Here is a 55,452-nt window from a genome sequence, read left to right as displayed (position 1 = left end):
GTTCCGTCGAAGACGCAGTCACGTCGCGAGTGAATCCCATTGCCCGGTGTCACAGATCCTCCTCGGGGATGAACTTCCTGCGGCCACCGGGGGAGGCGACGCAGACCCCTCCGCAGTCGAGGGAATCTCCCCCTCGGGTGTGATGCCGCTCCTCTGCCGCGCTCCTACCGTCGATCGGGCCGACCGACGAAGGAGCACGCATGACGCACGAGGCGTTCATTTACGAGGCGATCCGCACCCCCCGGGGGCGGGGGAAGAAGGGTGCCCTGCACGGGACCAAGCCGGTCGACCTCGTCGTCGGCCTCGTCGATGAGGTACGACGCCGGCTGCCCGGCCTCGACCCCGCGGTCATCGACGACATCGTGCTCGGCGTCGTGACTCCCATCGGCGAGCAGGGGGGCGACATCGCCAAGGCGGTCGCTCAGGTCTCCGGCCTGCCCGAGACCGTCGCCGGCGTGCAGGTCAACCGCTACTGCGCCTCCGGTCTCGAGGCCACCAACCTCGCTGCCGCCAAGGTGCGCTCCGGGTGGGACCGGATGGTGCTCGCCGGCGGCGTGGAGTCGATGTCGCGCGTTCCGATGATGTCCGACGGTGGCGCCCTGTTCACGGACCCGACCACGACGTACGACCACCACTTCGTCCCGCAGGGCATCGGTGCGGACCTCATCGCCACGATCGAGGGCTTCAGCCGTGAGGACGTGGACGCGTATGCCGTCGAGTCCCAGGATCGCGCCGAGGTGGCCTGGGCGGATGGTCGTTTCAAGCGGTCGGTCGTCCCGGTTGTCGACCAGAACGGCGTGGTCGTGCTCGACCACGACGAGCACCGTCGTCCGGGATCGACCGTCGCGTCCCTCGGGCAGTTGGCGCCGTCGTTCGAGATGCCGGGCACCAAGCTCGGGTTCGATGCCGTCGCGCTGCAGAAGTACCACTGGTTGGAGCGGATCAACCACGTCCACACCGGCGCGAACTCATCGGGCATCGTCGACGGTGCCTCCCTGGTGCTGCTCGGCAGCGAGCAGGCTGGCAAGGACTTGAGCCTCGAGCCCCGCGGCCGGGTGGTCGCCACGGCGATCACGGCCGCCGACCCCACGATCATGCTCACCGGTCCGACGCCGGCCACGCAGAAGGTGCTCGCCACCGCTGGTCTGACCCTTGACGACATCGACCTCTTCGAGCTCAACGAGGCCTTCGCGTCCGTCGTCCTGAAGTGGATGAAGGACCTCCGGATCCCGCACGAGAAGGTCAACGTCAACGGTGGCGCCATCGCCATGGGCCACCCGCTCGGGGCCACCGGCGGGATGCTCGTCTCCACCGTCCTCGACGAGCTCGAGCGCCGCCAGGAGCGGCGCGCGCTCGTCACGCTCTGCGTCGGCGGCGGCATGGGCATCGCCACCATCGTCGAGCGCGTCTGACCAGCGGCCAACCGGACCGACCCCACCGAGGAGCAGCAATGACCAGCGACCCCATCTTCACCTGGCGCAAGGACGACGACGGCGTCGTCGTCATCACGATCGACGACCCGACCCAGGACGTGAACACCGTCCACACCGGCTTCGTCGCGGAACTGACCGAGACGGTCGCCCGCCTGCAGGCCGAGCGTGACCAGATCGCCGGCGTGGTCCTCACCTCCGCCAAGTCCACCTTCGTCGCGGGTGGTGATCTCAACGAGATCGCCGCTCTCGGCCCAGAGGACGTGGCACGCTTCACCCACCACCTTGACCACCTGAAGGCGCAGCTGCGTGCTCTGGAGACTCTCGGCAAGCCGGTCGTCGCCGCCATCAACGGGTCGGCGCTCGGTGGAGGCCTCGAGCTGGCGCTCGCCACGCACCACCGGGTCGTCGTCGACTCGCCCAAGGTGCAGATCGGCCTGCCCGAGGTCGGCCTCGGACTGCTGCCGGCCAGCGGGGGGATCGTGCGCACCGTCCGTCTCGTCGGCGTGAAGCGCGCGCTCGACGAAGTGCTGCTCAGCGGTCGGCGATTCCGGCCGGCGCAGGCCCAGCCGCTCGGCCTCGTCGACGAGCTCGTGCCGTCGGTCGAGGACCTCCTCCCGCATGCCAAGCAGTGGATCGCCGATCACCCCGACGCCGTCCAGCCGTGGGATGCCAAGGGCTTCAGCGTCCCGGGGGGTACGGCGGCCAAGGGGGCGCTCGCAGCCGAGCTGCCCTTCCTGTCCTCGACCATGCGCGCTCGCACCGGCGGCGCGCCCGCACCGGCCGAGCGGGCCATCCTCGCCGCGGCCGTCGAGGGCGCAGGCGTCGACATCGAGGCCGCAGGTCGGATCGAGACTCGCTACTTCGTCGAGATCGCCACCGCGGCGATCGCGAAGAACCGCATCGGACTGACGTTCTTCGACATGCAGGAGATCAAGGGCGGTGCCAGCCGACCCTCCGGCCAGCCGACGTACCGCGCCTCGAAGCTGGGCGTTGTCGGTGCCGGCATGATGGGCGCCGGCATCGCGTACGCCGCTGCGAAGGTCGGCATCGAGGTGGTCCTCGTCGACACCTCACTCGAGGCCGCGGAGAAGGGACGTGCCTACTCGGCCAAGGTCGAGAGCAAGGCGGTTGCCCGTGGGCAGCGCAAGCAGGAGGACGTCGACGCGCTCGTCGCGCGGATCACGGCGACCGACGACATCGCCGACCTGGCGGACGTCGACTTCGTCATCGAGGCAGTGTTCGAGAACGCTGCGCTCAAGGCCGAGATCTTCGGCAAGGTGGAGAAGGTCGTCCGCCCGGACGCAGTGCTGGGTTCGAACACCTCGACCCTGCCGATCACCTCGTTGGCGGCGGCCGTCGGGCGCCCCGAGGACTTCGTCGGCGTCCACTTCTTCTCGCCGGTCGACAAGATGCCCCTGGTGGAGATCATCCGCGGGGAGAACACCTCGGACGCCACCCTCGCCAGGGCCTTCGACCTGGTCCTGCAGCTCGGCAAGACGCCGATCGTCGTCAACGACAGCCGCGGCTTCTTCACCAGCCGCGTCATCATCGCCCGACTCAACGAGGCCGTCGCAATGATCGGCGAGGGCATCGCGCCCGCGAGCATCGAGCAGGCATCGCTGCAGGCCGGCTACCCGGCCGGCGCGCTCCAGCTCCTCGACGAGCTGACGCTGACGCTGCCCCGCGCGGTGCGCGAGGAGGCGCGCGCTGCTGCCGCGGCAGCGGGCCAGGAGTGGGTGGCGCACCCGAGCCACCCCGTCTTCGACCGGCTCATCGACGACCTCGGACGAGTGGGTCGCGCTGGCGGCGGCGGCTTCTACGACTATGACGACCAGGGTCGGCGCAACGGCTTCTGGCCGGGCCTCGCCGAAGCCTTCCCGCCCACTGCCGCGGTCCCTGCGCTCCGAGACCTGTCCGAGCGGCTGCTCTTCGCCGAGGTGCTCGAGGCGTGGGCCGCTCACGCGGAAGGCGTGATCGAGGCGCCTGCGGATGCCAACGTGGGCTCCCTGCTCGGTATCGGCTTCCCGGCGTGGACGGGCGGTGTGCTCCGCTTCCTCGACCAGTACGACGGCGGGCGCGCCGGCTTCGTCGCGCGCGCCGAGCAGCTCGCCGAGCGCTACGGCGCGAGGTTCCAGCCTCCCGCCTCACTGCTCGCATCGGTGGAACAGGCGGAGCTCAGCGCATGAAGGTCGACGCCAACATCGGGGGTCAGATCGACGGCTCCGATGGTGGCGACTTCGCCGGCCTGGTCGAGCAGGTCTCGACGGCAGCCCGCTGCGGCTACCACGGCGTGTGGAGCACGGAGGTCGGCCGAGACCCGTTCCTCCCGCCACTGCTGGCGGCTGAGCACGCCCCGCAGTTGACCGTGGGCACTGCGGTGGCCGTGGCCTTCGCCCGCAGCCCGATGACGACGGCGTCGTCGGCGTACGACCTCCAGTCGTTCAGCCGGGGTCGGTTCGTCCTCGGCCTGGGCACCCAGGTGAAGGCCCACATCGAGCGGCGCTACAGCATGCCGTGGTCGCAGCCGGCCGCCCGGATGACGGAGTACATCGCTGCCCTGCACGCGATCTGGGACAGCTGGGAGACCGGTGAGCGCCTGGACTTCCGCGGGGACTTCTACAGCCACACGCTGATGACGCCCATGTTCAGTCCCTCGCGGCACGAGTGGGGACGGCCACCGGTGATGCTGGCGGCGGTAGGGCCACGGATGACCGAGGTCGCCGCGTCCTGGGCGGACGGGCTCTTCGTGCACGGCTTCACCACGGAGCGCTATCTGCGTGATGTCACGCTTCCACTCATCGAGAAGACGCTGGCGGACAACGGCCGCGAGCGTCGCTCTTTCACCGTCGCCTACCCGGGCATGGTGGCCACGGGCACGACCGACGAACAGCTGGCAGTGGCCGTCGCGGCGGTGCGGCACCAGCTCGCCTTCTACGGCGCCACGCCCGCATACCGATCGGTGCTCGACCAGCACGGCTGGGGAGGGCTGCACGAGGAGCTGCACCGCCTTTCGGTCACGCAACGCTGGCAGGAGATGGACGCGCTCATCGACGACGAGGTGCTGAACGCCTTCGCCGTCGTCGGCACGCCCGAGGAGGCAGCAGCGCAGGTCCGTCGCCGCTTCGCTGACGTGATCGACAGGTTCACCCTCTACACCCCGTACCCGCTCGACGCCGGGACGCGTGCCCAGGTGGTCGAGGGACTCATCGCCTGACTGGGCGGAAGGAGCTGCACGATGGACTTCCAGGTGACCGAGGAGGACCGTGCCCTCCGGTCGGCCGTGCGTGCGATCAGCGCGCGTTACGGCAACGAGTACTACACGAAGAAGGCGGAAGCACGGGAGTTCACCGAGGAGCTGTGGCTCGAGCTCGGTGCCCACGGCTACATCGGCATCAACATCCCCGAGGAGTACGGCGGGGGAGGCGCCGGTCTCTCCGAGCTGGCAGCCGTGGTCGAGGAGACCGGAGCGGCCGGCTGCCCCCTGCTGCTCCTGCTCGTCGCGAGCGCGATCAGCGGTGAGGTCATCGCCGAGTTCGGCTCGCCCGAGCAGAAGGCCGAGTGGCTGCCCCGTCTCGCGAACGGCACCGGACGGGTGGTCTTCGCGATCACGGAACCCGACGCTGGATCCAACGCCCACGAGATCTCGACGACGGCCCGGCGTGATGGGGACGAGTGGATCCTCAACGGGACCAAGCACTACATCTCCGGCATCGACGTCGCCGACGCGGTTCTCGTGGTTGCGCGCACGGGGACCGACCCCAGGACGGGAGCCGCGGCGCTCTCCCTCTTCGTCGTCGACACCGACGAGCCAGGGCTGGTTGCGCAGCCGTTGCCCGTGTCGGTCACTCTCCCGGAGCGGCAGTACACGCTCTTCTTCGACGACGTCCGCGTCCCCGCCGGACGACTCGTCGGGGAGGAAGGAGCCGGCTTCAAGCAGGTCTTCCACGGCCTCAATCCCGAGCGGGTCACCGGCGCCGCGCTGCTGGTCGGCATCGGCCGCTATGCCCTGTCGCGAGCAGCCGACTATGCCAACCAGCGAGCCGTCTGGGGCACGCCGATCGGCGCCCACCAGGGCGTGGCCCACGCCTTGGCCGCGGCGCGCATCGAGGTCGAGGCCGCCGCACTCATGACGGCCCGCGCCGCGTGGCTCCACGACCAGCGACAGCCGGCGGGCGAGGCGGCCAACATGGCCAAGTACCTGGCCGCCGAGGCAGCGCTGTCGGCGCTCGACGCCGCCATCCAGTGCCACGGCGGCAACGGCGTCGCCGCGGAGTACAGCCTCATCCCGCTGTGGGGGCTGGCCCGCGTGCTCCGCATCGCGCCGGTGAACCGGGAGATGATCCTGAACTTCGTCGCCCAGCACTCGCTCGGCCTGCCGCGTTCGTACTGAAACAAACAGCACCGCCCCGGATCCTTTCGAAGGATCCGGGGCGGTGCTGTCTGTCGTTCAGGCCGGTAGCGGGACCGGCTCCTCGTTCTTCTCCGCGCCGACCGGCTCGATGCCCCCGTCAGCCTGCGGCAGGAACTTGCTGGCCCCGTTCACGGCGAGGGCGCACAGACCGATCGTGAGGAAGGTCGCTCCCCAGACCAGACCGCTCGAGAAGTGCGCGGGCTCCATGTGCAGGGCGATGATGATCGGAGAGCCGATGCCGAAGTTCGCCCCGAAGAAGGAGATCGGGAAGGCTGCGAGCAGGGCGGTCAGACCCCAGCCAGTCTGGACCCGCTTCCAGATCTGGACCGCCAGAACAGTGAAGAGGATGACCTGCGTGCCCTCGAGGACACCGATGACCAACGGGTACTCCCCGATGCGCAGCTCATAGGGGCCGTAGTAGGTGTAGACGGTCTTGGTGCCGATGACCTCGAACACGCAGGACGTCGCGATCTCGGCGAGCCAGATCAGGAACAGGCCTCGCTTGCCGAGACGGCCCTCGTACATCCGTCGGCCGGCGTACAGGCAGGCGCTCGCGTAGAGGATGACGTAACCGCTGTGCGACCAGTTCGGCTGGACCACGCCGAACGCCGTGTAGTGCGACCACATCGCGCCGGGCTCGCCGTTGTGGACGTCGTAGAACCAGAGGTCGAAGGCGACGTCGTAGAGCGGCTCGGCAAAGGCAGCGATGCAGGCCGCCACACAGGCCAGGACGTAGAACGGCGTGCGCTGCTGGACCCCCATGCGCACGGCGAGGACGAGCATGATGGCGACGATCCCCCAGCTCGCGAAGGTGAAGATCTGCTGCCACACGAGGTCGAGCTCGTGTGCCATCACGTAGTCGGGCATTCTGCCCATGGTGTGCTCCTTTGATTGTTCAGGCGGAGTGGGCGCCGGACTGCACGAGTACGACGCCGACGGCCACCAGCACGATGCCGGCAGCCTGGGCGAGGGTCGGCCGCTCGTCGAATGCCACCGCACTGATGACCGCGATCAGCGAGATGCCGATGCCGCACCAGATGCTGTAGGCGACTGCGATCGCCATGCCGCGCTCCAACGCCTGCGACAGGGCGAAGAACGCGGCACCGTAACCGAGCACCACGACGATCGAGGGCAGCAGGATGGTGAATCCCTGTGTGCTCCGAAGGCTCAGCGTGGCGGCAGTCTCGGTCAGGATGGCGACTGCGAGCCAGATCCACATGAGGTCTCCTTTCGTGATGCGCGGAAGCCCGCCCGCTCTCGCCGAAGGGTGAACGAGAGAGCGGGCGGGCCGAGGAGGCTCGGCAGGTGAGCCTCCCGATGACGCCGGGTCAGAGCGTCAGTCAGCGAGCTCCTCGGGCGCCAGCAGCTGCTCACCGATGTAGGTGCACGACTGGTCGGCGTTGAGGGGCTGGAACATGGAAGCCGCGGAGTCGCGGTAGAGGCGCTCGAAGATGGCGCCCTTCTTGAAGGACGAACCACCGACGAGGCTCATCGCCCGCTTCGTCATGTGCATGACGTTCTCGGCGGTGAAGGTCTTGGCCAGGCCGATGTAGGGGAAGCGAAGCTCCACGGGCCAGTTGTCGTCGTCCCCGTCGATGAGCTCCTGGCAGGTGCGGTACACCACGCGTCGGGAGAGCTCGTTGCGCGAGGCCATGTCGCCGATGCCGTCGATGATGTGGCCGACGTTGGAGACCTTGGTCTCGGCCGAGGCGATGGCGCCGAAGGTGGCGCCGAGGGTCTTCTTCGACAGAACCTCCCGGGCCTCCTCGAGAACCCGGTACTGCATGCCGAGGTAGATGCTCGCGAACATCAGGGACGCCCACTCGAGGACACCGAAGGCACCGGAACGCCACTCGCAGATGAAGCCGTCCTCGGGGACGTAGAAGCCCTCGAAATGGATTGTCTGGGTGCCGGTGGCGTGCATGCCGAGCGCATCCCACGTCTTCTCGATGCGGATGCCGTCGCCCTGGCCCTTCGCGTCGACCTTGAAGTCGGCGATGAAGAAGCTCTCCTTCTCGACGCGCTCCTCGAAGGTGTCCGGAAGGTTGCCGTCGGCGTCGGTGATGGTGGCGTTGGTGGTGACGATGTTCGCCGCCTCGCACAGCGTTCCCCAGACCTTCTTGCCGTAGAGGCGCCAGCCGCCTTCGGGCTGCGGGACCGCGGTCATGTCGGCAAGACCGGAGAAGCCGGCTCGCTGCTCGGAGAACGGACCGAACATGATCTCGCCGTTCGCGACGCGACCGAGCCACTCCTTGTTCTGGGTCTCGCTCATCAGTCCCATCGTGATGCCCACCATGATGTAGTGCATGTTGTAGGCGAGGGTGATGGCGGAGTCGCCGCGCGAGAGCTCGCTGACGATCTTCGACGTCTGCAGGATGTCGGCGCCCAGGCCGCCGTACTCCTTCGGCACGTTCAGCGCACCGAGGCCGCTCTTCTTGAACTTCGGGATCGTCGACTTGGCGAACGTGTTCTTGCGGTCGTGCTCAGGGCCGATCTCGCGGAAGTAGTCCGAGAGCTCGGTAGCCTTCGCGAAGGCTGCCTCGAACTCGGCCTCGGTCATCTTGTCGGTCATGCTGGAACTCCTGTGGTGTGGGCGAGGCGGGGTCAGTCGACGACGAGGTCGTCGCGGCCGGCGTCCGCGAGAATCGCCTTGTAGGTGTCGAAGATCGGGCCGGTCAGTGGAAGCAGGCCGAGCGCGGTGGAGCGCTTGCCCTCGAGCTTGACCTTGCGCTGCGCCATGGCGAGGGTGAAGTTGAGCTTGCCCTGCCAGAAGCGGTTGGCGTTGTCGGAGCTCATCCGCAGCTGGACCGTGGACGGTGCGTCGACGGCGGCGTCGCCGCACAGCACCTTCTGGCCGGGGAAGTCGACGAGGATCGTCGCGTCCGGAGCGGTCTGGATGATCTTGACGACCAGCGTGCCGTCCTTCGTCGCCTCGACGAACGCGGGCTCGACGACGCAGGCCTCCATGGCCTTGCCGATGTAGGCGTAGACCTCGTCGGCGTCCTTGAAAGTGCTCACGTGGAACCTCCTGGTGAGACCCGGGCGAGGTGCTCGGGATGCCTGGGATGTGCCGAGCCGAATGGCCAGCGCTGCCGAAACTAGGCGGGCTGACGTGTGTCCGGCGTCACCCCCGAGGTGGCACTTTCACGTCCTTCCGGGTGTGCCGCCTCCGAAGCGTGTTGGGCGAACCACCGCTCAGCCGGTGTCGTGCCCCTCGTCCGACGGGCGTCGTTCATCCCTCGGTGTGAAGTACGCAACACGCACCCGACCTAGCGTCGGAGCCCAGGTTCGTGTGCCACCGGGGCGGCGGACCTCGCCCGAGGAACATCAACGAGGAGACCTCATGAACTACGCGTTCGCCGTCAAGTGGCTCAAGGCGTTCCGGGAGAGTGCAGAAGCGATCTGCGAGCTCTACGCCGACGACTTCGTCTTCGAGGACCCGATCCTCGACCAGTACCAGATCCGCGACAAGGGGGATCTCGGCCGGATCTTCGTGCTCTATGCCAACAAGGACCGCACCAACGGCCTGGGCGTCCACAACTTCCGCATCCGCGGCTACGAGGGCGACCACCGCAGCGGCCTGATCCGTTGGGAGTGGACGCCGGAGGACTGCGCGAACTTCATCGGCATCGACGTGCAGGGCAAGCCGTTCTTCGCGCAGGGACACACCTTCCACGTCTACGACGAGGACGGTCGGATCGTGCGCGAGTCGTCCTGGTGGGACTCCGGCTCGATCATGCACGACGTCGGTGTCCCCGGTGTGACCAGCACGCCCTTCCCTGCCGCCGAGCCGGCGCTCGCCTGACCACCCGAGAGGAATCCAGCACCATGACCGACATCGAGTACGCCAAGAAGTGGGCGGACACGCGCCAGAACGACCTCGCCGCGCACCGCGAGATGTACGCCGCCTCGGAGGACTTCGTCATCGAGGGCCGCAAGGTCAACGACCACCTCGGGGACACGGTGTCCACCGACGAGGAGTTCGAGCAGGACCTGGCCCTGTGGACCGACGGCCGGCAGACGATGACGGTGACCGAGGCCTTCGCCGGGAACGGGCACCTGATGATCCACTGGGACTACACGGTCGACGCCGACACGTACCGGGGCCTGCCGACCGACGGCAAGACCCTGAACAGCAAGGGCTCGACCTTCCTGCAGTTCGACGACGCCGGGAAGATCATCCTCGAGTCGACCTTCGTCAACGAGAACCCGCTCTTCCAGCAGCTGGGCCTTCCGATCATCACCCCGCACTACTGGGAGGAGGGCTTCGACCCCTCCTCGCTGGGCTGAACCCACGCCTCCCCACCACGGGCCGGGAACCGCTGGTTCCCGGCCCGTGGTGCGTCCGGACGAGGTCTGGCGAAAGGAGGAGGGGTTCACCCCAAGGGGGGGTTGGCTTCCTCCTCCGGGATGTCGTGTCCCACGTCACCCGAGACCTACGTTCGTGACGCACATCACCCGAGACGCAGTGAAGGGGCTCCGGCCCCCAGCAGCACCGAACACCCAAGAAGGCAGGAACCATGTGGGGCACACTCCCGGACGTCCTGGACAGGGCCTGTGGCTACTACCGTGACCAGGTCGCCATCATCGACGACGAGCGCCAGCTGACCTACCAGGAGCTGCGCGACCTCACGGACAAGATCGGCTCCGCGCTGGTGTCGCTGGGCGTCCAGAAGGGCCAGCGGGTCGGCCTGCTGCTCCCGAACTGCCTGGAGATCATCCCGAGCCAGCACGGCATCTGGAAGGCGGGCGCCGTGCTCGTGCAGATGCCGACCCGTGCCTCGGCATCGGTGCACCAGGCCAACCTCGCGCAGACCGAGGCGACCGCGCTGATCTACCACGCCTCGCTCGACGACGTCGTCGCCGCGATGCGGGACGAGCTGCCGAAGCTCACCACCTTCATCCGGGTCGGTGGCGACCCGTCCGAGTCGGGTGACCACGACTTCGCGACGCTGGTCGACAAGCAGGCCACCGGCCGCCCGGCCGTCGAGATCGACCAGCACGACGAGTGCTACGTGCTCTTCACCTCCGGCAGCACCGGCGAGCCCAAGGGCGTCATCCAGTCGCACTTCACGTGGGGGCACTACAGCATCACCGCCGGCCTCGAGATCGGCGACACCCGCTGGGGCGAGGTCTTCGCCCACGGCGCGCCGCTGACGCACTACACCCAGATCTTCGTGATGCCGACCTTCCTGCGCGGCGGAACCAACGTGATGCTGCACGGCCTCGAGGTGGAGCCGCTCCTGCAGAGCATCGAGAAGTACAAGGTCACCGCCACCGCCGTGGTGCCGACGATCATCTACCTGCTCCTCGACCACCCGAAGCGCAGTGACTACGACCTCTCGTCGCTCCACACGATGCTGTACGCCGGCTCGCCGATCTCGCCCGAGCGGCTTCGCCAGGCGCTGGAGGTCTTCGGGCAGATCTTCATCCAGGCCTACGCCGGCACCGAGCCCGGCTACATCTCCTGCATGCGCAAGACCGATCACCGGGTCGACAGCGACGAGGCGATCAACCGGCTCGCCTCGGGCGGCCGGCCGATCCCGTACGTCGAGGTCTCCATCCAGGACGACGACGACAACCCGCTCCCGGTCGGAGAGGTCGGGGAGGTCTGCTCGCGCCAGCTCGGCCAGATGCTCGGCTACGTCGACTCCTCGCGCAACGCGGAGGCGCTGCGCGGCGGATGGGTCCACACCGGCGACATCGGCAAGCTCGACGAGAACGGCTTCCTCTACATCGTCGACCGCAAGAAGGACATGGTCGTCAGCGGCGGCTTCAACGTCTTCCCCCGCCAGGTCGAGGACGTCATCGTCACCAACCCGGCCGTGGCCCAGGCCGCCGTCATCGGCGTCCCCCACGAGAAGTGGGGCGAGGCGGTGCATGCCTTCGTCGTCCGCAAGCCGGGTGCCGAGGTCAGCACCGAGGAGATCCAGGCGCAGGTGAAGGCCGAGCTCGGCGCGATCCCGTCGCCCAAGACCGTCGACTTCGTCGACGAGCTGCCCGTCAATCCCGCCGGCAAGGTCGACAAGAAGACCTTGCGGGCCCCGTTCTGGCAGGGCCGCGACCGCCAGGTCGGCTGAGCCACACCCACCCTGAGAGAAGAGAGCAGACCATGAGCGTTCCGCACTACGCGAACTACATCGACGGCGAGTGGGTCGACAACGGCCAGCCGCTCGAGGTGCGCAGCCCCGCCACCGGTGAGCTGGTCGCGACCGTCGCCAAGGGCGGCGTCGCCGAGATCGACGCAGCTGTCGCCGCGGCCAAGGCCGCCCACCGCGAGGGCACCTGGCGCAACACCCCGCCGGCCGAACGGGCCGCGATCATCAATGCGGTCGCCGCCGACCTCGGCGGACGGCTGGAGGAGCTGGCCGCGCTGCAGAGCCGCGAGAACGGCGCCACCATCCGGGTCACCGGCGCCCTGCACGTCGGCCTGTCGATCGCCAACATGCAGTTCATCGCCGCGCAGGCGGCCGAGTACGAGTTCGAGAAGGCCGGCCCGGAGATCGGTCCTGTCCCGGCGGAGGGCATCCTCCGGCGCGAGCCGCTTGGCGTCGTCGGCGCGATCGTGCCGTGGAACATCCCGCTCCTCACCATCGTCTGGAAGGTCACCCCGGCGCTGGCCGCCGGCAACACCGTCGTCCTCAAGCCGGACGAGCACGCCCCGCTGCTCGCACTCGAGCTCGCCAAGGCGTTCGAGGCGGCCGGCCTCCCCAAGGGTGTGCTGAACGTCGTCGTCGGCGACGGCCATGACGCCGGCGCCCGCCTCAGCCAGCACCCCGACGTGCGCAAGGTCGGCTTCACCGGCTCGACCGAGGTGGGCAAGGCCATCCTCGGCGCCTCGGCGGACAACATGAAGCGGGTCACCCTCGAGCTGGGCGGCAAGGGCCCGAACATCCTGCTCGACGACGCCGACCTGGACGTCGCCATCGACGGCGCGATCTATGCCTGCATGGCCAACAACGGCGAGGCCTGCGAGGCCGGCACCCGTCTCCTGGTCCCCAGCTCGAAGAAGGACGAGATCGTCGAGCGGCTCGTCGCCCGCGTCGGCACGATGAAGATCGGCGACCCGCTCGACCTCGCCACCGACATCGGCCCGCTGATCACGGCCGACCAGCGCGACCGCGTCCTCGCCCACATCGCCAAGGCCGAGACGCAGGGTGCGAAGGTCGCGATCGGCGGCGCGGCGCCTGCAGGTGACGAGTTCGCGAACGGCTACTTCGTCGAGCCCACCGTGCTCACCGACGTCACCCCCGACATGACGGTCGCCTGCGAAGAGGTCTTCGGTCCGGTCCTCAGCGTCCTCAGCTACGACACCGTGGAGGAGGCGATCGCCATCGCCAACGACACGGAGTACGGCCTCTCGGCCGGCGTCTGGGGAACCGACGAGGAGCGCGTACTCGACGTCGCCCGCCAGCTCGAGGCCGGGATGATCTACGTCAACGACTGGCACGTGCTGCACCCGGCGTACCCCTTCGGTGGCTATAAGCAGAGCGGTCTGGGCCGCGAGGGCGGTCCCAACGCGCTCGACGCGTACACGGAGCAGAAGTACATCTCCGTCGACCGCTCCGGCGGTGTCGAGAACAAGGCCTACGCCCTGGTGCTCGGCACCCCGGCCTGAGTCCTTTCCGCCGGGAGGAGGGCGACCATGGGTCCCTACGCAGGCCAGCACGACGGTGCGGCACGAGTCGAGGCAGCGATCGAGCGTTTGAAGCTCGGTCAGCCGGTCGTGGTCTTCGACGACGACGACCGGGAGAACGAGGGCGACCTCATCTGTGCCGCCGAGCTGATGACGGCCGAGACGATGGCCTTCATCGTGCAGCACACCAGCGGGCTGGTTTGCGTGGGGATGACGGGGGAGCGGCTCGACGAGCTCGGGCTGCCCCCCATGGTCGAGGCCGCGGACGACCCTCGTGGCACGGCTTTCACGGTCTCCGTGGACCTCAAGGGAGTGACCACCACCGGGATCTCCGCGGCCGACCGGGCGATCACCTCCCGCGCCCTCGCGAATCCGTTCGTGGCCGGCGAGCAGTTCAGCAAGCCAGGCCACATCTTCCCGCTGCGTGCCCGTCCGGGTGGCGTGCTGCAGCGCACCGGGCACACTGAGGCCGCGGTCGACCTCTGCGAGATGGCGGGCCTGTACCCCGCCGGCGTGCTCGCCGAGATCACCAACCCGGACGGGACGATGGCGCGGATGCCTGACTTGGTGCGGTTCGCGCGCCAGCACCAGCTGGTTCTGGTCTCGGTCGCCGACCTCGTCAGCTACCGGATGGCCCGCGAGGAGCTGGTGAGCTGCACGGCCGCGGCCCGCGTGCCGACCGACTTCGGTGACTTCACCGCTGCGACCTATCGGTCCGAGATCGACGGCACCGAGCACGTCGCCTTCATCCGTGGCCATGTCACGGGCAAGGCCAACGTCCTGGTCCGGGTCCACTCGGAGTGCCTGACGGGCGACGTCCTGGGCTCGCGTCGGTGCGACTGCGGCGAGCAACTCCAGCTGGCGCTCAAGACGGTCGCGGAGGCGGACTGCGGCGTCGTGCTGTACCTCCGCGGGCACGAGGGGCGGGGGATCGGTCTCACCCACAAGCTGCGGGCCTACCAGCTGCAGGACGAGGAAGGCCTCGACACGGTCGACGCCAACCTGGCGCTGGGGCTACCCGTCGACAGCCGTGAGTACGGCGTCGGCGCGCAGATCCTTCGCGACCTCGGCGTCTCCTCGATCCGCCTGATGAGCAACAACCCGGCGAAGTTCGCCGGGCTCTCCAACTACGGCATCACCATCTCCGAGCGCGTCCCGCTCCGGGTGACGCCCAACGTCCAGAACGCCGGCTACCTCCAGACCAAGTCGGCCCGCCTCGACCACGACCTCGACGCTGCCCCTGCGTCGGAACGGAGCGCATCATGACCAGCACGCTCGCACCCCTCGACACCGAGCAGAAGTTCCGCCAGGCTATGGCGGCGTTCCCCAGCGGCGTCACGATCATGACGACCACCGACGAGGACGGCGAGGCCCGCGGGTTCGCCGCCAGCTCGTTCTGCTCGGTCTCGTTGGACCCGGCGCTGGTCCTCGTCTGCATCGCCAAGACGGCCCAGTGCTACGAGGCCTTCATGGCCAACGACCAGTGGTCCATCCAGATGGCCGGCTCGGCCCATCTCGACCTGATCGAGCGCTTCGCCACGAAGGGAGCCGACAAGTTCGCCGGCGGCGAGTTCGTCCCCGACCACCGCGGTGTCCCGGTCCTGCTCGACGCGGCCGTCCTCATCGAGTGCGAGGCACACGCCCGGCTCGACGGAGGCGACCACACCATCCTCGTTGCGCGCGTCATCGAGGTCGACGTCGACGACCGGCCGCCGGTCCTCTACTTCCAGCGTGGCTTCCGGCACCTCGACCAGGTCGCCTTCGACGGGGCTCTCGGATGACGGCCCTGGAGGACCGCGTCGAGGCGGAGCCGCCTCCGCGCGAGCTGCCCGCCGGCGGCGCCTTGATGCAGAAGACGCCGTCGGGCGTGCAGCGGGTCGTCTCGGACATCGGCGAGTCCGGTCGGCTGCTGGCAAGGCTCGTGACGACCGCGGTCCGGGAGCCGCGCGGCTACTGGGGCGCGACCCGGGACGAGATGTACTCGATGCTGCGATTCTGCTGGCTCCCGGTGCTGCTGGCCGTCGGTGGCTTCACTTTCCTGATCGCCAACTACGCCTACGACCTGCTGAGCCTGCTCGGAGCGGGCAACCGGCTCGGCACCTACTTCGTCTTCGCGTCGATCCGGGAGATCTCGCCCTTCTGCACCGGCATGGCCGTCGCCGGCGTGATGGGGACGGCGATGACCGCCGACCTGGGAGCCCGGCGGATCCGTGAGGAACTGGATGCGCTGACCGTTCTCGGCGTCGACGCCGAGCGGACCCTCGTGCTGCCGCGCGTGCTGGCGATCACCGTGATGATGGTGCTCTTCAACATCTTGGGCAGCCTGTTGGGCATCGGCGTTGCCCTGGTCGCCGCCACCTGGCTCGGCGACACCTCGCCCGGTGCCTACATGGGCAACATCTTCGGCGCCCTCACCCTCCCCGAGCTCGGCGGCACGGTCATCAAGACGCTCATGGTCGGCCTCTTCATCGGAGTCGTCGCCGCCCACAAGGGCCTCACCGCGAAGGGCGGCGCCGAGGGCGTCGGCCGGGCGGTCAACGAAGCCGTTGTCCTCTCCTTCGCCGCCATCTGGGTCATCAACTTCGTCGTCAACGCGACGATGCTCGGCCTCTTCCCCGAAATGCTCATGAACAGGTGACCACCGTGACGACTACGACGACGCACGACACCGATCTCGACAACGACGAGACCGAGGAGCCAGCCACGAGCGGCTCCGGTGGCTTCGGCGGCTACAGCGACGGATCCTCGCTGGTCACCGATCTCGGGGACATCGCGACCTTCGGCCTGCACGTGGCTCGCTCGCTGCCCGCCGTGCGGATGCACGGTACCGAGGTGCTGCGGCAGGCCGGCATCTTCATCCTCAAGAGCACGCTGATCATCTGGTTCATGATGTGCATGCTGGCGGCGGAGATCGCACTGGAGGCGCACTACCTGCTCGCCCAGCTGGGCGCCGGCGGCTATACCGCGGTCTTCAGCTCGACGGCTGACTACACCGTGGCCCAGGAGATGTGGGGCTGGATCCTCGCTGCCAAGGTCGGCTGCGGCCTGGTCGCCGAGCTCGGCTCGATGCGGATCAGCGAGGAGATCGACGCGCTCGAGGTGATGGGCTTCGACTCCCTGGTCTACCTGGTCACCACGCGGGTCCTGGCGATCATGATCGTGACGCCGTTCATGTTCGTGGCCGGCACCGGCCTGATGTACATGCTCGGCTACTTCCTCAACGTGCACTACTTCCACAGCGTCTCCGCGGGTGGATACCTTTCCGTGTTCTGGTCCTTCACCACCCAGCAGGACCTCCTGCTCTCGCTCCTGGTGGCAGCGATCATGGGTTTCCTGATCGTTCTCGTCGGTTGCTACTACGGCTACAACGCCAGCGGCGGTCCCGTCGGTGTCGGCAAGGCGACCGCGAAGTCCATGGTCATCAACCTGGTCATCGTCAGCGTCCTCGGCGCCGTCTTCCAGCAGCTCTTCTTCGGCGCCCTCACGCGCGCTCCCATCAGCTTCTGACGTGCTCGGGCACGTCAACGACCGACGAAAGGCAGGACCCGCCATGACCACACAGGTCGCACCCGCGAACAACAACCACGCCTATTACGAGGACATCTACGCGAACGGCGTCATCGCCGATCCCGCGCCGCACCTGAGCCACAGTGTCCAGGTCAAGAACGTCAAGAAGTCCTTCGGTTCGTTCGACGTCCTGACCGGGCTCAACCTCAACTTCGTCGACGACGCCATCACCACGGTTCTCGGCCCTTCCGGGACCGGCAAGAGCGTGCTGCTCAAGCACATCGTCGGCCTGCTCGAGCCCGACTCGGGCGTGGTCGAGGTCTTCGACCGCGACATCTGGCGGATCTCGGACGCGGAGCGCCGGGAGATCCGCAAGCGGGTCGGCATCCTGTTCCAGGACGGCGCCCTGTTCGGCTCGATGAACATCTTCGACAACGTCGCCTTCCCGCTGCGCAAGCACACGCGCAAGCGCGAGTCCGAGGTCCGCAAGATCGTGATGGACCGGCTCGACGAGGTCGGCCTCACCAAGGCTGTCGGCAAGTTCCCGGGTGAGGTGTCCGGAGGCATGAAGAAGCGCGCGGGCTTCGCCCGGGCGCTGGTCCTCAACCCCAGCCTTGTGATGTTCGACGAGCCGGACTCGGGCCTCGACCCGGTCCGCACCAGCCTGCTCAACGACCTGATCCTCAAGGTGCACGCCGAGCACGGCGGCACCTACATCCTGGTGACCCACAACATCCCCACCGCGCGCAAGGTCAGCGACTACGTCGGCGTCGTGTGGAAGGGCAAGCTCATCCACTACGGCGAGACCGAAGAGGCCTTCAACACCGACATGCCGTTCGTGCACCAGTTCCTCTCCGGGGACTCCGTCGGCCCGCTCGGGATGGACTGAGGCCCGACTGATGCTCTCTCCACGTTGGATCGCGGGTGGCCTCGCGGCGACGGCAGTCGCCGGGGTGCTCCTCGTTCAGAAGCAGGACGGGTACGACGTCCAGCTGGTCATGCCCTCGGCGGCGCAGTTGTCGAAGCAGACGCCCGTCTGGATCGACGGCCGCCAGGTCGGTGAGGTCACGGACCTCGGCATCAAGGACGGCAAGGCCCTGGTCACGATCTCGATCGACGACGACGCCGCGCCACTGCACGCCGGGACCGTCACCCGCGTCGAGTGGGTGTCGGCCGTCGGCGAACGGGTCCTCACGGTCGAACCGGGACCGGACTCGAACGCCGAGATCCCCGAGGGCGCCTACGTCGAGGCGGCATCCAGCCAGGTCGAGGTCGACCAGGTGCTGGCCGCACTCGACTCCAAGACGCGCAAGCGCCTGTCCTCGCTGATCAGCCGGCTGCAGTCGACTGTCGACGGGCAGGAGGCACAGCTGAACAGCACCATCACCCAGGCGTCCGGCACCGTCGACGCGCTCGGCGAGGTGCTGCGCGCCGTCGGTGCCGACGGCCCGGCGATCCGCGCCATCGTCAAGGACCTGTCGTCCCTGCTGGACGCGAGCGCCGACCGTCGTACCCAGATCAGCGCCAGCGTGTCGAACCTCAGCGAGGTCGTGAGCTCGGTCGCGAGCGAGCAGGAGGCGATCAGCGCGATGCTGACGCAGCTTCCGTCCACGCTCGACACCGCGAGCACCACGCTCGGCAAGGTGCCGTCCGCGTCCAAGGAGACGGTCGGCCTGCTGGACGAGCTCGAGCCCTCGACGCAGCGGCTGCGCTCGGTGAGCAAGAACCTCGCTCCCGTGCTGGTCGATCTGCGCCCGACTGTCGCCGAGCTGCGTCCCTTGCTCGGCGCCGCCGACGAGCTGCTGCAACAGACCCCCGAGCTCCTGGACAGCAGCCACGCCGTGCTTCCCGACTTCAACGGGATGCTGTCGGACCTGGGGCCGGCGATCGCCTTCCTCCGGCCCTACACGCCCGACGGCGTCGGCGGCCTCTTCAACTGGGGCCAGGCCTTCGCGCCGTACGACGGCGCCGGGCACACCTGGGCCGGCTTGCTGGCGCCGGGCACCAACGCGCTCAACGAGAGCCTGGTGCCGCTGCCCACCGCACGGCAGAACCCGGAGCCCTACCCCGGGCAGGCCGAGGGCCAGCCGTGGATCGACGCGACCGGAAGCAAGGTGCAGTGACCATGAAGAAGGGACTCGTCGCCGTCGTGGCCGTCCTCGTCCTCCTCGTCGCAACGGCGGCGGGCAAGGCGGGCAGCTCCGACTCCGACTCCGTCGAGGTCGTCGCGATGTTCAGCGACGCCAGCCCGCTCCTGCCGGGCAACGTCGTGAAGGCCGCAGGTGTCGATGTCGGCACCATCGAGTCAATCGAGGTCGATCACGGCAAGGCCAAGGTCACGATGAAGATCGACCCGGCCGCCCTGCCGCTGCACCAGGACGTGACGGCCACCATCACCACCCAGGACCTCCTGGGCGAGCGGTTCGTCACCCTCGACCGTGGTTCGGAGGACAAGCCCGAGCTGTCGTCGCCGATGGTGATCCCCGAGGAGCAGACGTCCCGCGTGGTCGACCTGCAGGACGTGCTCAACTCCGTCGACACCCCGACGGCCGAGGGCCTGTCCGCCCTGCTCACCGAGGGCGGCGAGGCCCTGCGCGGTCACGGCGAGAAGACCGACAAGGCGCTCGCCGCACTGGCTCCGGCGCTGCGGCAGGCGGACGACCTGGCCGCGATCCTGCGCGACCAGAACGAGCTCCTCGGCCGCCTGGTCGACACCGCTCAGCCTGTCGCGTCGTCGCTCGCGACGAAGGACGGCAAGGCGATGGACGACCTCGTCGCGTCGGCCACCCAGCTGCTGGAGAGCCTCTCGGCCGAGCGTCAGGCCCTGCAGACCTCACTGACCGAACTGCCCTCGACCCTTGTGAGTGCCCGGGCCACGCTCGCCGAGCTGGCAGGAGTAGCCACGCCGGCGACCCGGACCCTGCGGGCCCTGCGCCCGGTCACGGGCGACCTCTCGGCGATCAGCAAGGAGCTGACCCGCTTCGCCGACGCCGCCGACCCGGCACTCGGTTCCCTCCCGCCGGTGCTGAAGGAGGCCAAGCGGCTGCTCGACCAGGCGGCCCCGGTGGTCGCGGCCCTGCGGCCCGCCGGCAACGGCCTCGTCTCCACGGCGCGGTCCGCCGACCAGCTCACGGACGTCGCGCTGAGCGGGAAGAGCTTGACGAACCTCATGGAGTTCGTGAAGGGATGGTCGCTCGCGACGAGTGACTACGACGCCATCAGTCACTACTTCAAGGCGATGGTGCCGCTGTCGCCCAACGCCCTCGGTGACACCGCGGCGGGTCTCCTCCCCGGACTGCCGGACGACATCCTGCACGGTCTCCCGGTCCCGAGCGCTCCCGACCTGAACCTGCCCGGCCGCAAGGGCGCCGACACGAAGGGCACGCCGGAGGAGACGGGGGAGGCCCCGCCCGCGTCCGACCCGGCCGGTCTCGGCGGTCTCCTCAACGGTCTCCTCGGCGGCAAGAAGTCGGAGAGCGCCACGGGGCTGTCGTCCACGCAGGAGCAGAACTTGATCCAGCAGATCCTCGGAGGCCTGCAGTGAGTACCACGATCACACCCGAGCTGCGCAACCGCGCGTTCGCCTTCCGTGCCGGACTGATCGTCCTGGCCGCGATCGCGATCCTGCTCTACATCACCTTCAAGGCCCAGACGGGCATGCCCTTCCGGCCCACCACGACCGTCCAGGCCAAGGTCGCCAACGTCCACTCCCTGCGCGTCAACGACGCCGTGCGTCAGCACAGCTCGCGCATCGGCCGGGTCAGCGCGATCGACTACGTCGACGGTGCAGCCCTGGTGACGATGGAGCTGGACGGACACGTCGACGTCTACAGCGACGCGAGCGCGGCGATCTGGGACCTGTCGGCCCTGGCGACCAAGTTCGTCGAGCTCGACCCCGGCACCTCCTCGGCCGGTGAGCTGGGGGACACCCCGATCGGGCTCGACCGCACCACCGAGTCGTCGGACCTCTACGAGGTGCTCGACGTGCTCGACAAGCCGACGCGTGAGCAAGCGACCAGCACGCTGCGCGAGGTCGGCGGCGGCATGGCGGGCCACGGGCAGGATCTCGCCGCCTTCCTGGCAAGCGCGCCGGACGTCCTGCACGACCTGGGCGCCGTCTCGAAGGCCCTGTCGTCGAAGGAGGCCGAGCTACCGCAGCTGCTCGCCGAGGCCGAGACCCTCGCGGGCCGTTTCGACGGCCGCGAGGACGAGCTCGCAGGACTCATCGACCAGACCGGCCGGACGCTCTCGGCGGTCACCGTCGACGACGCCGGACCGCTGCGCGAGACCGTCCAGCGCCTGCCCGAGACGCTTGCCACCACGCGCAAGGCGATGGACGACCTCCGCGGGCCCCTGGCCAACACCCGCAAGGCCGTGACCGCGCTCGAGCCCGGGGCCGTGGCGCTCGCCCGCTCCGAGAACAACCTGCGGAGCTTCCTCCGCGACGCCGTACCCGTCGCCGACCAGGTCCCCGGCGTGGCGAAGCAGGCGGTGCCCGCTGTCAAGGCACTGACCGGCGCCATGGCCGACGCCCGGCCGCTGGCACCGCTGGCCGCCCAGGCGGTCAACGACCTGATCGCCCCGTTGCGGGTGCTGGCTCCCTACGCCCCGGACATGGCGTCCCTGTTCCTGCGCGGCGCGAGCTTCGTGTCCCAGGGCCCCAACCCCGGTGTGCGGTACGCGCGTCTCGGAGTCACTCCGGGCGTCAACACCCTCACCGGCGGACTGATCAGCTCGCGTGACCTCCCGCAGAACCAGTACCCGAAGCCGGGTGAGGCCGAGAACGACCGCGCCACGGGCCTCCTGCCCGTCGGCCTGCAGTTCGGATTGGTGAACTGATGACGAACCACCGCACCACGCGACTCGGCCGCCTCGCTGCCGCCTCGCCCAAGGCCAAGGGCATCACCGTCCTGGTCGTCCTGCTCCTGTTCGCACTGGTGGCCTTCAACCGGCCACGAGTGGAGACGACGCTCGCGAGCGGGGAGACCCTCAACGCGGAGTTCAGCCGGGCGTACAAGCTCGCGCCCTACCAGAGCGTGGTCAAGCTCGCGGGCGTCCAGGTCGGCATGGTCGTCGGCGTCGACGCCAGCGACAACGGCTCGGTCGTCGAGATGAAGCTGGACGACGGCATCCTCGAGAAGCTGGGTACGGCGCCCCGCGCGAACATCCGGCCCACCTTGGTGCTCGGAGGCAAGTACTACGTCGAGCTGGTCCGCGAGGGGCAGGAGGGCAAGCCCGCCGAGGGCAGCACCATCCCCGTGAAGCGGACCTCGGTGCCGGTCGAGCTCGATCGAGTGCTGTCGGCCGTCACCCCGGACGCCGCGGAGTCGATCGGAGGCACCCTGCAGAGCCTCGACGCCACCTTCGACGACAAGGGCCGCAAGGCCACGCAGCGCCTCCTGGACGACGCTCCCGCGACGCTGCGGGGCACGAAGGACGTCCTGGCCGGGCTCCGTGGCACGCATCCCGAGAGCGACCTGACCGCGGTGGTGGATGGCCTGCAGAACACGGCCGCAGCACTGAACCGCGACCCGGGTCAGTGGCGTGGAATCCTCGACGACCTGGCCACGACGTCGTCCGCGCTCGCAGATGGTGCCCGTCCACTGGCATCCGCCATCGAGGACGGTCCGGCGACCCTGACCGAGACCCGTGCCGGGCTCGCCGACCTCGACGGCACGCTCGAACGCCTCGAGACGACCGCCCGCTCCTTCCGGCCGAGCGTCCGGGAGCTGGCGCCCCTGCTCGACGAGCTGGACCCCGTGCTGGTGCGCGCCCGCCCCGTGCTGGCCGACGCGCGGGCCGTGGCTCGCGACGCCCGTCCGCTCGTCCAGGACCTCGTCCCCGTGGCAGACGACGCGACCACGCTCCTCGACGACGTCTCCGGCCCGGTCCTCGACCGGCTCAGCGGACCGGTCACCCAGGCGGTCCTCTCGCCGTGGCACGGCTCGGGTGTCTACCAGGGAGGTGGCAACGACCACCTCCTCTACGAGGAGACCGGCTACCTGCTCGCCAACTTCGCGGACGTCTTCAAGTTCCATGACAAGAACGGCGCGATGGGCCGGCTGATGGCCGGCGTCGGCCTCAGCACACCGGGCGGGGTCCTCGGCTACTCGCTGGAAGAGCTCCTCGAGGGCTCGGGGCAGCGCCTGCCGGCCGGACCGCAGGACGGCGCGAATGAGGGTGAGCCCCCGCCGCCGCTGGGCTCCTCGCCGTCGTACGTCGACCGGTCTGGCGGCTCCTCGGGTCTCGCCGACCTCACCCTGCCGCTCGTGACCAAGGGAGACCAGTGATGAGGGAAGACAGCCGCTTCGCGGCATCCATCGAGCGGCTGCGCACGGTTCCGGGTCTCGGCCGCGACGTCAGTGCTGTGGCAGCCATGATCGTGCTGGGCATCATCGCCACGGCCATCATCAAGGCGCAGCTGGGCGGATCGGCGCCTTGGGCCGACACGACGACGGTCCAGGCCGAGGTCGCCGAGATCCCCGGTCTCAACCCCGACAGCCAGAACAGCGTCACCATCGCCGGCGTGAAGGTCGGCGCCGTGACGAAGACCGAGGCGACCGACCGGGGAACGGCTCTCGTGACGATGGTCCTGGAAGGCGACTACCAGGTCCACCGCGACGCCCGCGTGGTGCTGCGCCCGAAGAACGCACTGAACGAGATGCAGGTCGAGCTCAATCCAGGGACCGAGAAGGCGGGCGCCCTCGGCGAGGCCACCATTCCCCTGGACCAGACGTCCCGCCCGGTGCAGGCCGACGAGGTGCTCTCGCACCTCGACGAGCGCTCCCAGATCGCGCTGACGGACCTTCTCCTGGAGTCCGACGTGGCCCTGGCCCGGGCGCCCGAGAACCTGCCGGAAGGACTCGAAGCGACCTCGGACACGCTCAGCACCCTCCGGCCGGTGGTCACGGAGCTCCAAGGCCGGCGCGACAAGATCGCCGAGCTCGTGACGGCGCTCTCGACGATCTCGGAGGCCGTCGGCAAGAACGACGATCGGGTGACCCGCCTGGCGTCCGCGACGAGCGGGACCCTCTCCACCCTCGCCGCGAGTGACGACCAGCTCCGCGCCAGCCTGCGCACACTGCCCGGGTTCACCGACGAGCTGCGCTCGGCCCTGCGGAGCACGCAGGACCTCACCACACAGCTCGACCCCACGCTGGACGGGCTGCACGCTGCCTCGGGTGAGCTGCCGCGCTCGCTCAAGCGCTTCCGCTCGACGGTCGGCAACCTCGACCGGACGGTCCGGGCCGCGCAACCGGCGCTGGACAAGGCGGTTCCGGTGGTCGCCGACCTGCGGCCGCTGGTACGGGACACGCGCACCGCCCTCGGTCCGCTGACGGCCGTCGGGAGCCGCCTCGACAACGACACCCGCACGGTGATGACCTACCTGACCGCGATCAAGGCCTTCGTCTACAACACGTCGTCCGTCTTCGGCGCGGGTGACATCAACGGCAGCATCATCCGCGGACACCTCATCGTGCCGCTGCCCGGGGGCGGCGTGCTGCCGAACTCGCTGACCCAGGGTCGAGGAGACCAGTGATGAAGAAGCTCATGGGTGGCGCCCAAGGCCGCACCCTCGTGCTGATCGCCTTCGTGGCGGCCTGCGGCCTGGTGTTCGCCTGGCTGGTCGGCGGCACCGGGATGAAGCGCCCCGTACTCGACTCCGGTGAGTACACCGCGACGATCGTCGTCGATGACGTCGACAACCTGGTGCACGCCAGCCAGGTCCAGGTCGCCGGCGTCAAGGTCGGCACGGTGCGTGCCGTCGACCAGGTGGATGGCGGCGTACGGATCGAGTTCACCGTCGATGAGGAGGTCGCGCCCCTGCACGAGGGCGTGAAGGTCCGGGTCGGCGAGCGCTCACTCGTCGGTGAGACCTACCTCGACGTCAAGGACGGCACCGGCCGGCAGCTTGCCTCGGGCGTGGCGCTTCCCGCCGAGGCCGTGCAACCCAGTGTCCAGCTCCGCGACGTCCTCGCTGACCTCGACCCCGCCACCCGGGCCGACGCAGGCAAGCTCCTCCGGTCCCTCGGCGCGTCGACGGACGGGACCGGCAAGGACGTCGGCGCACTGCTCGACGGCTTGGGCGACCTCGGCAAGGAAGGGCACACCGCGCTCGACGCGATCGCCGCTCAGTCCGCGGATCTCGAGGTGCTGGCCCGGCAGACGACGCAGGTGCTCGACGCGCTCGACACCGGGCAGGGGCAGCTGGCCACCCTGGTCAGCGACGCCAACCGACTCACCCGCGCCACCGCCGGCCAGCGCTCGTCGATCGAGTCGACGATGCGCAAGGCGCCGTCCGTGCTCGACTCCGCCCGCGAGGCGACATCGTCGCTCTCCGGCCTCGCGGGGTCCCTGGACCCGGTGGCCTCCGACCTGCGGGCCTCGGCGCCGTACCTCACCACGGCGTTGCGCGAGCTCCCCGCGACCACCAACGACCTCGACGGCATGCTCGAGCCGCTCTCGGGTGTCCTCGACCGGGCGCCCTCGACGTTGAAGAGGGTGCCGAGGACGAGTGCGGACATCAGCAGGATCGCGCCGACAGCGACCGCGACTCTCGCGGACGTCAACCCGATGCTGTCCTACATCGAGCCGTACGGTCCCGAGCTCGCCGCCTACTTCGCGAACTTCAACGCGGTGCTCAACTACCGCGACGAGAACGGCGCCTACTACCTGCGGCTCACGCCGCTGGTGAACACCCACTCGCCGCAGCTGCCGATCTCGACCAACGGGCTCCTCGGCAACTACACGAACGCCTATCCGGCACCGGGGACGGGCGCCCGGCCGGGACCGTTCAAGGGCGACTACCCGCGCCTCGAGCGCCAGACCAAGTGAGGCAGGACCCCTGACATGTCCGTGCGCACTCTGCTCCGACTGCTCGTCGTCGCCGTCCTGCTGGCCGGCGTCGGGCTGGGGCTGGTCCGGGTGCGCACGGACACGACGGCGTCGTCCTTCCTGCCGGGGGACGACGCCACCCAGGTGGCGACGACGGCGGCGGCCCGCTCCTTCGGCGGGGACCCGATCGTTGTCGTTGCCGAGTCCGCAGAGGGCGGTGCTCTCCTCGGGGGCGACGAGATCCTGAAGCTCGTCGGCCTCGAGGGGACGCTCGCGCAGCTGCCGGACGTCTCGGTCGTCTACGGACCCGGCACGGTCCTCAACCAGGTGGCGACCCAGGCCAGGAACCTGCTGGCCAGCATCAGCGGCCGTCGCGACGCGCTCCAGGCGCAGGCACGCCAGCGGGCGCTGAGCAAGGGCGCCACCAAGGTCGCGGCCGAGCGCGCAGCGAAGGCAGCGGTCCGGCAGTACGACCGCCGCTACGGCAAGCTGCTCGTGCAGGGCCTGCCGGCCGGGCTACCGACGCTGCGCAACCCGGGCTTCGTCAAGGCCGTCGTGTTCGACGCCGACGGGCAACCACGCCAGCAGTGGCGCTTCGTCGTGCCGCGCCGGGACGCGGTGGCCGTCGTCGTCCGGCCGCGGGAGGGCCTCGACCAGGCCGCCACCGAGCGCCTCGTCGACGCCGTCACGGCGGCTGTCGACGACGCCGGCCTGGCCACCGACCGGGTGACCGTCACCGGCATGCCCGTGGTCGCCGCCGGACTCGCCGACGTGCTCAAGCGGGAGATGCCGGTCATCGGCGGCCTCGCACTCGCCCTGACCACCCTGTGCTACCTCCTGCTCCCGTGGCTCCGGCGTTCTCCGCGCCGGGTCCTGCCGGTCCTCACCACCGGCCTCGCCACCGCGGCGACACTGGCCGTGTTCGGGTGGCTCGACCACCCGGTCTCGCTCGGCGTCGTCGCGTTCCTGCCGATCCTTCTCGGCACCGGCAGTGACTTCCCGGCGTATCTCGTGCGGGGCGCCGACAGGCGCACTGTCGTGGTCACCGGGCTCGCAGCAGCAGCGGGCTTCGCCACCCTCGTGCTCTCGCCGGTTCCGCTGGTCAAGGACCTCGGCATCGCACTCGCCGCCGGCGTCGTGCTGACCTTGGCTCTCGGGCTGGCCGTCGCCGGCAAGGAGGACGAGGACGAGACCGTGGCCGAACGGCCGGCGCCGGTGGCGCCGGTGGCGCCGCTGGCCCGCGCGCCCCGCTTCGCGCTGCTGGGCGCCGCCCTTGCCGTGGCGGCCATCGGCTGGACCGTCCTACCGAGCCTCGACATCGAGGCCGACCCCGAGCGCCTGATCGCCGGCGCGCCCGGCACCGCGGCGATCGACCATGCCGAGGCCGTCCTGGGATCGTCGGGGGAGGTGCAGCTGCTCGTTCGCGGCGACGACGTCGTGACGCCGGAGGCACTCGCCTGGATGGCCGACGTCCAGTCCCGCGTCGTCCGGAGGTACGGCGACAGGCTGCACCTCATCGTCAGCCCGCCCTCGCTCCTGGCATTCCTCGGGAGCAACCCCACGGCGGAGCAGCTGGAGGCCGGACTGGCCCAGGTGCCCGACTACCTCCGGTCCGCGGTGATCCGGAACGACCGTCGTCAGGCGGTCCTCAGCTTCGGCATCGAGCTCGACGACGTCGCTGCCCAGCGCGCGTTGCTGGATGACATCGTCCGCGACGCCCCCGCCCCGCCGGATGGCGTCACCCTCGACACGGCGGGCCTGCCTGTCGTCGCGGGTCGCAGCTACTCGCTGATGTCGGAGCACCGCTACCTCCACGCCGGTGTCGGCATCGTCGTTGCCGGATTCGTCCTCGTCGCCGGGCTCCGTCGGCGCCGCGAGGCGCTGCTCGCCGTCGGGGCAGCGCTTCTGGCAACCGGCTGGGGGTTCGTCGCCGCGCAGCTCACCGGGGTCGCGCTGACTCCGCTCACCCTTGCCCTCGGGTCACTCGCGACCGCGACCGCCTGCGAGTTCACCGTCCTCCTCGGAGCCGCCCAGCATCGGCGCGTTCTGGTGCGGTCCGTCCTGGTCGCCGCGACCGCCGCGACGTCGGGCTACCTCGCGCTCGCAGCCTCGGACCTGGCCGTCATCCGCGGGTTCGGACTGTTCCTCGCCGTGACCGTCGGGCTGTCGCTGCTCGCTTCGTACGTCATCCGGCTGGCGCTGCCGGCCACCGCTCCCGATCGGCCCGCGCCCGGGTCGGAAGCGGCCACCGCTGAACCGAGAGTCGAGGTGCTGGTGTGATCTCCGTACGTGAGCTTCTGGCCGCTCCGTGGCGACGGGTGGTGGCCGCAGCGGTCGCCGTCCTCGTCGTCGCCGGTGGCTCCCTGCTGGTCCACCAGCGCCTGACCGCTCTGCCCGACGACGCCGTCCTGCGGTACGACGACCAGGTGGTCACCAAGGCCGACCTGAAGGAGCACGTCGACACCCTGAACGCCCTCTACGGCATCTCGAGGCCGGAGGACGGCGACGCGCTGGACGACTTCAACCGTGACGTCGCCAAGTCCGTTGCGGTCAGCCTGATCCTCGACCGCGCCGCGAAGGACGAGGACATCGTGATCTCCGAGAAGTCGGCTCGCGACACCCTCGCCTCGATGTTGGAGTCCCAGCTCGGGCCCGACCCCCAGAAGGCATTCCAGGACCTGCTGACGGAATTCGGGGTCAGTGAGGACGACATCCTCGAGGAGATCCGTCGCCAGCAGGCGATCGCCCGGCTGTTCAAGGCGGTCACCCAGGACGCCGTCGACAAGGTGACCGCCGACGACGCCAGGTCCCTCTACGACAAGGACCCCAGCGCCTTCCAGGTGCCCGAGAAGCGGAAGATCGCCAACATCGTGGTCGCCACTCGTCCCGAGGCGCAGCGTCTGCTGGCCTCGATCCGGAAGGGCACCCCGTTCACGTCCCTGGCGCGCACGCGATCGCTCGACGACGCGACGCGGGACAAGGGTGGGCTGCTCGGCACGATCACCGCCGCCGACCTCGAGGAGACCTATGCCGCCGCGGCCTTCGCGGCGCCCAGGGGCACGGCCTTCGGGCCGGTCCAGACCGCCTACGGCTGGAATGTGGGGACCGTCATCGCGGTGGTCCCCGCGCGACAGCAGGCCTATGAAGTCGTCGCCGCCGACGCGCTGGACGCGGTGCGGTCGGAGCGGGCGATGGAGACCTGGCGAGCCTGGCTCGCCGACCGGATCAAGGATGCCGACGTCGAGTACGCCGACGCGTACCTCCCGGCCCATCCCGACGAGCCGCCCGCCGAGGCCACGCCCGCGACAGGGGTCGAGTGATGTCCGTCGTCGTACCGCTCGCGCTGGCATGGGCGTTCCTCGCGCTCAGCCGCTGGGGTCGCCGCAACGCTGCGGAGCTGGTGCCGGTCACCCTGTCGCCCGAGCGACGGGTGCGCGAGGAGCGACGCCTCGTGCGTGGCGCCAGGTCGTTGCTCGTGCTGAGCGTGATCTGTGCGCTGCTCGGCGCGGTCGAGGCGGTCTCGCAGGCGACCGGATGGCGCTGATCCCCCCGAGGGAGGGGGAACTACCTCCCCAGCGGCGACGTGGGGGATGGCGCCGCACAACCAGACTTTCCACGACCCGCTGACGGGCTGATTGCCGGACAAGGAGCACACGTTGACGACGCCACTGCGATCGACACTCGACGTGACGAGCGACGACTACCTCGAGAACCGCCGCGCCCAGGAGGCCGCACTGGCCGAGCTGCAGGAGCAGCTCGACCTCGCGTGCGCCGGCGGTGGAGCGAAGTACGCCGACCGTCACCGGTCCCGGGGCCGACTGCTCGCCAGGGAGCGGATCGAGCTGCTGGTCGACCCCGACGCCCCCTTCCTCGAGTTCTCGTCCCTCGCGGCGTGGGGAACCCAGTTCCAGGTCGGCGCCAGCATCGTGACCGGGCTCGGCGTGGTGTCCGGCGTGGAGACGGTCATCATCGCCCACGACCCGACCGTCCGTGGCGGGACGATGAACCCCTACACGCTGCGCAAGAACCTGCGGGCGCTCGACATCGCCAAGCGGAACCGGCTCCCCGTCATCAACCTCGTGGAGTCCGGCGGTGCCGATCTCCCGACGCAGTCGGAGCTCTTCGTCCACGCGGGCAAGATCTTCCAGGGCCTGACCGAGCTGTCCGCGATGGGCGTGCCCACGCTGGCCCTGGTCTTCGGCAACTCCACCGCCGGCGGCGCCTACGTCCCGGGCATGTGCGACTACGCCGTGCTCGTCGACAAGCAGGCGAAGGTCTTCCTCGGCGGTCCGCCCCTGGTCAAGATGGCGACCGGCGAGGACGCGGACGACGAGGAGCTCGGCGGCGCCGAGATGCACAGCCGGGTGTCCGGCCTCGGCGACCACTTCGCCATCGACGAGCGCGACGCGATCCGGATCGGGCGCCGCATCATGTCCGAGATCAACTGGCGCAAGCTCGGCCCGGGCCCGTCGATGCCGGCCGACGCTCCGCTGTACGACGAGGACGAGCTGCTGGGCATCGCGGCCGCCGACTTCCGCAAGCCGGTGGACCCCCGTGAGGTGATCGCCCGTGTCGTCGACGGCTCTCGCTTCGGCGAGTACAAGCCGTCGTACGGCTCGGCCCTGCTGACGGGCTGGGCCTCGGTGCACGGCTATCCCGTCGGCATCGTGGCGAACTCCCGCGGCATCCTCTTCAGCGAGGAGGCCCAGAAGGGCACGGAGTTCATCCTGCTCGCCAACCAGCTGGACATCCCGCTGCTCTTCCTGCACAACTGCACCGGCTTCATGGTCGGCAAGAACTACGAGCAGGGCGGCATCATCAAGGACGGCGCGAAGATGATCAACGCCGTCACCAACAGCAAGGTGCCGCACATCAGCATCAACATGGGTGCGTCCTTCGGTGCGGGCAACTACGGCATGTCGGGCCGCGCCTTCGACCCGCGCTTCATGTTCTCGTGGGTGAACGCCAAGCTCGCCGTGATGGGTGCCCAGCAGCTCGCCGGTGTGCTGTCGATCGTCGGCCGCCAGGCAGCCGAGGCGGCCGGCCGCGAGTTCGACGTCGAGGCCGACGAGGCCCGGCGTCTCCAGATCGAGGAGCAGATCGAGGCGGAGTCGCACTCCTTCTTCATCTCCTCCCGCCTGTACGACGACGGGGTCATCGACCCGCGCGACACGCGCACCGTCCTCGGCATGGCTCTCTCCGCAGCTCACTCCCAGGTCGTCGAGGGAAGGCGCGGTTTCGGCGTCTTCCGCATGTGAAGGTGGCAGGACTCTCCATGGCAACCATCAAGAAGCTCCTCATCGCCAACCGTGGCGAGATCGCGTCCCGGATCATCCGGTCCGCGCGCGCGATGGACATCGCCTGCGTGGCGGTCTACTCCGACGCCGACGCCGGCGCGCAGTTCGTGGCCGAGGCGGACGAGGCCGTTCACCTGCCGGGGACCGCCCCGGCCGACACCTACCTGCGCGGCGACCTGATCCTCGACGCGGCCCGTCGTACCGGCGCCGACGCGATCCACCCCGGCTACGGCTTCCTCTCCGAGAACGCCGGCTTCGCCCGGGAGTGCGCGGAAGCGGGCGTCATCTTCGTCGGGCCGCCTCCGGCCGCGATCGACAGCATGGGCTCGAAGATCGAGGCGAAGAAGACGATGGCCGCCGCGGGCGTGCCGGTTCTTCCCGGGATCACGATCGAGACCGACAGCGAGATCGACGGTGCCGAGCTCGGCGCGCGCGTCGCCGAGGAGATCGGCTACCCGGTGCTGGTCAAGGCCGCCTTCGGTGGCGGTGGCCGCGGCATGCGGATCGTCCGTGAGGAGAGCGACCTCCTCGAGGCGGTCGAGGGCGCACGCCGTGAGGCGGTGACAGCCTTCGGTGACGGGACCGTCTTCCTGGAGCGCTACCTCGACGCGCCACGGCACATCGAGGTCCAGCTCTTCGCCGACACCCAGGGCACTGTCGTCCATCTCTTCGAGCGTGAGTGCTCCATCCAGCGCCGCTACCAGAAGATCATCGAGGAGGCTCCCTCCCCGGTGGTCGACGAGGCGTTGCGCGCCGAGCTCGGGAATGCCGCCATCGCCGCGGGCAAGGCGATCGGCTACGTCGGCGCCGGGACGGCCGAGTTCGTCATGGGCTCGGACGGCCGCTTCTACTTCCTCGAGGTCAACACCCGGCTCCAGGTGGAGCACCCCGTCACCGAGCTCATCACCGGCCTGGACCTCGTTCGCCTGCAGCTGCTCGTGGCCGAGGGCCACCCGCTGCCGGACGACGTGGTCACGGCGGGCATCAACGGCCACGCGATCGAGGTGCGCCTGTACGCCGAGGACGTCGACGCCGGCTTCCTCCCGGCGACCGGCACGGTGCACGGCTTCGACGTCCCGATGCTCCCCGGGGTGCGGGTCGACTCAGGGGTGATGGCCGGCTCGGAGGTCGGCGTGCACTACGACCCGATGCTGGCGAAGATCATCGTGCACGGACCGACACGAGACGACGCCCGTCGTACCCTCGCCCGCGCGCTCGCTGAGAGCCGGCTGCACGGCGTGGTCACGAACCGCGAGCTCCTCGTCGGCATCCTGCGTGAGGAGGAGTTCGCCTCCGGCCAGATCGACACCGGGTACCTGACCCGGCACGACCCGGTCGGGCTGGCCCGTTCCTGGCGCTCGCCCGAGCTGGTGAGCGTGCACGCGGCCGCGGCTGCTCTGGCCGCCCAGGCCGCGCATCGCGCGGAGGCCGGCGTCCTGCCGACGCTGCCGTCGGGCTGGCGCAACGTCGCGAGCCAGGACCAGCAGGTCACCTTCGAGGTGGACGGCGACGAGCTCGACGTCCGCTACCGGATCCAGCGGGGACGAACCGAGGTGTCGGTCGGTGGTACGGCGCTCGCCGGCGTCCGGGTCCTGTCGGTCACTCCCGACTCGGTCGACCTCGAGGTCGACGGAGTTCGCCGGACGTGCGCCGTGCGGACCTACGGCTCGATCCACTACGTCGACAGCGTGCTCGGCAGCCTCAAGCTGGTCGAGCAGGCCCGGTTCCCCGAGCCCGGCGACCGCAACGAGCCCGGCTCGCTCCTCGCACCCATGCCCGGCACGGTCGTGCGGGTCCCGGTCGAGCAGGGCCAGCGCGTGGAGGAGGGCGCGACCGTCCTCGTGCTCGAGGCGATGAAGATGGAGCACAGCGTCAAGGCCCCTGTTGCCGGTGTCGTGAGCCAGATCAGCGTGAAGCCGGGCCAGGCCGTCGACCTCGGAGCCGTGCTGGCGGTGGTCGAGGAAGAGCCCGAATGACCGCCGTGACCACGACACCCGCTGTCACCTACGAGCTGGACGACGGCGTCGCCTGGCTCACGATCAACCGGCCGGACGCGCGCAACTGCCTCAGCCGTGCTGTCCGGGAGGGTCTCTTCGACGGCGTGCGCCGGTTCAATGCGGACGACGAGGCGAAGGTGCTGGTCCTCACTGGCTCCGGCGACCGCGCGTTCTGCGCCGGTGGCGACCTGAAGGAGATGGCGGAGGAGGGGCTGCAGGTCCCGCCTGTCGACTACGTCCCCCAATTCGGGCGCAACATCGAGGTCGAGAAGCCGACGATCGCTGCCGTCAACGGCCTGGCACTCGCCGGAGGATTCCTCCTCGTGCAGACGTGCGACCTGGTCGTCGCCGCCGAGCACGCCCGGTTCGCCATCAGTGAGGTCAAGGTGGGGCGTGGTGCCCCCTGGGCCGCTCCACTTCCGTGGCTGATCCCGCCGCGGATCGCGATGGAGATGCTGCTGACCGGTGACATGCTCCCCGCCGACCGGGCTCGCCAGGCCGGCCTCGTCAATCTCGTCGTTCCGGCGGGCGAGCTGCGCGACGCGACGCAGCAGCTTGCCCGCCGGATCGCCGACAACGCACCCCTGTCGGTGCGGGCCGGCAAGCGGACGGTGCGGCTCATCGCCGAGACCGGATTGTCCGAGGCCTACGAGGAGGCCGAGCGGATCTGGGAACCGGTCTACCTGAGCCGCGACGCACAGGAGGGCCCGGCCGCGTTCCGGGAGAAGAGACAACCCCGTTGGGAGGGACGATGAGCGGATCAGGCTTCGCCGACCTGCTGCAGGACCTGGCTCAGGAGAGCCTGGTCGTCGATGGACTGGTCGCGTCCCTGGAGGCGTCCGACTGGGGGCTGCCCACGCCCGCGGACGGTTGGTCGATCCACGACCAGGTCAGCCACCTGGCGTTCTTCGACGAGCAGGCGGTGCTCGCCGTGGCATCCCCCACCCGCTTCCGGGAGGGGGCACAGGCACTGATCGCGGGGGGCATGGACTTCCCCGACCGGATCGCCGCGCAGTACCGCTCGATGCCCGTGCCCGACCTGCTCGACTGGTACCGCGCCTCCCGCGCTGAGCTGCTCCGTGTCTTCAGCGGACTCGACGGATCGACCCGCGTGCCGTGGTTCGGTCCCGACATGAGTCTCATGTCGAGTGCGACCGCACGGCTGATGGAGACCTGGGCGCACGGTCTCGACATCGCCGACACGGTGGGAGCAGAGCTCCCCGTCTCGTCGCGGCTGCACCACATCGCGCACCTCGGGGTGCGCACCTTCGCCTTCAGCTTCGCGCTGCGAAAGCTCCGGGTCCCGACGGACGAGGTGCGCATCGAGCTCGAGGCGCCGGACGGAGGGACCTGGGTGTGGGGGCCGGCGGGTGTCCCCAACACCGTGGTCGGGTCGGCACTCGACTTCTGCCTCGTGGTGACGCAACGCCGTCACTTCCTGGACACCGGCCTCGACGTCCGGGGTCCGGCCGCGCGCGACTGGATGGCGATCGCGCAGGCGTTCGCCGGCGCGCCGAGCGCGGGCCGTCCGCCGCAGTCGATCGGCGCGGCGTCGTGAGCGCGCGTCGGGCGGTCCGTGTCGGCAACTGCTCCGGCTTCTACGGGGACCGGGTCTCGGCTGCTCGGGAGATGGTCGAGGGCGGCGACATCGATGTCCTCACCGGTGACTACCTCGCCGAGCTCACGATGCTGATTCTCTGGAAGGCACGGCAGAAGGACCCAGCGGGGGGATACGCCCGCACCTTCCTCACCCAGATGGAGCAGGTGCTCGGCACCTGCATGGACCGCGGCATCAAGGTGGTCGCGAATGCCGGCGGGCTCAACCCGTCCGGGCTCGCCGGCGAGCTGGGCAGCCTCGCACAGCGGCTCGGACTGTCGCCCCGGATCGCCTGGATCGAGGGGGACGACCTCGCGGACCGGATCCCGGACCTGCTGTCGGCCGGGCACGACCTGGCCAACATCGACACCGGACAGCGGCTTGCCGATGCCGGACACAAGCCGGTCACGGCCAATGCCTACCTCGGCGGATGGGGCATCACCCGCGCGCTCGACGCGGGTGCGGACATCGTCGTCTGCCCGCGGGTGACGGACGCTTCGCTCGTCAGCGGCCCGGCGGCCTGGTGGCACGGCTGGGCGCGCACCGACTACGACGCCCTTGCCGGGGCGGTCGCCGCGGGACACGTCATCGAGTGTGGTCCTCAGGCGACCGGCGGCAACTACTCCTTCTTCGAGGAGGTGCTCGACCGCCGCTACCCGGGGTTCCCCATCGCGGAGGTCGCGGCAGACGGCAGCTCGGTCATCACCAAGCACGACCACACCGGTGGTCTGGTCTCGCCCGGCACGGTCACGGCCCAGCTGCTGTACGAGATCCAGACACCGACGTACGCGAACCCGGACGTGGCCGCGGACTTCGCTTCCGTGCGGCTGTCGCAGGAAGGCCCGGACCGGGTGCTGATATCGGGCGCCAAGGGCGGCCCACCGCCCGAGGACCTGAAGGTCGCGATCAACTACCTCGGCGGCCACCGCAACACGATGACCCTGGTCGTCACCGGCCTGGACATCGAGGAGAAGGCGAGCTGGGCGCGCAGCCAGCTGTTCGAGATCCTCGGCGGCGAGGACAGGTTCGAGCAGGTCGACGTCCGGCTGCAGCGGTTCGATCAGCCTGACGCGCCGACGAACGAGCAGGCGACCGCGCACCTGCGCATCACCGTGATGGACCCTGACCGCAGCAAGGTCGGGCGTCGCTTCTCCAACGCTGCGATGGAGCTGTTCCTCGCGGGCTACCCGGGCTTCCACACGTCGACGCCGCCCACCGACGCGAGTGAGTACGGCGTCTACTGGCCCGTCCTGGTCCCCGTCGGCGAGGTCGAGCACCGGGTCGTCCTTCCCGACGGGAGCGTCGAAGTCGTCCCACACGGACCGACGGCACCCTTCCCGCAGCACCTGCCGACGGTGGTTGAGCCGCGTGTCGTGACGGGGCCGACGGAGCGGGTGCCCCTCGGGTCGATCTGCGCCTCGCGCTCAGGCGACAAGGGCGGCAATGCGAATGTCGGCCTCTGGACGCGGGATGCCGCTTCGTACGAGTGGCTGCGCTCGTACCTCACCGTCGAGCGATTCCGCGAGCTGCTCCCGGAGGCGGCCGACCTCGAGGTCCGTCGCTGGGACCTGCCGAACCTGAACGCGCTCAACTTCGTGGTGGTCGGGCTGCTCGGCAGCGGGGTGGCGGCGTCGCCCCGCCCGGATCCCCAGGCCAAGGGGCTCGGCGAGTACGTCCGCTCCCGGTTCGTCCCCGTGCCCGTCGCGCTCCTCGAAGGCGGTACGCGATGAGCACCGAGGTCGTCGTTCGCGACGACGGCCCGGTGCGGGTGCTCACGCTGTCGGGACCACTGAGGCTCAACTCCATCGCTGCGGCGACCGCCGACGCGCTGTGCGACGAGATCCAACGCGCCGAGCGGGACGACCAGGTCCGCGCGCTCGTCCTGACGGGGGAGGGGGAGCACTTCTCGGCGGGCGGCGACGCCGACGGAGTCCTCGAGGCCGGAGCCCGCGAGGACGACGACGCGATGATCCGGTTCATGCGTTCGTACCAGCGGGCGACCCTCGCCGTCTGGCAGACCTCGCTTCCCGTCGTGGCGAGCGTGTCGGGAGTCGCCTACGGCGGTGCCTTCAACCTCGCCCTCGCCTGCGATCTCATCGTCTGCTCGCAGAACGCCCGCTTCTGCCAGGTCTTCCTGCGGATGGGCGTCGTGCCGGACTTCGGTGGCGCCTTCCTGCTGCCGCGGCTGATCGGCATGCAGCGGGCAAAGGAGCTGATGCTCCTCGCGGACGAGATCGACGCCGGCACCGCACAGCGACTGGGCCTCGTGAACTTCGTCCTCGGCACCCCCACGGAGACGATGGACACGGCGATGGCGCTGGCCCACCGGCTCGCCGCCCAGTCGCGGATGGCCGTCTCGATGACGAAGCGACTGATGAACTCGAGCACCGGGGGATCCTTCGAGGCGTCGCTCGAGCTCGAGGCCCTCAGCCAGTCGTCGGCGCTCGGCTCGCGCCGCGCGCAGAGCTCCTTCGAGCGCTTCCGCAGCACCTGAGGTCCCCATGCTGGCGTCAGAGATCGATCTCCAGGAGCCGCAGTCCGACCTGGCGCAGACGCTGCGCCAGGTCGGGGTAATCACGGATCCGGTCGACCCGCGTGGCGTCGTTCACCGTGGTGAGCACGGCCTGCACGATGTAGCGCGCCCGGACCGGGTCGATCTCGGGCCGGGACTCGCGGAGCAGCCGGACCCACTCGGCCACGTAGTCGGCCTGCTGGCGTCGTACGTTGTGGCGCATCGTGTCGGGCAGATCGGTGACCTCGGAGACCAGGATGCCCACCAGGTGGTGGTGCACCGTCGCGAACGCGATGTACTCGTCCAGGGCCAGAGTCAGCGCCTCCCGGGCGGTCTGCGCCGCTGCGAGGGCGCGGGTGAGGCCGAGCTGGAGTGGCTCGGCAGCGCGCGCGATGGTCGCTCCCAGAAGCTCCGACTTGCTGGTGAAGTGCTTGTAGACCGCAGCCCCCGACACACCGACGGCTGCCCCGACGTCCTCCATCGTGGTGGCCTGGTAGCCGCGCTCGAAGAAGAGCCGGGTCGCGGCTGCCACGATGCCCTCGCGCCGGGAGAGGTGGCTGAGCCCAGCCGTGGCGCCCTGTTCGACGGGCGTGGCGCTGTCCGTTTCGAGCACCGGCGCCGTCGCCACCACCCGTGCGCAGCTGCGCAGCAGATCCGACTCGTCGTCCGGGGGCAGCTCGGCGGCATGGTAGGACGGACTGGTCAGCGTGGAGATGACGAACCACGCCAGCAGGTAGGCGTCCGAAGGGCCGAGGTCCTCGCGGATCCGGCCGAGCTCGGCGGCCGTGCGATCGACGAAGCCGAGCAGGCGTTCCTGGGTCAGCTGGAGATCCGCGGAACCGAGGTGCCGGGACTCGCGGTGCCAGAGCACCCCCAGCGCCCGTCGGGGCGCGAGCGCGGCACTGATCGTCGCGATCAGGCTCTCGAGGTCGTCCTCCTCGGAGGGTGCCAGGTCGACCGCGCCCGCGACGACGTCGTCCACCGCCTGGCGAAGGATCTCCTGCTTACTCGGGAAGTGCCGGTAGAGCGCCCCTGGAGTGATGCCGACCTTGGCAGCGATGTCCCCGGTGCCGACGTTCCCGTAGCCGTACCGGTGGAACAGGGCTGCAGCGGCGACCACGATCTGCTGCTTGCGGTCACGGGGACGTCGTCGTACGACCGCCTCCGACTGCGTGCTCGCCATCACCACGTTCCTGTCGCCCGATTGCGGCAACCGCCCCACCCGTCAAGGAGACCACGATGATCAACCCGGCTGCTGCCGCACTCCGCAACCTGAGCCTCCCGATGATCGCCGCGCCGATGACGGGGGTCTCGAGCCCGGCGCTGGTCCTGGCGGCCTGTGTCGAAGGTGTCGTGGGGTCCTTCCCCACCCACAACGCACGCACCGTCGATGAGCTCGATGCGTGGCTGACGTCGATCACGTCCGGCCTCGAAGGCGTGAGCGGGGCAGGTCCCATCGCTCCCAACCTGGTCGTGCATCCGACGAACCGTCGGCTGCAGGCTGACCTGGAGTGCCTGCGGCGGCACCAGGTCAGTGTCGTCATCACCAGCGTGGGGTCTCCGGCAGCGGTGGTTCCAGCCCTCCACGACGCCGGATGCGCGGTCCTCGCCGACGTCGCAACGCTGCGCCAGGCACACCGTGCCGCGGAGTCGGGGGTGGACGGCCTGGTGCTCCTCGCCGCCGGCGCGGGTGGTCAGACGGGCCACGCCAACCCGTTCGCGTTCGTCCGAGCGGTCCGTGAGTTCTTCGACGGGATCGTCGTCCTGGCGGGTGGCATCGCCGACGGACAGGCCCTCTGGGCGGCCCAGGCCCTCGGCGCGGACATCGGCTACGTCGGCACGCCGTTCATCGCAACGACCGAGAGCCTCGCGTCCGTGGCATACCAGCGCGCCGTGCTCGACGCGACGCTGGACGACGTCCGCCTGAGTGATGCCGTCAGCGGGCTGCCTGCGAGCATCCTCGCGCAGTGGCTCGACACCCGAGAGGCGGCGCCGGTCGTGGCCGGTGACTTCCAGGAGGACCGCCTGGTTGCCAACCCCGACGTGTGGAGCGCGGGTCACGCCGTCACCCAAGTGCGCCAGGTCTCCACCGTCGCCGACGTGGTGGCCGGGATCCGCGCGGGGTACGACGCTGCTCGGGGTGCGGTGGCACTCACGTCGTGACGCCTGGTCGGCCATGGATGGTCACACCGGTTCGATCGCGGTGATCTGCCACGCGCCGGCTCCGCCGGCGAGGCTGAGCCTGATCTCCGCGGTTCCGGAGTTGCTCCTCCCGTCTGGAGCCGAAGCGCGCTGGTCTGCGACGACCAGGACCTCGGCATTCCCGTCCTGCATCCGGATGACCCCCACACTCGACACCGAGGTCTGCAACGTGATCCGCGCGGCGTCCTTGGCCAGGTAGGGCGCGTAGAGCTCGCGGAACTGCTGCTGTGCCGCGTCGCTGAGGTGCTCGCCGATGAGGCGCGCCTGCGCCTTCGGGTGCCGCGGGTCGACCGAGAACACCTGGTTGACCACGGACGTCGTCGTGGCGACGAGGTCCGCCGCGACCTTGGCATCGAGGAACGCCGTGTCGGCGGGCTCCGTGGCCGGGGTGTTCCTGTTGGCGAGGACGCCGGCGCACGCTGCTGTGGCGAGGAGCGCGATGACGAGTGCTGCGAGCGCCCGGGTCCCACTGAGGGTGACGAGAACGTCGCGGAACCGGCCCTTCACGACGACGCCCCGAGCTGCTGGACGGCGGAGAGCAGCCATTCGCCCTCGACACGCTGCGTCATCGCGAGGTAGCGGACCACGCGCGTCGAGGGCTCGCCCTTCGACGTCGTCGTCAGTTCGAGCACCGCGAGCAGGCGTGCGCTCCCGCCGGCCTCGTCCCAGGAAGCGAGAGCCGACTCGATCATGCGCACCTCGGTCACCTCCTTGGTCGCACGAAGCTGCTTCACGATCGCCTTCTGCCGGTCAGCGAGCTGGGTGTGGAGCCGTCCGGTCGTCACCTCCGACCACCTGGCGAAGGTCCCGTCGGCGTCACGGTGGTCCGCCGTCATCAGGGTCTGCACGTCGTGGAGGGCCGCGGACCGGGCCTCGTCCCGCGCAGCCGCCTGCCGCCCTAGCGACGACGGCTCCCGTTCGCCGCCGCGCCACGCGAGGAACGCACACGCCCCGACACCTGCCAGCAGGGCCAGCACGAGCACGCCCGCCAGCACCAGTCTCGGCTCGGCGCCAGCGAGGCCTCTGGCGCTGCCGACCGTCAGTCGGCCGGCCGCGACGCCGGCGTCGTCCACGGGCGGCGTGTCGGGATCTGCCGCTGGGTCGACAGCGACGGTAACCGCCGCGCCGTCGTCGACGTCGTGATCGGGTCCGGACATGGTCGTCCTCTCATTAAGTGAGGCGCGAGTAACCGACCTGTCTGAGTTGAGTCATCGATTGATCGGCTTCCAGCGTCACCTTTTCAGGCTGCAATGCGTTGACAGTATGACGCAGGTCACGCAGACTGTAAACGGTAAGTAAATCCGGATTCACCTCCGGAACACCGAAGGGTGAAACATGGGGAAGAGTGCGCACGCCGTCGCCGTCGACGTGGCGGAGGATGCCGGGCCGGTCAGCGCGGCAACTCTCGCCGCCGCATTCGAGAGGATCGGGCACGGCGCTGCCGACGGCGCGCTGGCCATCGGCGACCTCGAGGAAGCCGATCTGGACACCCTTGACCGCCTCGCCAAGGTCGGGCGGGAAATGGTCGTCACGATGCGCCAGCAGGTGCTCCCGCAGCCGACGCGCCTGGCCCGCCGGGTCTCCGAGGCCCTCTCCCGCCTCGAGCAGTGCGCATCCGTGGACGACCTCCTCAGGGCGGTGCCCGGAGAGTTCGGGGTGGCCGGCGACTTCGACCGGGTGCTCGTCTCGACGGTCGAGGGTTCGCACTGGACTCCGCGGACCTGGTGGGCGCGCGACGCCAAACGACCCCAGGACCGGGCGATCGTCGCCTCTCTCCAGGGGTCGCGCATGAGCCTCACCGGCGGCATGGTCGAGGCAGAGGTGGTCAGGCGTCGCTCCACAGCGCACGTGCGTGACATGAACGCGAGCCTGCGAACCTGGGCGCCGTTCGCGGAGATCGCCGAGTCGGCGTCGTACATCACTGCGCCGATCATCGTCGAGGACCGCGTCGCGGGTCTCCTGCACGTCGACGCGGGCGTCAGCCAACGGGCGTTGGACGACACGGACGTCGCCCTTGTCGGCCGGTTCGCCGACGGTGTCGGCGTCCTGCTCGAGAGCATCGCCTTCCGCGGCCGATTCGACGCCCAGGCGCAGAAGATCCAGGAGGCGCTCGCCGCTGCGGCCGCGGCGGTCACTGGTGCGGGCTCCGGGCCCACCCTGATCAGCGTCGGGACCCCGGCGACCGCCCCGCCGGAGCCGAGCGGAAGCGGCAATGCACCAGGGAAGCGCCCGGAGGACAAGCTGACCGCACGTGAGCGGGACGTGTTCGACCTGCTGGTCGCCGGCGCCACGAACTCGCAGATCGCAGACCGACTGACGGTCTCGGAGACGACGGTGAAGTCGCACGTCCAGCACATCCTGCGCAAGCTCCACGCATCCAACCGGTCGCAGGTGATCGCCCAGTACCTTCGAGCAGGAGAGCGAGGTGGCCTCGCATGATGCCGAACGCCGGAGCACGGGCGGTGGTCTTCGGTGGGCCTCGCCGGCGCACGACCCGCAACGTGGATCGCGCCTTCAGGACCCGGGCGGTCGATCTCCTCGCCGATGCCGCCGAGGTGCTCGACCGGCCGCTGGCGCGCCTGGTCGGCACGAGCTCGCCCTGGACGCCGGAGGTGCTCACCGCGGCGGCGGACGACTGCGTGCAGAGGGCGCAGGTCATCGGTGCTGCCGACGAGACCACCGCTCGCCGCCTCTACCAGCTGGCGATCGCGATGCAGATGCTCGCCCTCGAGGTGCAGGAGGAACAGCTCTCCGAGCGTGGTCGGCGTTTGGCCGGTGCCGCGGACGGACTCGCCAGGCTGCGCGGCATGCCGTCGACAGAGGCGTTGATGACTGCTGTCTGCGAGGAGGTGGCGCGGTGCTGCGACTTCGGCCGAGTGGTCGTCTCCCGGGTGGAGAGGTCGTCGTGGATGCCGGCTCGCGCACACTTCGAGGAGGCGGACGAGTCGTGGTTCGCCGACTGGGTCGACGCGGGGATCCCGTTGACCGGCGACACCCCCGAAGCGCGCTTGCTGACGGAGCGCGTCGCCGCGGCGGTCTATGACACCGGCGCCGCCACGGTGCACCGCGACATCATCGTCGAGGCGGGTCAGTCGACCTCCTACGTCGTGGCGCCGATGATCTCGTCGGACACCGTCGTGGGCTTCTTCCACGCCGACTACTTCCCCTCCGACCGTCACATCGACGAGGCGGATCGTGACCTCCTCGGCACCTTCGCCGACGGCGTGATGCGCCTCTACAGCAGCCTGGCGCAGGCTGAGCAGCTCGAGGCCCAACGAGACCGCGCCCGGCAGGCCATGGCGAGCATCGATGCTCTCGGGGCTGCGGGATGGTCGGCCCCGCCCAGGATCGCGGCACGTCCCGACCTGACGGCGGAGCTCACGACGCGCGAGCTCGAGGTGCTGGACCTGATCGTCCAGGGCGCGACGAACCGCGACATCGGCGAACGTCTCGTCATCGCCGAGGACACCGTGAAGTCGCACGTGAAGCAGATCCTCCGGAAGCTGGGTGTCGCCAACCGCGCCCAGGCCATCGCGTGTGCGGCCGGAACCTCCGGGCAGGAGCACCTCTCGTACTCGTGAGGTGGACCTTTGTCCTCCTCGTAGGCGATGATCCCGGGTCGACCGGTGGCGCACACTCGTGCCCCGGCCCACCTGCCGGACGATCGGCGACGGGAGCATCGACATGGGCAACGCCTGGTTCCGTCGTGTCGTCCGCTGGGTCGTCGTCGTGCTTGCCATCGTCTACACCCCCGTCGCGCTGACGGCGACGTGGTCGGCGTTCGTTCCCTCGGCCCCGCGGCTCCAGGACGTCATCGACCGGCAGATCGCGGGGGAGGACTACGCCGCTGGCGCAGGGTCCGTCCAGGCGCTTCGTGGTGCCGACTACATCGACCACCGGATCCCGATGCTGGTGCACACCGTGCTCGGCGCCGTGTGCCTGCTCCTTGCCGTGCGTCAGCTCCTCGGCCCGGCGCGATGGCACCGGATCGTCGGGCGGACCCACGTGGTGGCGGTGACCATCTCGATGGCCGCTGCCGTGCTCTTCCTCCTGGCGACGGAACCCGGGCCGGGGCCGGGCCAGGTGGCCTTTCGCGCCCAGCTGTGGGTGCTGGCTGCCAGCACCCTCGGATCGGCGTGGTTCGCCGCGATCGAGGCACGCCGAGGACGGCTCCTTGCTCACCGAGCCTGGATGACTGTGCACCTCGCGTTCCTGCTCACCGCGCCACTCCTGCGCGTCGGCTGGACGCTGCTTGCGCCCCTCGTGCCCGGGCGGTCGATGCTCGAGAACATCGAGACGGGTGCGATCTTCCTCGCGGTCGCGGCGCCGGCCGGAGGTGTGATTGCCGCCGGGCGGAGCTCCTTGGAGCTCGACACGGCATTGCTCCGCCGGTCGTGGGCCCTTCGGCTTCCGGGGCTTGTGACTGTCGCGGGACTGGGGCTCGCGGTCGTCATCACGCTGGCAGGCGCAGCGTCCCTTCCGGACGGGTACGTCTGGTTCCACGTGCTGCCGCTGCTCGGGCTGGCCGCATGGTGCTGTCTCGCCCGCGCCGGCGGGGCGTCCACCGCGCAGGAGCGGCTGGTGCTGCTGGGCGGCATCGCCGCGGTCCCCTGGGCCGTTCTCTGCGTGGGGCTGGCGGCGGCCACGATCACTGATCTGAGGACTGGACTCCTCACGGGGATGATGGTCGCCCCTGGGTTCCCGATCGTCGCGAGCATGACGTACCTCCTCGAGCGTCAGTCAGCCCGAGCGCAAGGATCCCTCGCCAGGACACCCAACGACCTCCCGGAGAGTGACGCGGGTCTGCTGCCGACCACCTAGGTTCGGCGGAGCGGTCCGGCAGCGATCGCAGTGGCTGGGAGGCGTTTCGCTTGAACGCTGCCGGGCCCGTGACCGCCATGCAGCCTCGATGACTGGAGCGTCGTGCCACCGCAGCCGCCCGCACCGCCGTACGACCTGCCGCTGAACACCACCATGCAGGTGATCGCGACCGTTGCCCTGTGGTTGGGTACGGCCCTGTTGCTCGCCTACGCGGCCCGGATGACTCGGCGAGAGCGGTCGCCGTTCCCGGTGCTGATCGTGCTGGCCGTGGCGGTCGGGAGCCTCATCGAGCCGATCTACGACATCACGTACCACCTGCACTGGCTCGACGCCGGTGAGCAGTGGACCCTGTTCACCAGTTTCGGCCTGCCGCAACCGGTTTGGGTCATGCCGGCCTATGTCATGGTCTTCGGCCTACCCGCACTGGTTCTCTACCGCTCGCTCAGTGAGCACGCCTCGATGGCTCGCATCTTCGGGATCGGTCTGCTGACGACCTCGACCACGGCGATCTTCGAGATCGCGGCCATCAACCTGGACCTCTACGTCTACTACGGAGAGTCGCCGTGGCGAGTCTTCGACTACCCGTTGTTCATCGCCTTCATGGAGGGTGCCCAGATCACCGGCTTCGCGGTGCTCTGCGCAGTCCTGCGCCTGCGGGCGACCGGGCTGGGCCACCATCTCGCCGTGTTCGCGCTGTTCCCGGCGAACTTCGCCTTCGACGTGATCGGTGCCGGGTTCCCCACGCTCATCGTCCAGAACTCGTCGCAGGACCCGAACGACGTCCTGCTCTTCGCTACCGCGTTCGTCAGCGTCGCGCTCGCGGCCACCGCCCTGTGGTGGGCGGGCGAGCTCCTGATCGCGACCCAGGAGGAGCAGTACGAAGCAGAGCTCCATCGACGTCAGCGGATCGACGTCAGAGCGTGAACCAGGTCAGCAGCAGGCCGGACGCACAGCGCTGACAGCTGCCGATGGTGCCGCCGCTGCGGCGGATCTCCTGGATCAGCTGTTCCAGCTTGTCGGACGTCGTCGTCGAGGTGTGCCACGTCATTGCGGCCTCCTTGGAAAGGGCGCTGCCAGTCGAGCGCACCTCGAAGGTGCGCCTGTCAGGGCTTCCCATCGACCCCCTGGAGGGTGAAGTGCATCCGTCGTTCGACGGATTGCAGATCACCAGCTGAAGCCGTCGCGACGCCCGGTGGCCCCAACGGAGGAGACATCTCCTCATTTCGGCCGATGTGTGACCGGAGTCACGACTTGGAGACTCCTGCCCATGGCATCTCTGCAGCAGCTCACCGGGCAGCGCCGCATGGCGCGCCTTGCGGCACTCGTACCCCTGGGCGTCGTCTCGACGGCGTGGACGCTCAGCGTGGCGGGCGCCGGGGCTCTGCCCTCGACTGGTGCCGCCGGGCCGGAGGCGCCCGCAGCGCCCGTCGTGGCTGTTCCGGCCGAGAGTGTCGACGCGCCTGCCAGCCTCAGCCGGTCCGGTGCGTCGCCCACGGCCACCCGTCGCGGCGTGAGGGTCGTCCGCGCGAGCGCCACCTCGACGATCCCCGCGCCCGCGCTGGCGGCGTACCAGCGAGCGGTCACGATCATCCGCGGAGCGGATGAGAAGTGTGGCCTTCAGTGGCCGTTGCTCGCCGCGATCGGTGCGATCGAGTCCCGTCACGGAACCGTGAACGGCAGCTCGCTCGGCCCTGATGGCGTGGCGGATCCTGCGATCGTCGGCATGAGGTTGGACGGGCGGCACGGCACCGCGAACATCTCGGACACCGACGGTGGTCGCTACGACGGTGACAAGGCCTACGACCGAGCCGTGGGCCCGATGCAGTTCATCCCGACGACCTGGGGGATCGTCGGTGTCGACGCCGACAGCGACGGCCGCCGCAACCCGCAGGACATCGATGACGCAGCGCTCGCGGCGGCGGTCTACCTCTGCTCGGGGGACAGCGATCTGAGTGACGAGGCCGGCACCCGTCGTGCGGTGCTTCGCTACAACCACTCGGCGTCCTACGCCCAGAGCGTCCTGGAGGTGGCGCGGTCGTATGCCGCGGAGGACTTCGCGCCCATGTCGGCGGGTCTCGCCGTCATCCCGGAGGGCGCGGTGGTCGCGGACGGGAAGCCCGTCCGCGGGGCGCGCGGCGGCACGGTTCGGGGGATTCGTGCCGCCGCGCAGCCGGAGCCCGCACATGAGCCGGCGCCGAAGCCCGACGGGCCGAAGCCGAGCCCGGGTGGGACGGACGGGAGTGACGGGAAGGGCAAGTCGCCGACGCCGAAACCGAGCACAACGCCGCTCACGCCTCTGGCGAGCACACTCGAGTGCACCCTGACCAGCCTGGACAAGTTGCTGCAGCCGGATGCCCTCACGACTTGTCTGGCGAAGCTCGGCCAGTGACGGGTGGGCGCGCCATCCAGGCGCGCAGTGTCGACGTACGACGCCGGATCGTCACCGCAGCAGTGGAGGTGCTCCTCGAGCAGGGATACTCCGGAGCATCGACAGTGCGCATCCAGGAGCGGGCCGGCGTCTCGCGTGGCCGGCTCCTCCACCATTTCGGCTCCCGGGACCTCCTGCTCGTTGCGGCGGCACACCGACTCGCCACGGAGCGCATCGGAGTGCTCCCGCTCGACCATGTGTGGCCGGACGATCCCGGGGAGCGCATCGACGCCGTCATCGACACGGTGGCTGCGACCTTCGAGCAGGACTACTTCTGGGCGGTGACGGAGCTGTGGGTCGCGGCACGCACCAACGCTGCGCTGAAAGCCGCTCTCCTCGCGGGGGAGCAGGAGCTCGCTCGGGAGATCAGGTCGGGAATGCGTGTGCTCTTCGGATCCGACCTGGCGTCACACCCTGACTACGTCGCTGTGACGGCAGTGATCTTCACGAGTCTGCGAGGCATGGCGCTCACACGCGCCTTCGACCGGCGAGAGGCTCCGAGTCGCCGGCACCTCGACCACGTCAAGCGGGTGGCTCGCCGCGCACTGCTCGATGATGGCGGTTGAGCCGAGGGATAGCCGTTCAGAGCGCGGTGCTGTCCCGGCTCGTTCGGTGCTGCCTGTCATCCAATGCCCGGCTGGCCGCGGTGGCCGCTTGCGCTGGTTGGCGGGGCTCGAAACGCTTACCCCCGGCGTACCCCCACGGTGCAATAGGTGCGGTTTCATGCGTTGAATCGCCTGCTCTGTAGGCGTGAATCCAGCCGGCCGAGGGCCGGAAAGCCATTCGCAATGAGAAGGTCAGGGGTTCGAATCCCCTCACCTCCACCAGCACAGCTTGAACCGGCGGGTCGCCTCTGACCTGCCGGTTCTCGCGTTTTCGGGTCTGGTGCGTTGAGACTTCCACGGGGGATTCACCGTGCCGGGATGTCCCGCTTACCCCGCCGGGTACCCCGGGCGACGGGGAGCCGCGCAGCGCTTCTTGGGTGCTCCGACGAGCCGGTCAGACACTTCGGTCTGGGCGGGCCTCGGTGACCTGCAGTCACAGTGAGTGCACAGGTGGGGGACAGGGCGGTCCCACCGACGGTTCCGAGACTGGGCGTGTGAATGACGACAACACCACCTCGACACCGGAGACCGAGCCACTGGTTGCGGGCTCCGGCAACCGCTGGGAGCGCAGCGCCCAGCCCGACGACGCCCCACCTGCCGACGGTCCGCCGTCCGGTCCGCCCCCGGACACCGGGGCCTACCCGGTCGTCGGGGCACCGGTCGCGAAGCGGCGGCGGGCGCGGGCCGCGGCCGCCATCGCCGCTGCGGCCGTGGTCGCGGGCGCCGGTGGCTTCGGGATCGGCCGCGCGACGGCGGGCGACGACGCCGTACCGGTGAACAACCAGGTCGGCGACTCCGACCAGCGGCCGGGACGGTTCGGCGATCGTCAGTTCGGCGACGGCGACCGGCCGGAGTTCCCGGGCGACGGTCAGCCGCCGGGGGACTTCCCCGGACAGGGTCAGGGCTCGGGTCAGGACTCGGGTCAGGACTCGGCGACGTCATGAGTACGACGCCCGCCGCTCGTGGCTGGGAGGTGTCCCTGTCGTCGGCGACCCGGCCGCGAGCCGCGGTCGTCGACGAGGCCGTCCGCACGGTTGCCGGTCTGGCGTTGTGGGCCGGGCTGTTGCTGGTGGCCTACTGGTGGGTGCGCGACGGCGGCCTCGGTGCTCTCGGCAGCGCCGGCGCGGTCTTGACCGGCCTGGGCCAGTTGTCGGGACTGGTCGGCTCGGTGCTGCTGCTCGCGCAGGTGCTGCTCATGGCCCGCCTCCCGGCACTGGAGCGGGCGTTCGGCCAGGACCGGCTCGCGGGGCTGCACCGCACGATCGGGTTCACCTCCTTCAACCTGGTGCTGGTGCACGTGCTGACCGTGACGTGGGGGTACGCCGCCGGCTCGCTCCTCGCCGTACCCGCCACCTTGTGGGAGCTCACCTGGGACTACCCGGGCATGTTGCTGGCCGCCGCCGCGACGCTGTGCCTGGTGCTGGTCGTGGTGACCAGCATCCGGGCCGCGCGGCGTCGGCTGCGCTACGAGTCGTGGCACCTGATGCACCTCTACGCCTATCTCGGTGTCGGGCTGGCGCTGCCTCACCAGCTCTGGACCGGTGGGCAGTTCACCGCCTCGTCCGCCCGCACCGTGTTCTGGTGGGGCACCTGGATCGTGGCGGCGGGGGCCGTGCTGGCCTGGCGGGTCGGGCTGCCGGTCGTCGTCAACCTGCGCCACCGGCTGCGGGTCACCTCGGTGGTCGGTGAGGCGCCGGGTGTCTGGTCGGTGTACGTGACCGGCCGCAGGCTGGACCTGCTGCGCGTCGAGCCCGGCCAGTTCCTCACCTGGCGCTTCCTCGGCGCGCCGGGCCGGAGCCGGGCCCACCCCTACTCCCTGTCCGCCGCACCCGACGGTCGCAGCCTGCGGATCACCGTGGCCGATGCCGGGGACGGCAGCCGCGACGTCGCGACACTGCGGCCCGGCACCCGTGCGTTCGTGGAGGGCCCGTACGGACGGCTCTCGCCTCGCGCCCGTGAAGCCGGCGCGTCGGGCAAGGTCGCCTTCCTCGGCGCCGGCGTCGGCATCACGCCGCTGCGGTCCCTGCTCGAGGGGATGGCCTATCCACCGGGTGCCGCCGTGTACGTCGAGCGCTACCAGCACACGCCGCTGTTCGCCGCGGAGGTGGACCAGATCGCCGCCGAACGCGGCGCCCGGGTGCTCCGGCTGCCCGGCCGCCGCCGTGCCGACGGATCCTGGCTTCCCCACCTGTCCGCCCCCGTCGACGACGTGGGCGCGCTGCGTGGCTGGATCCCCGACGTCGCCGAGCGCGACGTCTACGTCTGCGGACCCCCGGCATGGACCGAGTCGGTCCGCGCCGCTGCCCGAGCCGCCGGCGTACCCGACCGGCAGCTGCACATCGAGAAGTTCGAGTGGTGACCTCCATGCGACACATCGCCCTGTGGGCCGCCAGCACCGTCTCCGTGCTGGTCCTCCTCTTCGGCTACCACACCTCCACCAGCGGGCCCGAGGCGACGACAGCCGCGCCCCCGGTGTCCGGATCCCTCCCGGTGTCCGGGACCTCCGGCTCGTCCGGCTCGTCCGGCAGCTCGGGGTCGGCCTCGGGTGCGACGACGACCGGTGACTCCGTCGACACGCGATGGGGACCGGTCCAGGTCGCGATCACCGTCGAGGACGGCACGATCACGGCCGTCGACGTCCCCGTCTACCCGACCGGGAACCCCAAGGACCAGCAGATCAACAGCTACGCACTGCCGATCCTCGTACAGGAGACCCTCGACGCGCAGAGCGCGTCGATCGACATGGTCAGCGGCGCGACGGTCACCAGCGTCGGCTACCAGCAGTCGCTGCAGAGCGCGCTCGACCAGGCCGGTCTCTGAGCATGGGTACGACGCACCGCCGCACCGTCGAGGTGATGGGCACCGTCGTCAGCCTCGCCCTGCGTGGCCGCCGCGCGGACGGGCCCGAGGTCGACGCGCTCTGGGCCGAGGTCATCGGTGTGCTGCGCCATGCCGACGAGGTGTTCAGCACCTACCTGCCGGATTCGCCGATCAACAGGTGGGGCCGGGGTGAGCTCTCGCTCGCCGAGGCTCCGCCGGAGATTGCGGAGGTGCTGGCACTGGCCGAGGAGGCCCGCCTCACGTCGGGTGGTGCGTTCGACATCAGGGCCACCCGGTCGCCGTACGGCGGCGGTCCGGATCCGTCCGGCGTGGTCAAGGGCTGGGCCGTGCAGCGGGCAAGTGCGCTGCTGGAGCGGCTTGCCGACACCGACTTCTGCCTCTCTGCCGGCGGTGACATGGTCTGCCGGACCCGGCGTGTCGACGCCGAGCCGTGGTGGATCGGCATCGAGGACCCGGTCGACCCGACCCGACTGATCGCCCGAGTTCCGGTCCACAACGGTGCCGTCGCGACCTCTGGCACAGTGCACCGCGGCGAGCACATCATGGATCCGCGGACGGGCTCGCCGGCGCGGGCCCTGCGGCAGGTCACCGTCATCGGCCCCGACCTGACGGAGGTCGACACAGAAGCCACGTCCGCATTCGTCCTCGGCGACGAAGCCCGCGGCTGGCTGCAGGCGCGGCGCAGAACGGGTGCCCTGGTGTACGCCGACGGCCGGGTCGAGGTGGTCGCACCTGCAGCCGGCTGGCGCGTCACTCCGGTTCGGCCGGGTGCTCCTCGGTCGAGTGCGAGTCGGTGAGGGTGAGCGCGCCGACGACCGCGACCAGGCCGACGACGACCGCGAGCACGCCGTAGGTGATCCGCTCGCCGTGGAAGAAGGACTGCACCAGCGCGCTGCTCCACGTGCCGGCTGGGAGCTGTGCGGTGACCAGGGCGGCGATCAAGGTGCCGACGACCGCCGTACCCACGCTGGTGCCGATCTCCTGCGCGGTGTCGTTGAGGGCGGCCCCCATCGAGGTCCGGTTGGCGGGCATCGCGTCGACGAGCGCGATCGCGCAGATGGTCATCACCGTGCGCAGTCCGATGGTCATCACGACCATGGCGGCGGCGATCGCCGGGTAGCCGTGCTCGACGCCCCACGCCAGGCCGGCCAGTGAGCCGGCCAGGGCGAGGGCGCCGACCAGGCAGGCGGTCCGGTGGCCGAAGCGGGCGGCAAGGCCCTCGGACAGTGGAGTGGCGGCGATCATCGTGACGATGATCGGGAGGTTCGCGAGGCCTGCCCGCACGGGGCTCCAGCCGTAGGCGTACTGGAAGTGCAGGATCAGTCCGAACATCACGCTGGCCATTGCGATCGACGTGCCGGCCTGGGCGATGACCGCGCCGCGGACGGTGCCGTTGGAGAAGAGGCCCAGGTCAAGCATCGGGGAGTCGGTACGACGCTCGCGCCACACGAACCCGAGTCCCGCGCCCACGGCGCCGGCGACCGACGCCAGGGTGAGGGCAGAAAGCCAGCCGTGCTCGACGCCGCTGGTGAGCGACCAGCACGCCAGCCCGATGGCGGTGATGCTCAACAGGGTGCCGGGGACGTCGAGCCGGTCCCTGGTCAGGCCGTCGGCGTCGTCGGCGGGGACGCCGAGGTGGACGCCGACGAAGGCGACCAGCGCGATCGGCGCGTTGACCAGCAGCAGCCACTCCCATCGCACGTGCGCCAGGGCGGTGCCGCCGAGCAGCGGACCGAGGACGAAGCCGGACATGCCGACGAGGATCATCACCGTCATCGCCCGCATCCGCAGCGTCTTGTCGTCGAAGAGCCGGAAGACGAGGGAGTTCGTGATCGGCGCCATTGCCGCGGCGGCGACGCCGAGGGCAGCCCGCAGCGCGATCAGCTCGCCCGCGGTGCTGACGAACACCACCAGCCCGCTGAGCACGCCGAACACGACGAGGCCGACCTGCAGCACGCGGCGCCGCCCGAACCGGTCGGCGATCGACCCGGCGGTGAGCAGCAGGCCGCCGAAGGTGAGCGAGTAGGCGCCGGTGACCCACTGCAGCGCCGTCGTACCGCTGCCCAGGTCGCGGCCGATGGTCGGCAATGCGATGGACAGCAGGGTGTTGTCGACCATCTCGACGAAGAAGGCCAGGCACAGTGCGGCCATCGGGATCCACGCCGCACGCAGCGACGGGTAGGTGCGTGACGGACCGGCGGTCACGATCGTGGTGCTGGACATGGTGGGCTCCCCTCGGGTCAGGGCCCACCTTGAGGAGCACCGGTTTCACGGTGGTTTCACGACGCCTTCACGGCTCTTCGGGCCACGCGCCGACAGGCGAGGTATCCCTTGCGGAGATGGCGCCGTCCTCGACCGCGTGCCGAGGCGGCCGACGTCGTGACTGCCTGGAGTCCCGATCCGATTCCAGGGCTGGCAAGGCGGTGGACGCGTCGCCAGTTCGCCTGCTGTCTCGGCAGGAACTCAGCCTGTCGAGCGTCGTACGACGAGCTCGGGCTCAAGCACGATGTCGCGCACCTGCGCGGACGGATCCTCGATGGCGGCCAGCAGGAGGTCGGTGGCGACTTCGCCCAGCTCCTCGCGGGGCTGGCGGACGGAGCTCAGCGGGATCGCGGCGGACGCGGCGAAGTCGATGTCGTCGTAGCCGAGGATCGCGACGTCGTCGGGCACCCGGACGCCGGCGAGGGTGAGCGCCTGGAGCACGCCAAGAGCGACGAGGTCGTTGGCTGCGAAGATCGCGTCGGGCCATTCGCGGGCAGGCAGTGCGAGCAGCGACTCCGCGCCCTGGCGGCCGGCGTCGGCGTCCATGGTCCCGGTCTCGACGAAGCGGAGCGAGGTGCCGGCGTGCTCGGCGACGACTGACTCCGCCCCGCGGAGGCGGTGCTTGATCTGGGTCAGGCCCCGCGGGCCGCCGATGAAGGCCAACCGGCGGCGTCCCACTTCGACGAGGTGCGCGGCGGCGATCCGCCCGCCCCGCACGTCGTCGACAGCGACTGACGAGAACTCCCGTGAACCGGTACGACGGTCGACCACCACGACCTGTGTGCCGCGCTCCCTCAGCCGACGCAGCCGGGGGAGCACCTTGCCGACGGGGGTGATGAGCAGGCCGCTGACCCGTTGCTCCTCGAACAGGTCGAGGTAGGTCGACTCGCGCTCGGCGTCCTGGCCCGAGCTGCCGAGGATGAGCGGTCGGCGGTGCTCGCCCAGGCGCAGCTCGACGCCCCGCGCGACGTCGGTGAAGAACGGGTTGCGGACGTCGAGCACGATCATCCCGACAGCGCGGTTGGTGCCGGCCCGCAGCTGGCGCGCGGCGTCGTTGCGGATGAAGCCCAGCTCGCCGATGACGCGCTGCACGTGCTCGAGCGTGGCGGGGGAGACCTTCTCCGGTCGGTTGAGGACGTTGGACACCGTCCCGACGGAGACGCCGGCCGCGGACGCGACGTCCTTGACCGAGACGTTGCGTCCCTGCTCGCCCGGCCGGGCGGCCTCGCTGGTGGTCACCGTTCCTCCTCCGTGTGGGCTCACCCTAGGACCACGGCGCCGTCAGCCCGCGACATTTGATTCGTTTCAAGAAAGTTTCGACGGGCTCCTTGACGTGTGTGATCGCAGTCACCTACTGTCCCGTTATCGCCGATTGAAACCTTTCAATCGCCTGATGTCCAGAGCTTGAGGAGAGAGATGTCGACAGCAGCGGGTCACGAGGAGCGCATCGCGCCGACCCTCGAGTTGCGTGACGTCGCGAAGTCCTTCGGCGCCGTCGCGGCCCTGCGTTCGGGCACTCTCGTGGTGGACCCCGGGTCCATCCACGCGCTGGTCGGCGAGAACGGCGCCGGCAAGTCGACCCTGGTCAAGATCGTCGCCGGCGTGCACCGTCGCGACGCGGGGGTGTTCCGGCTCCTGGGCCAGCCAGTCGACTTCGGCTCGACGGCCGACTCGAAGGCCGCTGGCGTCGCGGTGATCTACCAGGAGCCGACGCTGTTCCCGGACCTCTCGGTCGCGGAGAACATCTTCATGGGCCGGCACCCGCTCGGCCGCGGCCGCCGGATCGACCGCACGCGGATGTACGACGAGGCGAGCGCCCTCTTCGCCCGGCTGGGCGTCGCCATCGACCCCCGCCGGGTCGCGAACGGCCTGTCGATCGCCGACCAGCAGCTCATCGAGATCGCCAAGGCCATCTCGCTCGACGCGAAGCTGCTCGTGATGGATGAGCCGACCGCGGCACTGAGCGGCAACGAGGTCGCCCGTCTGTTCGCGGTCGCGCGCAGCCTCCGCGACGAGGGTCGCGCGCTGGTCTTCATCTCGCACCGCTTCGACGAGGTCTTCGACCTCTGCGACACCGTCACCGTCATGCGCGACGGGGCCTACGTCTCCACCCACCGGATCGCCGAGACCACCGAGGCCGAGATCGTCGCGAAGATGGTCGGCCGCGAGGTCGCCGAGCTCTTCCCGAAGACGCCCGCCGAGATCGGCGAGGTCGTCCTCGAGGTCGAGGACCTCAGCTCCGCCGGCGAGTTCCACGACATCACCTTCCAGGTCCGTGCCGGGGAGATCGTCGGCCTGGCCGGCCTTGTCGGGGCCGGCCGCAGCGAGATCGCGCGGGCCGTCTTCGGTGTGGACGGGTACGACGCCGGGCGGGTCGCGCTCAACGGCAGGCCCGTCCCGAAGCGGCAGCCCCGGCGGGCGATCCGTGCGGGCATGGCGTTCGTCCCGGAGGACCGGCGCCAGCAGGGCCTCGTGATCGAGGGCTCGGTCGCGAAGAACGTCGCGTCGGTCATCCGCGGCGGGCTCAGCAAGGCGGGTCTGCTCACCGCCTCGGCCGAGAACAGGGCGGCCGGACCATGGGCTGCGAAGCTGCAGGTCAAGACGAGCGCCCTCGACATGCGGGCCGCCACCATGAGCGGCGGCAACCAGCAGAAGGTCGTCATCGCCAAATGGCTGGCGACCGGGCCGAAGCTGCTGATCATCGACGAGCCGACCCGCGGCATCGACGTCGGCACCAAGGCCGAGGTCCACCGCCTGCTCTCCGACCTCGCCGGCCAGGGCCTCGCGATCCTGATGATCTCCTCCGAGCTGCCGGAGGTCCTCGGCATGGCCGACCGCGTCCTCGTCGTCTGCGAGGGCCGGCTGACCGCCGACCTCGCCCGCGACGTGGCTACCCCCGAGAACGTCATGGCCGCCGCCACCCGCTCGGCGCAGCCCTCGTCCACGAAGGAGCCGGCTGCATCATGAGCACCGCCACCCTCCATCCCTCGCAGGAGAGCGCTGCGACCCGCGTACTGCAGGCGCTGCTCCGCTCCCGCGAGCTCGCCATCGTGATCGTGCTGGCATTG

At 69.9% G+C, this 55,452-nt stretch carries 51 protein-coding genes (1 of these 51 cut by a window edge); 41 read left to right on the top strand and 10 right to left on the bottom strand.

Going from position 1 to position 55,452, the window contains the following annotated elements:
* The first annotated feature begins 200 nt into the window (after window positions 1-200).
* The 4 genes from AC2YHB_RS04020 to AC2YHB_RS04005 are packed head-to-tail and all read left to right on the top strand — an operon-like array spanning window position 201 to window position 5,823.
* On the top strand, window positions 201-1,412 hold the full coding sequence (locus tag AC2YHB_RS04020) for an acetyl-CoA C-acetyltransferase (protein WP_487353549.1): 1,212 nt from the start codon (window positions 201-203) through the stop codon (window positions 1,410-1,412).
* 38 nt (window positions 1,413-1,450) lie between these two features.
* The gene (locus AC2YHB_RS04015) at window positions 1,451-3,619 is read left to right on the top strand and encodes a 3-hydroxyacyl-CoA dehydrogenase NAD-binding domain-containing protein (protein WP_487353548.1); all 2,169 of its coding nucleotides are present in this window, start codon (window positions 1,451-1,453) and stop codon (window positions 3,617-3,619) included.
* Complete coding sequence (locus tag AC2YHB_RS04010) at window positions 3,616-4,647, top strand: TIGR03617 family F420-dependent LLM class oxidoreductase (RefSeq protein ID WP_487353547.1); 1,032 nt, start codon at window positions 3,616-3,618, stop codon at window positions 4,645-4,647. The genes AC2YHB_RS04015 and AC2YHB_RS04010 overlap by 4 nt, the downstream gene beginning before the upstream one ends.
* Before the next feature lie 21 nt (window positions 4,648-4,668).
* On the top strand, window positions 4,669-5,823 hold the full coding sequence (locus AC2YHB_RS04005) for an acyl-CoA dehydrogenase family protein (protein ID WP_487353546.1): 1,155 nt from the start codon (window positions 4,669-4,671) through the stop codon (window positions 5,821-5,823).
* A 57-nt stretch (window positions 5,824-5,880) separates the two neighbouring features.
* Here the strand turns inward: AC2YHB_RS04005 and AC2YHB_RS04000 are convergent, their stop codons facing one another.
* The 4 genes from AC2YHB_RS04000 to AC2YHB_RS03985 form a co-directional block, all read right to left on the bottom strand.
* The gene (locus tag AC2YHB_RS04000) at window positions 5,881-6,720 is read right to left on the bottom strand and encodes a hypothetical protein (protein WP_487353545.1); all 840 of its coding nucleotides are present in this window, start codon (window positions 6,718-6,720) and stop codon (window positions 5,881-5,883) included.
* 19 nt (window positions 6,721-6,739) lie between these two features.
* On the bottom strand, window positions 6,740-7,063 hold the full coding sequence (locus AC2YHB_RS03995; protein WP_487353544.1) for a DMT family transporter: 324 nt from the start codon (window positions 7,061-7,063) through the stop codon (window positions 6,740-6,742).
* 117 nt (window positions 7,064-7,180) lie between these two features.
* Window positions 7,181-8,416, bottom strand: coding sequence for an acyl-CoA dehydrogenase family protein (locus tag AC2YHB_RS03990; RefSeq protein ID WP_487353543.1), 1,236 nt, complete (start codon window positions 8,414-8,416; stop codon window positions 7,181-7,183).
* Between the two features lie 32 nt (window positions 8,417-8,448).
* Window positions 8,449-8,862 carry an SCP2 sterol-binding domain-containing protein gene (locus AC2YHB_RS03985; RefSeq protein ID WP_487353542.1) on the bottom strand — a complete coding sequence of 138 codons (414 nt, stop codon included), beginning with the start codon at window positions 8,860-8,862 and terminating at the stop codon, window positions 8,449-8,451.
* A gap of 325 nt (window positions 8,863-9,187) precedes the next feature.
* Here AC2YHB_RS03985 and AC2YHB_RS03980 point away from each other — a divergent pair, with 325 nt between their 5' ends.
* The 24 genes from AC2YHB_RS03980 to AC2YHB_RS03865 all read left to right on the top strand — a co-directional run bounded on the left by AC2YHB_RS03980 (window position 9,188) and on the right by AC2YHB_RS03865 (window position 37,207).
* A complete protein-coding gene (locus AC2YHB_RS03980) occupies window positions 9,188-9,649 on the top strand; it encodes a nuclear transport factor 2 family protein (RefSeq protein ID WP_487353541.1) in 462 nt (153 codons plus the stop codon).
* Between the two features lie 23 nt (window positions 9,650-9,672).
* Complete coding sequence (locus tag AC2YHB_RS03975) at window positions 9,673-10,134, top strand: nuclear transport factor 2 family protein (protein WP_487353540.1); 462 nt, start codon at window positions 9,673-9,675, stop codon at window positions 10,132-10,134.
* A gap of 230 nt (window positions 10,135-10,364) precedes the next feature.
* Entirely contained in the window at window positions 10,365-11,924 is a 1,560-nt protein-coding gene (locus tag AC2YHB_RS03970) for an AMP-binding protein (RefSeq protein ID WP_487353539.1), read from the top strand.
* Between the two features lie 32 nt (window positions 11,925-11,956).
* A complete protein-coding gene (locus AC2YHB_RS03965) occupies window positions 11,957-13,462 on the top strand; it encodes an aldehyde dehydrogenase family protein (RefSeq protein ID WP_487353538.1) in 1,506 nt (501 codons plus the stop codon).
* 27 nt (window positions 13,463-13,489) lie between these two features.
* Window positions 13,490-14,746 carry a bifunctional 3,4-dihydroxy-2-butanone-4-phosphate synthase/GTP cyclohydrolase II gene (locus AC2YHB_RS03960; RefSeq protein WP_487353537.1) on the top strand — a complete coding sequence of 419 codons (1,257 nt, stop codon included), beginning with the start codon at window positions 13,490-13,492 and terminating at the stop codon, window positions 14,744-14,746.
* Complete coding sequence (locus tag AC2YHB_RS03955) at window positions 14,743-15,261, top strand: flavin reductase family protein (RefSeq protein WP_487353536.1); 519 nt, start codon at window positions 14,743-14,745, stop codon at window positions 15,259-15,261. Before AC2YHB_RS03960 ends, AC2YHB_RS03955 begins: the two co-directional genes overlap by 4 nt.
* Complete coding sequence (locus AC2YHB_RS03950) at window positions 15,258-16,118, top strand: MlaE family ABC transporter permease (RefSeq protein WP_487353535.1); 861 nt, start codon at window positions 15,258-15,260, stop codon at window positions 16,116-16,118. The genes AC2YHB_RS03955 and AC2YHB_RS03950 overlap by 4 nt, the downstream gene beginning before the upstream one ends.
* Before the next feature lie 5 nt (window positions 16,119-16,123).
* Window positions 16,124-16,987: an ABC transporter permease gene (locus tag AC2YHB_RS03945; protein ID WP_487353534.1), complete on the top strand. Its 864-nt coding sequence runs from the start codon at window positions 16,124-16,126 to the stop codon at window positions 16,985-16,987.
* A 43-nt stretch (window positions 16,988-17,030) separates the two neighbouring features.
* A complete protein-coding gene (locus AC2YHB_RS03940) occupies window positions 17,031-17,876 on the top strand; it encodes an ABC transporter ATP-binding protein (RefSeq protein ID WP_487353533.1) in 846 nt (281 codons plus the stop codon).
* 10 nt (window positions 17,877-17,886) lie between these two features.
* The gene (locus AC2YHB_RS03935; RefSeq protein WP_487353532.1) at window positions 17,887-19,110 is read left to right on the top strand and encodes an MlaD family protein; all 1,224 of its coding nucleotides are present in this window, start codon (window positions 17,887-17,889) and stop codon (window positions 19,108-19,110) included.
* Window positions 19,111-19,112: 2 nt separating this feature from the next.
* On the top strand, window positions 19,113-20,531 hold the full coding sequence (locus tag AC2YHB_RS03930) for an MlaD family protein (protein WP_487353531.1): 1,419 nt from the start codon (window positions 19,113-19,115) through the stop codon (window positions 20,529-20,531).
* The gene (locus AC2YHB_RS03925) at window positions 20,528-21,826 is read left to right on the top strand and encodes an MlaD family protein (protein ID WP_487353530.1); all 1,299 of its coding nucleotides are present in this window, start codon (window positions 20,528-20,530) and stop codon (window positions 21,824-21,826) included. Before AC2YHB_RS03930 ends, AC2YHB_RS03925 begins: the two co-directional genes overlap by 4 nt.
* Complete coding sequence (locus tag AC2YHB_RS03920) at window positions 21,826-23,277, top strand: MlaD family protein (RefSeq protein ID WP_487353529.1); 1,452 nt, start codon at window positions 21,826-21,828, stop codon at window positions 23,275-23,277. The genes AC2YHB_RS03925 and AC2YHB_RS03920 overlap by 1 nt, the downstream gene beginning before the upstream one ends.
* Complete coding sequence (locus AC2YHB_RS03915; RefSeq protein ID WP_487353528.1) at window positions 23,277-24,527, top strand: MlaD family protein; 1,251 nt, start codon at window positions 23,277-23,279, stop codon at window positions 24,525-24,527. The genes AC2YHB_RS03920 and AC2YHB_RS03915 overlap by 1 nt, the downstream gene beginning before the upstream one ends.
* On the top strand, window positions 24,527-25,822 hold the full coding sequence (locus AC2YHB_RS03910; protein WP_487353527.1) for an MlaD family protein: 1,296 nt from the start codon (window positions 24,527-24,529) through the stop codon (window positions 25,820-25,822). The genes AC2YHB_RS03915 and AC2YHB_RS03910 overlap by 1 nt, the downstream gene beginning before the upstream one ends.
* Before the next feature lie 15 nt (window positions 25,823-25,837).
* Window positions 25,838-28,102, top strand: coding sequence for an MMPL family transporter (locus tag AC2YHB_RS03905; protein WP_487353526.1), 2,265 nt, complete (start codon window positions 25,838-25,840; stop codon window positions 28,100-28,102).
* On the top strand, window positions 28,099-29,142 hold the full coding sequence (locus AC2YHB_RS03900) for a peptidylprolyl isomerase (RefSeq protein ID WP_487353525.1): 1,044 nt from the start codon (window positions 28,099-28,101) through the stop codon (window positions 29,140-29,142). Before AC2YHB_RS03905 ends, AC2YHB_RS03900 begins: the two co-directional genes overlap by 4 nt.
* Window positions 29,142-29,366 carry a hypothetical protein gene (locus AC2YHB_RS03895; RefSeq protein ID WP_487353524.1) on the top strand — a complete coding sequence of 75 codons (225 nt, stop codon included), beginning with the start codon at window positions 29,142-29,144 and terminating at the stop codon, window positions 29,364-29,366. Before AC2YHB_RS03900 ends, AC2YHB_RS03895 begins: the two co-directional genes overlap by 1 nt.
* Before the next feature lie 112 nt (window positions 29,367-29,478).
* Window positions 29,479-31,080, top strand: coding sequence for an acyl-CoA carboxylase subunit beta (locus tag AC2YHB_RS03890; RefSeq protein ID WP_487353523.1), 1,602 nt, complete (start codon window positions 29,479-29,481; stop codon window positions 31,078-31,080).
* Between the two features lie 17 nt (window positions 31,081-31,097).
* Window positions 31,098-33,095 carry an acetyl/propionyl/methylcrotonyl-CoA carboxylase subunit alpha gene (locus AC2YHB_RS03885; RefSeq protein ID WP_487353522.1) on the top strand — a complete coding sequence of 666 codons (1,998 nt, stop codon included), beginning with the start codon at window positions 31,098-31,100 and terminating at the stop codon, window positions 33,093-33,095.
* Complete coding sequence (locus AC2YHB_RS03880; RefSeq protein WP_487353521.1) at window positions 33,092-33,871, top strand: enoyl-CoA hydratase/isomerase family protein; 780 nt, start codon at window positions 33,092-33,094, stop codon at window positions 33,869-33,871. The genes AC2YHB_RS03885 and AC2YHB_RS03880 overlap by 4 nt, the downstream gene beginning before the upstream one ends.
* Entirely contained in the window at window positions 33,868-34,674 is an 807-nt protein-coding gene (locus tag AC2YHB_RS03875) for a TIGR03084 family metal-binding protein (RefSeq protein WP_487353520.1), read from the top strand. Before AC2YHB_RS03880 ends, AC2YHB_RS03875 begins: the two co-directional genes overlap by 4 nt.
* Complete coding sequence (locus AC2YHB_RS03870) at window positions 34,671-36,443, top strand: acyclic terpene utilization AtuA family protein (RefSeq protein ID WP_487353519.1); 1,773 nt, start codon at window positions 34,671-34,673, stop codon at window positions 36,441-36,443. The genes AC2YHB_RS03875 and AC2YHB_RS03870 overlap by 4 nt, the downstream gene beginning before the upstream one ends.
* Window positions 36,440-37,207 carry an enoyl-CoA hydratase/isomerase family protein gene (locus tag AC2YHB_RS03865; RefSeq protein ID WP_487353518.1) on the top strand — a complete coding sequence of 256 codons (768 nt, stop codon included), beginning with the start codon at window positions 36,440-36,442 and terminating at the stop codon, window positions 37,205-37,207. The genes AC2YHB_RS03870 and AC2YHB_RS03865 overlap by 4 nt, the downstream gene beginning before the upstream one ends.
* Before the next feature lie 16 nt (window positions 37,208-37,223).
* Here AC2YHB_RS03865 and AC2YHB_RS03860 read toward each other — a convergent pair whose 3' ends face one another.
* On the bottom strand, window positions 37,224-38,408 hold the full coding sequence (locus AC2YHB_RS03860) for a TetR/AcrR family transcriptional regulator (protein WP_487353517.1): 1,185 nt from the start codon (window positions 38,406-38,408) through the stop codon (window positions 37,224-37,226).
* Between the two features lie 56 nt (window positions 38,409-38,464).
* Here AC2YHB_RS03860 and AC2YHB_RS03855 point away from each other — a divergent pair, with 56 nt between their 5' ends.
* A complete protein-coding gene (locus AC2YHB_RS03855) occupies window positions 38,465-39,388 on the top strand; it encodes an NAD(P)H-dependent flavin oxidoreductase (protein WP_487353516.1) in 924 nt (307 codons plus the stop codon).
* 21 nt (window positions 39,389-39,409) lie between these two features.
* Here the strand turns inward: AC2YHB_RS03855 and AC2YHB_RS03850 are convergent, their stop codons facing one another.
* Window positions 39,410-39,934 (bottom strand): hypothetical protein, encoded by a 525-nt coding sequence (locus AC2YHB_RS03850; RefSeq protein ID WP_487353515.1) that lies wholly within the window; start codon window positions 39,932-39,934, stop codon window positions 39,410-39,412.
* Window positions 39,931-40,584 carry a hypothetical protein gene (locus tag AC2YHB_RS03845; protein ID WP_487353514.1) on the bottom strand — a complete coding sequence of 218 codons (654 nt, stop codon included), beginning with the start codon at window positions 40,582-40,584 and terminating at the stop codon, window positions 39,931-39,933. Before AC2YHB_RS03845 ends, AC2YHB_RS03850 begins: the two co-directional genes overlap by 4 nt.
* 178 nt (window positions 40,585-40,762) lie before the next feature.
* On the opposite strand from AC2YHB_RS03845, the gene AC2YHB_RS03840 reads away from it, so the two are divergent.
* From AC2YHB_RS03840 to AC2YHB_RS03825, 4 genes are all read left to right on the top strand, one after another.
* On the top strand, window positions 40,763-41,866 hold the full coding sequence (locus tag AC2YHB_RS03840) for a helix-turn-helix transcriptional regulator (RefSeq protein WP_487353513.1): 1,104 nt from the start codon (window positions 40,763-40,765) through the stop codon (window positions 41,864-41,866).
* A complete protein-coding gene (locus AC2YHB_RS03835) occupies window positions 41,863-43,008 on the top strand; it encodes a LuxR C-terminal-related transcriptional regulator (RefSeq protein WP_487353512.1) in 1,146 nt (381 codons plus the stop codon). Before AC2YHB_RS03840 ends, AC2YHB_RS03835 begins: the two co-directional genes overlap by 4 nt.
* Window positions 43,009-43,066: 58 nt before the next feature.
* Window positions 43,067-44,248, top strand: a complete 1,182-nt coding sequence (locus AC2YHB_RS03830) for a DUF2306 domain-containing protein (RefSeq protein WP_487353511.1) — start codon at window positions 43,067-43,069, stop codon at window positions 44,246-44,248.
* Window positions 44,249-44,350: 102 nt separating this feature from the next.
* Entirely contained in the window at window positions 44,351-45,172 is an 822-nt protein-coding gene (locus AC2YHB_RS03825; RefSeq protein WP_487353510.1) for a hypothetical protein, read from the top strand.
* Here AC2YHB_RS03825 and AC2YHB_RS03820 read toward each other — a convergent pair.
* Window positions 45,162-45,296, bottom strand: a complete 135-nt coding sequence (locus AC2YHB_RS03820) for a hypothetical protein (protein ID WP_487353509.1) — start codon at window positions 45,294-45,296, stop codon at window positions 45,162-45,164. The genes AC2YHB_RS03825 and AC2YHB_RS03820 overlap by 11 nt on opposite strands.
* 315 nt (window positions 45,297-45,611) lie before the next feature.
* On the opposite strand from AC2YHB_RS03820, the gene AC2YHB_RS03815 reads away from it, so the two are divergent.
* The 6 genes from AC2YHB_RS03815 (at window position 45,612) to AC2YHB_RS03790 (ending at window position 50,919) form a co-directional block, all read left to right on the top strand.
* Window positions 45,612-46,637, top strand: a complete 1,026-nt coding sequence (locus AC2YHB_RS03815) for a lytic transglycosylase domain-containing protein (protein WP_487353508.1) — start codon at window positions 45,612-45,614, stop codon at window positions 46,635-46,637.
* Window positions 46,562-47,242: a TetR/AcrR family transcriptional regulator gene (locus tag AC2YHB_RS03810; RefSeq protein WP_487353507.1), complete on the top strand. Its 681-nt coding sequence runs from the start codon at window positions 46,562-46,564 to the stop codon at window positions 47,240-47,242. The genes AC2YHB_RS03815 and AC2YHB_RS03810 overlap by 76 nt, the downstream gene beginning before the upstream one ends.
* A 533-nt stretch (window positions 47,243-47,775) precedes the next feature.
* Window positions 47,776-48,225: a hypothetical protein gene (locus tag AC2YHB_RS03805; protein WP_487353506.1), complete on the top strand. Its 450-nt coding sequence runs from the start codon at window positions 47,776-47,778 to the stop codon at window positions 48,223-48,225.
* Window positions 48,222-49,640, top strand: a complete 1,419-nt coding sequence (locus AC2YHB_RS03800) for a ferredoxin reductase family protein (protein WP_487353505.1) — start codon at window positions 48,222-48,224, stop codon at window positions 49,638-49,640. Before AC2YHB_RS03805 ends, AC2YHB_RS03800 begins: the two co-directional genes overlap by 4 nt.
* 5 nt (window positions 49,641-49,645) lie before the next feature.
* Window positions 49,646-50,101, top strand: a complete 456-nt coding sequence (locus AC2YHB_RS03795; RefSeq protein ID WP_487353550.1) for an FMN-binding protein — start codon at window positions 49,646-49,648, stop codon at window positions 50,099-50,101.
* Window positions 50,102-50,103: 2 nt separating this feature from the next.
* The gene (locus tag AC2YHB_RS03790) at window positions 50,104-50,919 is read left to right on the top strand and encodes an FAD:protein FMN transferase (protein WP_487353504.1); all 816 of its coding nucleotides are present in this window, start codon (window positions 50,104-50,106) and stop codon (window positions 50,917-50,919) included.
* On the opposite strand, the gene AC2YHB_RS03785 is transcribed toward AC2YHB_RS03790, so the two are convergent.
* Together AC2YHB_RS03785 and AC2YHB_RS03780 are read right to left on the bottom strand one after the other, a co-directional pair.
* A complete protein-coding gene (locus AC2YHB_RS03785; RefSeq protein WP_487353503.1) occupies window positions 50,873-52,345 on the bottom strand; it encodes an MFS transporter in 1,473 nt (490 codons plus the stop codon). The two genes, AC2YHB_RS03790 and AC2YHB_RS03785, sit on opposite strands and share 47 nt — an antisense overlap.
* A 240-nt stretch (window positions 52,346-52,585) precedes the next feature.
* Window positions 52,586-53,623: a LacI family DNA-binding transcriptional regulator gene (locus tag AC2YHB_RS03780; RefSeq protein WP_179649437.1), complete on the bottom strand. Its 1,038-nt coding sequence runs from the start codon at window positions 53,621-53,623 to the stop codon at window positions 52,586-52,588.
* Between the two features lie 177 nt (window positions 53,624-53,800).
* On the opposite strand from AC2YHB_RS03780, the gene AC2YHB_RS03775 reads away from it, so the two are divergent.
* Together AC2YHB_RS03775 and AC2YHB_RS03770 are read left to right on the top strand one after the other, a co-directional pair.
* Window positions 53,801-55,351: a sugar ABC transporter ATP-binding protein gene (locus tag AC2YHB_RS03775; RefSeq protein WP_179649439.1), complete on the top strand. Its 1,551-nt coding sequence runs from the start codon at window positions 53,801-53,803 to the stop codon at window positions 55,349-55,351.
* A protein-coding gene (locus AC2YHB_RS03770; RefSeq protein WP_036547143.1) for an ABC transporter permease crosses the window boundary here: on the top strand, window positions 55,348-55,452 show its 5' portion. It continues 927 nt past the right edge of the window; only the first 105 of its 1,032 coding nucleotides appear in the window; it begins with the start codon at window positions 55,348-55,350; its stop codon lies off the right edge, out of view. Before AC2YHB_RS03775 ends, AC2YHB_RS03770 begins: the two co-directional genes overlap by 4 nt.

The organism is Nocardioides sp. SRI_004, assembly GCF_057586415.1.
Note: the sequence above shows the minus strand (reverse complement) of the source record. Positions and strands in the feature narration are given on the sequence as shown.

What these genes read in the sequence shown, in the direction of transcription:
- AC2YHB_RS04020 (WP_487353549.1), top strand. Translation starts at nt 201, where the DNA reads ATGACGCACGAGGCGTTCATTTACGAGGCGATCCGCACCCCCCGGGGG.
- AC2YHB_RS04015 (WP_487353548.1), top strand. Translation starts at nt 1,451, where the DNA reads ATGACCAGCGACCCCATCTTCACCTGGCGCAAGGACGACGACGGCGTC.
- AC2YHB_RS04010 (WP_487353547.1), top strand. Translation starts at nt 3,616, where the DNA reads ATGAAGGTCGACGCCAACATCGGGGGTCAGATCGACGGCTCCGATGGT.
- AC2YHB_RS04005 (WP_487353546.1), top strand. Translation starts at nt 4,669, where the DNA reads ATGGACTTCCAGGTGACCGAGGAGGACCGTGCCCTCCGGTCGGCCGTG.
- AC2YHB_RS04000 (WP_487353545.1), bottom strand. Translation starts at nt 6,720, where the DNA reads ATGGGCAGAATGCCCGACTACGTGATGGCACACGAGCTCGACCTCGTG.
- AC2YHB_RS03995 (WP_487353544.1), bottom strand. Translation starts at nt 7,063, where the DNA reads ATGTGGATCTGGCTCGCAGTCGCCATCCTGACCGAGACTGCCGCCACG.
- AC2YHB_RS03990 (WP_487353543.1), bottom strand. Translation starts at nt 8,416, where the DNA reads ATGACCGACAAGATGACCGAGGCCGAGTTCGAGGCAGCCTTCGCGAAG.
- AC2YHB_RS03980 (WP_487353541.1), top strand. Translation starts at nt 9,188, where the DNA reads ATGAACTACGCGTTCGCCGTCAAGTGGCTCAAGGCGTTCCGGGAGAGT.
- AC2YHB_RS03975 (WP_487353540.1), top strand. Translation starts at nt 9,673, where the DNA reads ATGACCGACATCGAGTACGCCAAGAAGTGGGCGGACACGCGCCAGAAC.
- AC2YHB_RS03970 (WP_487353539.1), top strand. Translation starts at nt 10,365, where the DNA reads ATGTGGGGCACACTCCCGGACGTCCTGGACAGGGCCTGTGGCTACTAC.
- AC2YHB_RS03965 (WP_487353538.1), top strand. Translation starts at nt 11,957, where the DNA reads ATGAGCGTTCCGCACTACGCGAACTACATCGACGGCGAGTGGGTCGAC.
- AC2YHB_RS03960 (WP_487353537.1), top strand. Translation starts at nt 13,490, where the DNA reads ATGGGTCCCTACGCAGGCCAGCACGACGGTGCGGCACGAGTCGAGGCA.
- AC2YHB_RS03955 (WP_487353536.1), top strand. Translation starts at nt 14,743, where the DNA reads ATGACCAGCACGCTCGCACCCCTCGACACCGAGCAGAAGTTCCGCCAG.
- AC2YHB_RS03950 (WP_487353535.1), top strand. Translation starts at nt 15,258, where the DNA reads ATGACGGCCCTGGAGGACCGCGTCGAGGCGGAGCCGCCTCCGCGCGAG.
- AC2YHB_RS03940 (WP_487353533.1), top strand. Translation starts at nt 17,031, where the DNA reads ATGACCACACAGGTCGCACCCGCGAACAACAACCACGCCTATTACGAG.
- AC2YHB_RS03935 (WP_487353532.1), top strand. Translation starts at nt 17,887, where the DNA reads ATGCTCTCTCCACGTTGGATCGCGGGTGGCCTCGCGGCGACGGCAGTC.
- AC2YHB_RS03930 (WP_487353531.1), top strand. Translation starts at nt 19,113, where the DNA reads ATGAAGAAGGGACTCGTCGCCGTCGTGGCCGTCCTCGTCCTCCTCGTC.
- AC2YHB_RS03920 (WP_487353529.1), top strand. Translation starts at nt 21,826, where the DNA reads ATGACGAACCACCGCACCACGCGACTCGGCCGCCTCGCTGCCGCCTCG.
- AC2YHB_RS03915 (WP_487353528.1), top strand. Translation starts at nt 23,277, where the DNA reads ATGAGGGAAGACAGCCGCTTCGCGGCATCCATCGAGCGGCTGCGCACG.
- AC2YHB_RS03910 (WP_487353527.1), top strand. Translation starts at nt 24,527, where the DNA reads ATGAAGAAGCTCATGGGTGGCGCCCAAGGCCGCACCCTCGTGCTGATC.
- AC2YHB_RS03905 (WP_487353526.1), top strand. Translation starts at nt 25,838, where the DNA reads ATGTCCGTGCGCACTCTGCTCCGACTGCTCGTCGTCGCCGTCCTGCTG.
- AC2YHB_RS03895 (WP_487353524.1), top strand. Translation starts at nt 29,142, where the DNA reads ATGTCCGTCGTCGTACCGCTCGCGCTGGCATGGGCGTTCCTCGCGCTC.
- AC2YHB_RS03885 (WP_487353522.1), top strand. Translation starts at nt 31,098, where the DNA reads ATGGCAACCATCAAGAAGCTCCTCATCGCCAACCGTGGCGAGATCGCG.
- AC2YHB_RS03880 (WP_487353521.1), top strand. Translation starts at nt 33,092, where the DNA reads ATGACCGCCGTGACCACGACACCCGCTGTCACCTACGAGCTGGACGAC.
- AC2YHB_RS03875 (WP_487353520.1), top strand. Translation starts at nt 33,868, where the DNA reads ATGAGCGGATCAGGCTTCGCCGACCTGCTGCAGGACCTGGCTCAGGAG.
- AC2YHB_RS03865 (WP_487353518.1), top strand. Translation starts at nt 36,440, where the DNA reads ATGAGCACCGAGGTCGTCGTTCGCGACGACGGCCCGGTGCGGGTGCTC.
- AC2YHB_RS03860 (WP_487353517.1), bottom strand. Translation starts at nt 38,408, where the DNA reads ATGGCGAGCACGCAGTCGGAGGCGGTCGTACGACGACGTCCCCGTGAC.
- AC2YHB_RS03855 (WP_487353516.1), top strand. Translation starts at nt 38,465, where the DNA reads ATGATCAACCCGGCTGCTGCCGCACTCCGCAACCTGAGCCTCCCGATG.
- AC2YHB_RS03845 (WP_487353514.1), bottom strand. Translation starts at nt 40,584, where the DNA reads ATGTCCGGACCCGATCACGACGTCGACGACGGCGCGGCGGTTACCGTC.
- AC2YHB_RS03840 (WP_487353513.1), top strand. Translation starts at nt 40,763, where the DNA reads ATGGGGAAGAGTGCGCACGCCGTCGCCGTCGACGTGGCGGAGGATGCC.
- AC2YHB_RS03835 (WP_487353512.1), top strand. Translation starts at nt 41,863, where the DNA reads ATGATGCCGAACGCCGGAGCACGGGCGGTGGTCTTCGGTGGGCCTCGC.
- AC2YHB_RS03820 (WP_487353509.1), bottom strand. Translation starts at nt 45,296, where the DNA reads ATGACGTGGCACACCTCGACGACGACGTCCGACAAGCTGGAACAGCTG.
- AC2YHB_RS03800 (WP_487353505.1), top strand. Translation starts at nt 48,222, where the DNA reads ATGAGTACGACGCCCGCCGCTCGTGGCTGGGAGGTGTCCCTGTCGTCG.
- AC2YHB_RS03795 (WP_487353550.1), top strand. Translation starts at nt 49,646, where the DNA reads ATGCGACACATCGCCCTGTGGGCCGCCAGCACCGTCTCCGTGCTGGTC.
- AC2YHB_RS03790 (WP_487353504.1), top strand. Translation starts at nt 50,104, where the DNA reads ATGGGTACGACGCACCGCCGCACCGTCGAGGTGATGGGCACCGTCGTC.
- AC2YHB_RS03785 (WP_487353503.1), bottom strand. Translation starts at nt 52,345, where the DNA reads ATGTCCAGCACCACGATCGTGACCGCCGGTCCGTCACGCACCTACCCG.
- AC2YHB_RS03775 (WP_179649439.1), top strand. Translation starts at nt 53,801, where the DNA reads ATGTCGACAGCAGCGGGTCACGAGGAGCGCATCGCGCCGACCCTCGAG.